A 57671-nucleotide genomic window follows, 5' to 3' on the forward strand; every position below is an offset into this window, starting at 1 on the left:
AAGCTAGCTGAGCGTCGCGAAAAAGGTAACGCTTTTCCTAACACCTTCCGCCGTGATGCACTGGCCGCTGAGCTTCAAGATGAGCTGGGTGATAAGGATAAGGACGCGCTGGAGCAGCTGAACCGTAAGGCATCTGTAGCCGGTCGTATCATGCGTATGCGTGGCCCTTTTATTGTTATTCAAGATATGAGCAGCCAAATCCAATTGTATGTGGATAAGAAAGCGCTGCCTGAAGATGTCCGTGCCGATATTAAAAGCTGGGATTTTGGTGATATCGTCGGTGCCACCGGCCCTGTGCATAAATCGGGCAAGGGCGATCTGTACGTTTATATTGAAGAGTGTGAATTGCTGACAAAGGCTCTGCGCCCACTGCCGGACAAATTCCACGGATTGACGGATCAGGAACTGCGCTATCGCCAGCGTTACGTTGATCTGATCATGAATGAAGAATCCCGCAAAGCCTTTCAGATTCGCGCCAAAGTTGTCAGCGGTATTCGCAACTACCTGAGTCAGCGTGGTTATATGGAAGCGGAAACACCGATGCTGCAGGTGATACCCGGTGGTGCTACAGCCCGACCGTTTACGACGCATCATAATGCACTGGATCGTGATATGTATCTGCGTATTGCTCCAGAGCTTTATTTGAAGCGTTTGGTTGTGGGCGGCTTCGAGAAAGTATTTGAAATTAACCGTAACTTCCGTAACGAAGGTCTGTCGACCCGTCACAATCCAGAATTTACTATGCTGGAGTTCTATGAAGCATACGCTGACTACAAGGATTTGATGGATCTGACTGAAGATATGCTGCGCACTATCGCTCAGGATGTTCTAGGTGATACCGTGGTTCAGTACCAAGAAGACACCTACGATTTTGGTCAGCCGTTTGTACGTATGACCATGATCGAATCAATTCTGAAGTACGCGCCAGAGATCACTGAAGAGAGTCTGCAGGATTTGGAATCTGCGAAGAAAGTCGCTGAGTCCCTGAAGATTGATGTTAAGCCGATCTGGGGTCTGGGTAAGCTGCACACTGAAATCTTTGAAGAAGTGGCCGAGCATCGTCTGATGCAGCCGACTTTCATTACCGAATACCCTGCTGAAGTATCACCACTGGCCCGTCGTAACGATGACAACCCTTTTGTCACCGATCGCTTTGAGTTCTTCGTGGGCGGCCGTGAGATCGCTAACGGTTTCTCGGAGCTGAATGATGCGGAAGATCAGGCGGAGCGTTTTGAACGTCAGGTTGCTGAGAAAGATGCCGGTGATGACGAAGCAATGTTCTATGATCACGATTATATTCGTGCCTTGGAATACGGCCTGCCACCGACCGCTGGTGAAGGTATCGGTATCGATCGCCTAGTCATGCTCTTTACCAACGCACCGTCGATTCGTGATGTGCTGTTATTTCCGCATATGCGACCAGAAGCGGATTCTAAGTAATTTTTCGCCCCAGTATTCTTTGAATGCTGGGGTTTTGTTTATCCCCTGCTTTATTGGCCATCAACTGTTACAGTAGGCGGCTTGTTTTTTATTTGAGTCGGCTAACCGACTGAATAACTTTTGTCAGGTTCGTAAAGGACTGTCTGGAGACACACCATGAAGATGCTTAATCGTTCTGCAATGACTGTAAAACTGACTCAGGAATTTGTTGACTGGATTAACAATCTTGAGGAAGGCAGTGAGCCGCTGACGCTGGCTGATGTTAACGAAGAAGCTACGGTTTATCTGGTTCCCGAAATTGAAGATGAAGACCAGCTTAAAGAAATGGTTGAGGAGTATTGGTTAAACATTTTAGAGAATGAGCTAAAATCTTGGGAGGAAGATGAATCTTTCTGGCCTGAGCTGAATGTTGCTCAGTTTGAACGTTTTATTGAGTTGTCCCCAGCGGTAATGGTCTTTGACCTGGATTACCAAAATGGATTGAAATCAGCCAGTGTTGACGATTTAGAAGATTCTGGTAACTAATCTGTATGCATCGTTATTGAGCTGTCATTGAGCTATAGCGTTATCGCTTGATAGCAGTAAGTAGGTAAAGAAAGGGTTGCTGAAGGAATTTATTACCATGTCCAACGGAGTGCTGTTAGGGGTGGTTCTTCCTGCCGCCCTTTTTATTATTATGCTGGGTATGGGTATGACCTTGATGCCTGCTGATTTTGGTCGAGTTTTTACCCTACCTAAGGCGGTCTTTGTCGGCTTAATGGGACAGGTGCTGCTTGTGCCTTTATTGGCCTTTGGCGTTGTCTCTCTTTTTCAAATGCCACGAGAGTTAGCTATTGGCCTGATGGTATTATCGTTTGCCCCCGGCGGTGCCACGTCTAATATGATGACGTTTTTAAGCCGAGGTGATGTGGCTCTATCGATTACGCTAACGGCGTTTGCTTCTATTATTACACCTTTCTCTATGCCGTTATTAACGCAGTGGTCGCTCGATTACTGGTTAGGCGCTTCCCAACCCGTTGAACTCCCTATTGCCCAAACCATGTTGCGACTGTTTGTTATCACTGTTGTACCTGTCTCTATTGGCATGTGGTTGCATCGAACAAAGCCGGAACTCAGTCAGGTGCTGGCTAATGTTGTTAAACCCCTTTCAATCGCTTTCTTGGCGCTGGTTATTGTGGGGATTGTGTCAAAGCACTGGGCGCAGATGCCAGAGTTTCTTGCCGCTGTTGGTTGGCCGGTTGTTATGCTGAATAGCTTGGCTCTGTTATTGGGGTATCTGTTTGCCCGTTTTAATGGTCTTAACGGCCCTCAGCAACTGACGATTGGGATTGAGGTTGGAGTGCAAAATGGTGGCACCGCACTTTTAGTTACCGGCGCTATTTTAGGTAACAGCGTCATGTCTGTACCTCCGGTTATTTACGGTATTCTGATGTGGGGGCCAAGTATGCTATTTGGCCTTTGGTGGGGGCGTAGAATTCTCGGTAACTATCCCCGCGCTATGGCTCAAATCGATGGCTAGCGCTCTAAAATCGACCTCTTTTCTGGGGCGCTGGCTCGGGTTGGCGGGGGTTTCTGCCGATGAGAATCCCAGGGCGAGGCTATGGGCCCAGAGGCTAGAATGGCCAATGCTGTTTATGGCTCTCTGGATGCTTATCGCTTGGTACTTAAGCTTAATGGGTGATATTCATCAGCTGTTGCACCGTCTTAGTGATTTACTGATCTGGTTTTTTTTCCTAGCGGAGACACTACTGCTTACCTTCTTGGTTGATCGGCGCAGGGTTTACCTAAAAAGAAACTGGATGAATATTGTTATTCTTGTTCTAGGGTTGCCGATTTTATGGGGCGACAGCTCTATGGCGATTGTGTTGCGTATGCTGCGGGTTGTGTTGATCCTGTCACTCTTAATGCCGATGAGTTCAACGATTCATGCAATTCTGGCCCGTAATAATTTAGGTACGACTCTGCTCATTAGTGCGATATTTGTTGGCCTTTCTGGCACGTTTATATCGGTTATTGATCCTGCCATAGATTCGCCTTGGGAAGGGATTTGGTGGGCGCTAGTAACGGTGACCACTGTGGGATATGGCGATGTAGTCCCTTCTAGTGCAACGGGGAAGTTCTTTGCCACAATACTTATTTTATTAGGTATTGGATTGTTGTCTCTGTTGACCGCAAGTTTCTCTGTCTTTTTCCTCTCCCAAGAGGAGGAGGGCGTTATTGACAAGGAAGCGGAACTGCTCAAGCGCGTTGATAGGGTTGCATCACGCTTAGACCGACTAGAAGACAGTATTGCTAGAGTATTAGAGTGCCAACGTCAGATACTAAAACAACAAGAGGCTCAGAAGCAGGACGCTTGTGAGCCACCAGAGTCAGACGCTAAAATGGTCGATGTTACGAAAGACCAGCGAAGCTAGGCATTAATATTCAAATGGCTTATTTCAGGTTTTAGTCATCTTTGTCCCAGTCGTCATAATCGTAATAATCAGCAATCGTTTTCTTAAGCTGTCGCTGCTCAAGACGGTCTTCGATCATACGGCGTTTATCTAATGATCCTGTTTTTTTACTCAACTCCTTTTCTTCGGCGTCTTCAACAGTCACATCATCGGTGTCATCAAAAATATCATCGGTATCATCAAAGGATACGCCCTCACGGCCCATTGATAAGTCTCTCCAGAAAAAGGTTAATTTCTGATGCTTATATAGACGGAATTTAAATTCTGGTAAAGAAAAAAATAAAGCCTCGGCAAAAAAAATTGCAGAGGCTTTATTGTGATATCAAAGAGAAGTATTTGAAAAGCTACTTTTTCTAGCTTTTTTGCCGACGTTACTCAACAATAAATGCATCTTCGATATCTTTTTCTTCATAAGCCATAGGGACTTTAAAAGCTGATTTTGGAATGGTTAAGGTTTGAACTTGCACCAAGCGATATTCATCAACGGCACTGGCAGGGTAGGTTCGCTGAATGGATACAGGGAGCTGGTTTTTGCTATTCATCACAAATAAAAGCTCTGTGGTGTCTCCGGGGTTAAGCTGTTGATGCACGCTGCTGGAAAAATTATGGAAAGATTCCAGTGTGTGCATGGCGCTGTCAGGCACACCCACATCGTTTGAATTCGCGACGCAGAGTTTTGCCTGGCTTTCCCCATTGACGAGGGCATCAATCATTTGGCATGGATAACCGCTAATCTCTGTTTCATCACCTAAACGACGGTACTCAATCATCTCCTGCTGAGGGGCTTGAGCCAGTAGTTGAATCTGCTCAAGAATTTCCGCCATCTGCTCTTTTTCTTCATCGTTAGCAACCTTCATGCTGGCCTTCAATTCAGCCATAATTGCTTTTCGAGTCACTTCAATCTGTTCTGATAAGCTTTCTAAGGTTTCGCGATCAAGCACGCTGTAACTGTTCTTTTCACTGTCAACAAGGGTCATGTACTGCTGCTTTACATCAAACAGCATAAAGAAATCCGGTGCCATGGGGTTTTCAAAACGAATAAAATCTTCACTGACCAAAATAGTACTTCGGTGCTCAGGCGTTTTTACAGATTGGTAGGTTAAGCTGATATCACTCATCGCCTGCGTACTGATGCAAAGTGTACTGATGCCGAGTGTAATAGCGGCACTTAGGCTGGTAAAAAAAGAACGAATTTTCATAAAAGATACCAACTGATCCTTGATGCTGACAATAACGAGAAGCCGAGAGCAGATCCATCCCTGCGTCGGTGCCAAAGTGGGCTTTACCCACCCAACATATATCGTAAAAAGAGCCTTATATTACTTTAAATAAGCGTCAGACTTAAGCGGCAAATAGCAACCATTGGTAAGTGATTGATCCGATGTTGATCTAGCTGAGCTAATGAGGTTATGCCAAGTATGGTATGGCAAGGGTGGATAGAGGAATATTAGAGACAAAAAAATAGCGCATCGTCATTAAGCATAATGACGATGCGCTATTTTGGTATGCTAAGTGAAGAATCAACGTCAACTTATTTCTATAAGCTTAGGATGCAGCCATCACTTGTACTGGCAATTCACCTTCTTTTAGGTCTAAACCTAGTAATGTACGAATATCCGTTGGATTTTTAAGCAGATCACGAAGAGTATATTCGTCAACTACGCCTAAAAATGCATCACGAGCTTTACTCAGCATTGGCTTCATGTCGCAAGAGCCCGTTAAAGGATAGATAAGTTTCTCACAATCAACAATTTCCAGAGATGTTTCAAAGTCACGAATCATCTTGCCGATTGAAATCTCTTCTGCTTCCATATTAATGCGCATGCCGCCATACTTACCGCGAACGGTTTGGATATAGCCGAGTTGCCCTAATTTATGAACAATCTTCATCAAGTGATTACGCGAAATTTCGAAGTGATACGCGATATCACTGATGGTTACCAGTTCATCAGACTGCTGTACGCCCAAAAACATAAGTACTCGGATTGCGTAGTCTGTTTGACGGGTAAGTTGCATAATGCTCGACCCCTTTTAATTCCTAGTTTTAGCCCTGTGATATTCCCCTGCGACTCCTTGCAGGACGATTCACCCTATGCAATAAATTCTAGCACGCTATTGCTGTGCGCATTGTATATCTTTGCAAGCAAATGCAGCTTTTTATGTATAGTTTTTCAAGGAAATGTGACTGATTTAACAGAATATCCTGTTAACGTGCTAATTTTATTAGTAAAAGATGCTTTTGTGAACCTTCGTAACAGATGCATCTATTTGTAGTCGCATTTATGCTAGTGATGACGCTGGTTTTTAGATGGTTTTGAAATAGCTTTAAGAGTTTTTACGGACGGCTCAAATGGACATGATTATGCTGTATAACAGGAAATAACCCTCTTTTAGGTTGATTTTAGTTAATTACATACTAGCAACAAACCTATAGGTTATGGGGTTTTCTGGTTCTCTGGGGTTTAGATAAATGATATGTTTAGCCTCAATATATTTAACAGGATAGGTGCGCTGTTAGGGCGTATCTGTCGTATTTACAGGAGAGGCTGATGTCTGGTCAAAAGTTCCGACTGGTTACCCGCAGTGATTTTGACGGGCTGGTGTGCGCGGTGTTGTTAAAACACCTTGATATGATTGATGACATTCTATTTGTGCATCCAAAAGATATGCAGGATGGAAAAATTGAGATTACAGGTTCAGATATCACCACTAACCTGCCTTATGTAAAAGGCTGTCATGTGGCCTTTGATCACCATTTAAGTGAAACGCTGCGTAACGATAGCAGCATTGATAATCATATTATTGATCCCGACGCCCCTTCCGCTGCCCGTGTTGTTTATGATTACTACGGTGGTGCGGATAAATTCCCAGCATCTTGGGATGATATGATGGAAGCGGTGGACAAGGGTGACGCTGCCCAGTTTAACCGTGAAGAGATTCTACATCCTGAGGGTTGGGTTCTAATGAACTTCCTGATGGATGCTCGTACAGGCCTAGGCCGTTTCCGTGAGTTCCGTATCTCCAATTATCAGCTGATGATGCAGTTGATCGATTACTGTGCAAACCACAATATTGATGACATCTTAAAGCTAGAAGATGTTAAAGAGCGTGTGGAGCTGTACTTTGAGCAGGAAACCAAAGCTGTTGAACAGATTAAGCGCTGCAGTACGGTTCACGATAACTTAGTTGTGCTTGATCTACGTGATGAAGAAACCATTTGGGCCACCAACCGCTTTATGATTTATGCGCTCTTTCCTGAGTGCAATATTTCCATTCATGTCTTGTGGGGCTTAAAGCAGCAAAACACCGTGTTTGCTGTTGGTAAGTCAATTCTTGACCGTAGTTCAAATACCAATGTTGGCGAGCTTTGCTTGCAATACGGTGGTGGTGGCCACTTAAATGCAGGGACCTGTCAGGTCGATAATGACCACGCGATAGACTCGTTAGCGGCCATTATTAAGTCGATTAACGCAGACGGCTAAGGCTTTGTTCGATGCCTTAAAGCGTATTGGTTTGATGGCTAAAACCCTCGTGCTCATTGTGAGACGGGGGTTTTATGCTTTTTGAAGGAGAATCCCGTGAATCACAAATATAAAATTACGATCCACTACTGTACTCAGTGCAACTGGATGCTACGGGCGGCGTGGATCGCTCAGGAAATTCTGCATACCTTTAGTGATGATTTAGCGGAAGTTGCTTTAGCTCCGTCAACCGGTGGCCGTTACGAAATCTGGCTAAACAGCCTAGTGGGCGAGACACCGAGTCAAACCCTGTTATGGGAGCGAAAAGCAGATGGTGGTTTCCCTGAATCTAAAGCAATTAAGCAACGTATCCGCGATGCCATTGATCCTGAGCGATCTCTAGGTCATTCTGATTCGCCTGTGCAGCCCAAAAATTAACCGCTTAACGTTTTAGATGTTCGATCTGATTTAGGCCTTTACCTGATAACGTATAAGCTTGACCAAAACCACGAACATAAGTGGCTTGTTTAGGGCTCAGTTTTAATAGGTGAAAATCCGCTAAACCTTTCAGCAAATTAATAATATCGCCAAACTGCTCTTGCATCTGTTCCAGGCGGTCGGAAAACTCTGCCTGATCCCGAGGGATTAATTCCGCATGACCAAGACAGGTGAAACGCTGACGGGCGAACAGTTGTCGGGTATCCTGCTCATCGGCAATTAGCATCCAAGAAACCTTTTTATTATCAAGCAGATGCTGAGTATGGGCCGCAAGTTCGCTGACAAAAATATAGTGGTTACCAACCTCATCTTCGATAAAAGGCGCGTAGCTGGCTTCAGGCCACTGATCACTATTTAAAGTGGCAAGAATCAAGGTGTTACAGCGCTGACGGAATAGGTGTTGTTCCGCCTGTATGTCGCTAAGCGTCAGTGGGGTTTTTGGGGTTGGGCTGGTCATCTTTGTCTCCACTCAATGAGCCGTCAAAACAGATTACGGAGTAAGCCTGATAAAAGACTATACCATCTGGCCGGTTTAACCCAAGCCGAACCTTTCCGTTAACGTCAACGTATCATCTTATCGCGGTCATATTTTATGGCTGAGACAGTTTTTGGTTAATAATAGATTGTGACTGATTATAGAGGAGTATTTATGTCTGACCGTCAGGCTCGGGAAAAACGGGCACTCATCTATGCGCTAATGGCCGTGGGCATGTGGTCTACGGTAGCCACAGCATTTAAAATCGCCTTACAACACCTACAGCCCGCTCAACTGCTGCTATGGGCATCGGTATTTTCTATTGCGGTCTTGATGATGGTGGTTAGTTGGCAGGGTAAATGGGGACATGTTAAGCAATTAAGCCGTAAAGAATGGTCAGCATCTCTGCTATATGGTGCATTAAATCCGGCGCTGTATTATTTAGTCTTGTTTGGTGCCTACGACCTTCTGCCCGCCCAAGAAGCTCAGGCATTGAACTATTCTTGGGCGTTAACACTGGCCTTTCTATCGGTGCCCTTTTTAGGGCAAAAATTACGGCCACAGGACCTGATTGCAGGGTTTATCTGCTACGGAGGTGTTCTTGTCATTGCAACCCGAGGCAATGTGTTAGGCTTGGAGTTTAGTCATTTACTCGGTGTTAGTTTGGCGCTGATCAGCACATTTATCTGGGCCGGTTACTGGATCTTAAATACCCGAGATCAACGTGAACCCATCGTTGGTTTGATGCTGAACTTTATTATGGCGTTGCCTATTTTGCTGATCGTTAACGCTTATTTGGAGCTGTTGGTGATGCCAAGCTGGCAGGGCATTGCCGCCGCCGCTTATGTCGGTATATTTGAGATGGGGTTGGCTTTTGTCTGCTGGTTACAAGCGATGCGTTTAACCACACAAACGGCAAAAATCAGTAATTTAATTTTTCTATCGCCTTTTATCTCTTTGATTCTAATCTTTAGCTTTTTGGGTGAAACCATTTACCCTTCTACTTTGATCGGGCTAGGCTTTATCATTGCGGGTCTATTCATACAGCAACATAAAAGTGCTGCACAAAAAGCGGCTCTAAAGGCCACCGTTCAAGACTAGATCGCTTTATATGAGAAGTCTGGATAAAGGCTAGATTTAAGAGCTCGCGTTAAAAGCTAGAGCTGCAGGAGATATTGATGGCGATTCAAACAGGGATTTACCAGCACTACAAAGGCGCACGCTATCGGGTGCTAGGTGAGGCAACCCATAGCGAAACAGAAGAAGTGCTGGTGATCTATCGGGCACTCTATGGCGATCATGGTTTGTGGGTGCGCCCCTTAACGATGTTTATCGAGCATGTTGATATTGACGGCACGTTACAACCTCGTTTTGCTTTGGTTGAGGCGAGAGAGGATGCCTTAAGCCTATTGGATGGTTAGCATAACTTTTCGATTAAGGCGCTTTGGACAACAAAGGGTTAAGACTGGGCCAGATATTATTTAGTAGCTGCGGTTGCGCTTGAGCCTTGGGGTGAATGCCATCCGCCTGCATTAGCTCAGGGTAAAGGGCAATCTTTTCCAAAATAAAGGGGACGAAAGGCACCTGTTTTTCTTCCGCTAGTTCAGGGTAAATAGCGCTAAAGGCAGCGGTATAACGACGGCCATAGTTGGGCGGTAGCTGAATACCCAGCAACAGAGGTTGCGTACCGGCTTTTTGGCTAAGATCGATCATACGGCTAAGATTGTTGCGCATTAACGTGAGAGGAAGTCCTCGCAGGCCATCATTACCCCCTAATTCGATAAGAACCAGATCCGGCTGATGTTGTCGTAACAGTTCTGGCAATCGCGTTAGCCCTCCCTGGGTGGTTTCGCCACTGATGCTGGCGTTGACTACTTGATAGTCATAGCCCTGCTGGACAAGACGTTTTTTAAGCAGTGTTACCCAGCCTTGGCCTTGGCTTAAACCATAACCGGCGCTAATGCTATCGCCTAAAACCAGTAACTTTTTTTCCGCGCCATAACTGGTTGGAATAAAGGCTAAAAAACTGATCAGCAATACACACGTACAAAGAATGACTGATCGACGGCCAATAGCCGCCATGCCTACAGTGAAAGGATGTTGAAATATCATGAATGCTCCCGCTTCTGAATCCCATGACCAAAATGCTAACACAGATCCGACTGCAGCCGTCAGTGGCGTTGATCCGTTAGTGGTTGGCCGTCGCTCTGTTATTCGTACTGAAAAACTGATGCGCACCGTCACCGATGCGGATGGTCAGCCTTTGCAAATTTTGCAAGGTGTTGAATGCCAAATCTATGCCGGTGAGAGTGTCGCTATCCTAGGAAGTTCCGGTGCGGGCAAATCAACCCTGCTGGGGTTGTTGGCGGGGCTAGATCAGTCATCCGGCGGTGAGATTTGGCTAAACGACCAACCCCTAAGCCAGTTAGATGAAGAAGGACGAGCTTTGATGCGCCAGCAAGTAGGCTTCGTCTTCCAATCTTTTCAGCTATTAGAGCATTTAACCGCACTGGAAAACGTGATGTTACCGTTAGAGCTAGCCGGTGATCCTGATTATCACATCAAGGCAAAGCAGTGGTTGGAGCGGGTTGGTTTAGGGGCGCGTATCAAGCATTACCCACGACAACTGTCTGGAGGGGAGCAACAACGTGTGGCTATTGCCCGTGCCTTTGCCGGTGATCCTTTGGTGCTGTTTGCCGATGAACCAACAGGGAATTTAGATAGCGTGACAGGCCAATCTATTATTGATCTATTGTTTAATTTAAACCGAGATCAAGGTACGACACTTATTCTTGTCACCCATGATGTGACTTTAGCCCAGCACTGCCAGCGACGCTTAACCCTAAAAGATGGCTTGTTGCACGAAGACATCAGCACTAAGGCGGGGGTTTAATATGCCCTCTGCCGTATTGCCGACATCGGAACGAAAGTTACAAAAGCCAAAGCCCGTCAAACAATGGTCAATGGCCCTTAAACTGTTACTACGTGAGTGGCGCTCAGGGGATTTAAACCTTCTTTTTTCTGCACTGGTGCTGGCGGTTATGACCGTCGCGTTGACCGGCTTTATTGCCGATCGCTTGCAGCGTGGTATGGAGCAACAGGCCGCACAGTTAATGGGAGGCGATTTAGTTTTGCGCAGCTCTAGAGCCGTGGATGCTAGCTGGCTGACAGAGGCCGAAACCCAGGGGTTAAAAGCGGTTTCTAGCCTAGAATTTACCAGCATGGTTGCAGGGGATGAAGGTTTTCAGCTCTCTGCGGTAAAAGCGGTGGATAGCGGTTATCCCTTAAAAGGGGGATTGGAGTTAGAGCCGATCCTAGATCTGGAATCATCTGAGCTTAAATCAGCGTCTGTATCAACTGAGGGTGCATTACCGGCTTCGGGTGAGGTTTGGGTTGACCGGCGCTTGTTGAGCGCCTTAGATGCCCGTATCGGCAGTGATATTGAAATTGGTCGTGAGCTTTTTACTATCACTCGAATTATTAGCAAAGAGCCTGATCGCGGCGGCGGCTTTATGAGCTTTAACCCACGGGCATTAATCCATTTTTCTGATGTTGAAGCCACCGGTGTTATTCAACCCGGTAGCCGGGTGCGTTATCGCTATATGTTTGCTGGTGATATGACACAAGTTGATCATTTTAAAAACTGGCTGGAAGAGCGGTTAGAACCGTCTCACCGCCTACTGGATATTCGAGAGGATAGCCCCTCGGTCGGCTCCGCCCTAGATCGTGCCCAACGCTACCTACAGTTAGCCAGTATCGGTGCGGTGATACTATCAGGTGTCGCGGTGGCTATGGCGGCCAGTCGCTTTGCCCGTCGTCGGCAAGATACGGTTGCCGTTATGGCTAGCCTCGGCTTTGCAGCACCGGTTATGGGCGGTATTTATCTGCGCTTATTATTGGTATTGGGTTTTGTTGCCGCAACCGTTGGTGCACTACTGGGCTTTAGTTTACAGGCGCTTGGCATTCAAGCTGTTGCAGGCTTGGTTCCTATCGCATTACCTCCAGCGGGTTGGGAGCCTTGGGTTTTAGCCATAGGAACCGGCCTTTTGTTGTTGATCGGCTTTGCCAGCGCTCCCCTAAGGCAGCTAAGAAATGTTTCTCCTCTGCGGGTATTCCGTAGAGATCTTGAGATGACCACGCCCTCTTCTATGGTTGTTTATGGCTTGGCATTAATGGCCTTAGTGGTGATGATCTATTGGTACAGTTCTGATGCACGTCTCACTCTATGGCTGACCTTAGGTTTGGTCGCGGTGCTGGTGCTCTCAGCGGTATTAACCCTAGGATTATTTTATCTCCTGAAAAAGGTAGGGCCAGTATTGCCGATGCGGGCTAGATTAGCTGTACGCAGTTTGTACAGTCATAAACAGACCGCTTTACCACAGGTAATGGCCTTTGGTTTAGTGCTGATGGTGGTGGCGCTCGTGGCCCTGATTCGTAATGATTTATTGGCGAGTTGGCAGCAACAGTTACCGGAAAATGCCCCTAACTATTTTGCGATTAATATTCAGCCTTATGAACAAGTTGAGTTTACACAACGACTTGATAACGCCGGTATTCGTCACTCACCGTTGTACCCTATTGTCAGAGGGCGTTTGAGCGATATTAATGGCCTTCCGGCCCAGCAAGCGGTACCTAAAGACGCAAGGGAAGATAACGCACTACATCGAGAGCTAAACCTAACATGGCATGCTCAAATACCGGATGATAACCAAGTCATTGCGGGTCGTTGGTGGCCTGAGAATATTCAGCTTAAGGCTGATGATCCTGTACCGTTATCATTAGAAGCCGGTATGGCAGAACGCTTGAGTTTAGGATTAGGCGATACCCTAAGCTTTAATTTTACAGGTCAGGTGATTACCGGTGAAGTAACCAATATTCGTCAGGTAAACTGGGATAATTTTCAGCCCAATTTTTATGTGATTACGCCACCTGGGGTGCTTGAAAACATGCCGCAAACGCTGCTTGCTAGCTTCTTCTTACCGGAAGATCAGCGAGGCTTAGTGGCACAAATGGTTAAAGCTTTTCCTGCGGTGTCCCTGCTGGATATTGGCCAGATTTTAGACCAAGTCCGTCAGATTTTGCAGCAGGTGACGATGGCCATTGAAGTGATGCTTGGTTTTACCTTGCTTAGCGGCCTAGTGTTGTTGTTGGCCGCGGTCAAAAACAGCCTAGATGAACGTCTACGAGAAGGTGCTTTGTACCGTACTTTAGGAGCCTCTGGCCGTATGATTCGACGTATTCAATGTATTGAATTTATCATCTTAGGTATTGTCGCTGGAGTACTTGCGCTATTAGGTTCGGAATTAACCGCCTTTTTACTTTACCGAAATCTATTTGATCTCGATTATAGTCTCAGCTTTACTCATTGGTTGGTGCTGCCTTTATCTGGGGTGGTCATTATTACTGCTGCGGGTCTTTGGGGTACGCGTCATGTCGTAAGCCAGCCTCCGCTTCAGGTCTTACGTGCGGGATAGGTCATTATTATGCTAAAAAGGCTGGAGCCATTTTTGCATGATACGATTAAAATCGTAGCGAATAAAAAAATATAGGATACAACAACTCATGAGTGCTGAGGTTATTCCCCCTAAGTCAAAACCTTACTCTTCAGCTTATTCCGCTAAAGAAGAGGGTGAAGATCACCTTTCCGAGCCATTTGAGTCCGCTGAATTGGATGATAGTCGCTTTCCGGCAACGGGTGACGGTATTGAACATTCTATTTTGCCGTTTCGTGTTCACCCTCGCCGTGAAGAACTTTACAACGAGCTACACGCAAGACCTTTTCCTGTGGTGCAAACGCCAGCTCGTGTGTCACGGTTAGCGGTATTGATTCCAGAGCATGATCGCGCCCGCGAGTTTGCTCATTTGCAGAACCTCTGTCAGCGTTATGGCGTTAATATGCCCGCAGAGGATTGCAGCTTTTATCAGGCTGATTTTGGTAGCTTTCAGTTTCGCTGTGGGCGTCATATGGAGTTTGTCACCTATACTTTTATTCGTCCTGAAAGCAGCGATACCCCATTTTCTTCTACCGCATTAGAGCTTATTCCACAGGATTGGCTGCGCCAAATGCCGGGGGAGGTTGTGGCAGCGTTTCATATTGAAATGCTGCACTCCGATCAACCGGAGCTAAGCCGTGAGCAACTTAAAACCAGCTTTGAAGGTCAGCGTTTGGTTAGTGGTCGCTTGATGGATGGCGATGCCACTATTTGGAGCGCTTTCCGTTTACACGGTGATGGTTTTGGTCGTTTCCTGATTCATAATCATGGCTTAAATAACAACCAGACCGGCCGTTTACTGCAGCGGCTGGTTGAGATGGAAACCTATCGCTTGATGGCTCTATTGGCGCTGCCAGAGGCCCGTCGTTTGGGGCCGTCGTTGCAGGATGTTGACGCTGAACTTGCGATGATTATCGCCAATGCCGCCGATATAAAAGATCATGCCGATGAGCGCAAAATGCTGACGGATCTTTCTCAGTTAGCGGCGAAGGTTGAACGCTGGCGCACGAATACCAACTATCGGTTTTCAGCCATGCGCGCATACTACTCCTTGGTGATGAAGCGAATGGATGAGTTACGCGAACAGCGAGTAGAAAACTACTTCACCATTAGCTCTTTTTTGGAGCGTCGCTTAACGCCAGCATTTAATACCTGTGAATCGATCAGTGAGCGATTAGAAGATCTGGCTCGCCGTATCGAACGAGCCGGAGATCTATTGCAAACCCGAGTAGACTTGACCATTGAAGCGCAAAATCAAAGCTTGCTCTCGTCCATGGATCGACGGGGCAAACTGCAGATGCGATTGCAGGAAACCGTGGAAGGGCTATCAATCGCAGCGATTAGTTACTACATGGTTAGCCTAGTTAAAATTATGGTGGGAGCAGCTTACAGCGCGGGTTTACCTGTGGATAAAGACTTGATTACGGGTCTTTCCGTACCTGTTGTCGTTGCGCTTGTTTGGTGGCTGACCCATCGGGTGAAAAAAGCGATTATGAAGGCTAATGATTCTGACCCTGATATATAATATTTGAGAGGATGGTTTTGTATTCGAGGGATTGCCTTTTTATGGGATCCGGTTAAAGTTGAGGCCAACGGATACGTTGGCCTTTTTTCTACCCTGTTACCGGTGATTTCCATGACTGTACAAACGATAATTGAAACTAAATTAACTGAGCAACTTAAGCCTACACTGATAACGGTTGAAAACGACAGCCATAAGCATAGCCGAGGCGAAAACTCCCATTTTAACCTGACCCTAGTGTCGGAACAGTTTGCAGGCCTTCGCCCGGTACAACGACATCAAAAGGTTTATGGCCTGCTATCCGATGAGCTAACTAATGGCGTACACGCATTAGCGATTCACGCTTACACACCGGATGAGTGGCAAAGCCGTAGCGAGGACGTGCCTGCCTCACCTAATTGTTTAGGTGGCAGTAAGCATGATCTTTAACCTCTAGGTCATAAGACAGTTTGTTGATACATCCGGCCATGAGGCCTGTTATCCATCGATATTATGCGCGCTAATAATGCGGCGGTAACTCATGGGCCGGATCAAAATTTTCGATACCAGCGCCATCCTGATCTCCTCTCTCTTTTACTTCGGTATAAAGCTGACGTACCGCATCTTCTAATAACTTTATGCGTTTATCTTGCTCTGTGATTACGTTGTTCAGGGCTTCTATGGTATCGTCCTGAAAGGCGAGCTTAATTTCTAGCTCGTCGATTCTGTCTTCTGGCATGTTTTGATTCCTGACAAGGGTTAGGATTCGGGCACTTCAAGTGCCGAGGATGCTCTGTATAATAGAGCCGTGCAAAGTAGTAATAAAAGAAGTGTTTTATACCAGCCCTCTAGACGACGGCCTTGCTGGTTTTTACTTCTTTTATTGCTTTGAAGAACCTTGGGAAAACACTCCGTAAAGACTGGTATGAGTGTCAGTTCTTTGTTTTTAAAGTGATTTTAATAATAACTAAACGTTTATGAGAGAGTAAGTATGAGCAAAAATTCCTTTGTTCGTTGTGTGTTAATCAGTGTGGTTATGGCCGTAGTAGGGCCGTTTGTTCTGGATGTGGCGACACAGACCGAAGAGCAGGGATTGCTAGCTGCAAGGCATTATGTACCCGCAGCAATTGTATTTTTTCTGACCACTTTCTTAGGTACCGCTATTCTAAATTATCTAACTCCGCAGTTGGCAAATATTGCTAATGATGAGAATGATGATCGTGAAATGGGTACTGTAAAATGGTTTAACGTATCAAAAGGCTTTGGTTTTATTACCCGAGACTCCGGCGGAGATGTATTTGTTCACTTCCGTTCGATTCGAGGTACCGGCCATCGTTCTTTGGCTGAAGGCCAGCGTGTACGTTTCGCCATTATACAAAGTGATAAAGGTCTACAGGCTGAGGACGTTACGGTCATTAGCTAAAGATAGATTAGGCTCGAAAAAATATACCCGGATTTTCCGGGTATTTTTTTGTCTCAAGTCTTAGCAAAAGCACCTAGCTTTTAACGATAGAATCAACCTTTAACGGCAGAATTAATCCGGCCAGCTGATCTCACCTTCTCCGTTTTTGCTGATTTGCCACCAAAGATCCATTGCTTGATCCGGTTCCCAAGAACCGACAGAACACCGAATCGTTGTGTCAAAAAAAGCAAAGGCTGCACGGGCGCAGTCAATATCCGTTGCCCAGCCACTTTCAGGGCTGTCAAACCAAACACTCCAGTACTTGCCTGCAGCTTTTTCTACTACATGGATCGGTACTTCTATGCCATCAGCTTTTACGGCGAGATAAAGTAAGGTGCGCTTGTCGAGGCGTTTAGGTTCTGGTGTTGTGGAAAATAATTCTGCAAACCAGCTTTCGATGGTTTCAAGTTTTGGGTCTTGAATGTAGATCTCAATATCTGGAAAGGTTTCAGTTGTCATCGTTATCATCCGTCTTGGTTTCTGAAGGCTTGCGTTTTTTAACGTCGGAGCTCAGAAATCGATATATTCGAAAAGCACTTAGGCCAAGATAACCCAGCAAGCCCAGTGACGCACCTATTCCCATCGTAATTAAAGAGAGCAGAGCGACCAACTCTTGGCGTAATGGATCAAGGTGAGTTGCGCCCTCGGCCCACAGCAGCATACCGGCACCAACAAAAAAAATGATCGTGCCCACAGTAACCCGCTTAAGATTTAAGCGAGGGTCTTCGGCGAGCTTAATTAAGCGCTTTTTCACATCCATAATGCTCTATTGTCTTAGTAAAATATTCTGTGCGGCACTTATTTGGGTTCTGGGCTTCTCTCAGGGCTTAGCAACGTCTGCCTCAAGGCTTAGTAATGGTTTAATACCTTATTTTGCCAAAAGGTTGGTCAGAATACCTTGGTAAATACCTGTTAGCTTATTCAGATCATCCGCCAGAATATGCTCGTTTACCTTATGAATCGTGGCATTACAGGGGCCTAGCTCTACAACTTGTGTGCCGGTCGGAGCAATAAAGCGACCGTCAGAAGTACCACCTGATGTGGATAGCTCGGAGGTTATCCCCGTGGCTTCTAAAATAGCGGATCGACAGGCATCAACCAAGTCACCTTCTGGTGTTAAGAAAGGCAGGCCGTTTAATGTCCAATCTAGGTCATATTCCAGTTCGTATTTTGCAAAAATGCCTTCCACACGTTGTTTAATCTGATCAGCGGTTAGCTCGGTAGAAAAACGGAAGTTAAACACCACCCCTACATCACCGGGAATAACATTGGTTGCGCCGGTGCCACCGTTAATATTGGAAATTTGAAAGCTGGTCGCTGGGAAGTATTCATTGCCCGCATCCCAGTGCTCACAGGACAGTTCTGACAAGGCCGGTGCAACTTGGTGAATCGGATTACGGGCAAGATGAGGATAAGCCACATGGCCCTGAATACCTTTAACCGTCAGTTTAGCGCCCAAAGAACCTCGGCGACCATTTTTAATGGTGTCTCCGGTATGGTGTGTACTTGATGGCTCACCGACAATACACCAGGTCATTTTCTCGCCACGGGCCTCTAAGTGCTCAACCACTTTTACTGTACCGTTAACCGCAGGGCCTTCTTCATCGGAGGTGATTAGAAAAGCGATAGAGCCTTTATGGTTTGGGTGCTCGGCAACAAACGCCTCACAGGCCACCACCATAGAAGCAAGGCTGCCCTTCATATCTGCCGCTCCACGAGCATAAAGCATCCCTTTTTCATCGATGACAGGTTCAAAAGGCGGATGTTTCCACTTGGCTTCTGGCCCTGTAGGAACTACATCGGTATGGCCCGCAAAAGCTAATACTGGTGCTTCGGAGCCACGGCGAGCCCAGAAGTTGTCCACATGACCAAAGCGCAAAGGCTCTACGGTAAAGCCGATTGCTTTCAGGCGCTCTATCATCAAGGCCTGACAGCCCGCGTCATCTGGTGTTACTGAGCGGCGACTAAGAAGATCAAAGGCAAGCTGTAGCGTAGGGGTCAACGCTTCGGTTTGAGACATGAAAACGAGTTCCTGTAGTTGTCTATTCAAGTACGTCTATTCAAGTACGTCTGTTTAAGTACGATGTTGGGTTTGTCAAAAAGTCGGTGTTTAAATTAACGGGTGTCTGTTTAGCGTTGCAAAAAAGATATTCTTTGGGTGACTTAAATCAACGAATCATCATACCGGAAAGCGCTTTATTTGTAATGAGTCCCACCGTTGTAGCGTTGCTCTTTGATCACTTACCCCGCGAACTGCCCCATTGTTGTTTGTAGTGATCGAGATAAGACAAACAGTTCATCGCTGGCGCTCAAGGTTTGTTCGGCGGCGGCTAAGTTTTGCTCAACTTGAACAATCATTTCCCGCAGATGTTGCTCCGCAGTTTCGATCTTAGCGATCTGTTGATGGCTTAGATTTTCTACCTCGTTATTTTGTTGTTTCAAGCTAAGGATATCATGCTGAATGATTACAAAAACGTTACTAATTTCGGCGGATTGCCTTAGTTGAGCGCTTGTCGCGGTTTGAGTTGCCTGAATGCTGTCGGCAGCTTCCTTGGTATTACTTTGTAAGTTAGTGACCTGGGATTGAATCTGCTCGGTAGATTCCTGAGTTTTACTGGCTAAAGCTCTGACTTCGTCGGCGACAACGGCAAAGCCCTGTCCTTGCTCGCCTGCTCGGGCGGCTTCAATAGCGGCATTAAGTGCTAAAAGATTGGTTTGAGCGGCGATCTCGTTAATACTGCCCATGACATCGTTAATGGTTTGGCTGTCGTGGTTAAGCTGTTCGATATGGGCGGCAGTTGCGGTTACTTCATCAATTAAGTCCTGAGTTGCTTCTCGGTTATCTTGAGCTAATTGATTAATTGCTTCGGTTTTATCGCTGACAGCCTGCATCATGTGTTGTGAGTTTTCGATATGTTGTTGAACGCGTCCTGAGCTAGCACCTGTCTGCTCCAGTGAATCGTTCAGTTGTAATAATAACGCTTGTTGGCGTGAGGCAACTTGAAAGGTGGACTCCGCACTCTGTTTTAATTCTGCAGCGTTGTGATCCAGCTGGCTGGCTGCAGTAATCGTCTCATTCATGCTAATGGCGATTTTTGATACAAACCGATTAAAGGCATTTGCCATCTGTCCAAGTTCATCTTGGGATTGGCTGTGCAGACGTACGCTTAAATTGCTGTCGCCATTGGCTATTTCGTTAAGGTGTTGCACTAAACGGCTGATACGACTGACCACCCGATGGGATAGCCAATATAAGCTAGCGGTTAACAGTATTAAGAAAATAAATGCCAGTAATAGGCTATTGGCTTTATGACTGCTCACCCGCTGAGAAATTTCCGTATGGCTAAATGCTAAGGTCTCCGCTAATTTTTGTGCCGCCTGCTCTGATGCTAGATTTAATTGGCCAATTGCTCCATTTTGTTGATCAAGCCCGACCGTTTTTGATGTGCTTACAAAACTTAAGAAGCTTTTCTGATACTGATCAAGATCGTTAAAGAGAGAGGCTTTTAATGTCTCTGGTAATGTCTTTGATAATAATGTCTCGGGGAGCGCTTTCTGCGTGAGCTGCTGGCGAAGCTGTTGCTGAAACTGCACAACTTGAGCTTGGAACTTATCCACATATTTATTTTGTCCCCGTAGCATAAAATCTTTCTCATGACGGCGGAGCATCAGCATGGATGCGGTTAATGGTACGTTGTTAATATCATTAAGGCGGCTTTCAATACGATGAACCGCATCTCTTAATTGGCCATACATACCGGATGTTGGTGTGAGACCCAGAAGCGTTTTTTGCTGAACAAGCGTGATAAAAGCGGACTTATGGGCACGGTTCGCGATGATAGATTGCTCTAATAAGTTTAAGGATAAATCTTCAGCAGCAAAGTCGGATTTGATCTGGTGTAGCTGTCGATCAAGCTGTTCGCTTCGGGTTATAAGCGTTTGGGCAGCGGTTTTCTCGTTGTTATAAATAAAGGCTTGTTCCTGTTCTTTCAGCATTAAAAGTTGTGCTCGGCTATCCGCTAATGAGGTTTCGAGCCGATTAAAGGTTTCTAGCTGGCTCAATGAGAGGTACAGCAAGGCTAAGATTGAAGATAAGCCAATAATGCTTCCCGCTATAAGTAATGCAAAACGAAAACGAATCGTCATACCGCCATTTCTCCGTGGCATCTAAAGGATAGAACCCCTGTCTATAGCAGGTGACCATGACGTTTAGATGATAGATTTATGACTGATCAAAAAATAACCATAGGGCTTAGAGTAAGCGTTAGCAGTGCTATGGCAAGGTTATCTTCAGCTTATCCACAGGTGGATTCAGTGGAGTTGTGGATAGCTAGAAAGAAAGGGAAAAAGAAGTCAAAATAGACAAAAAACAAAGAAGCTAAAAAGAAAAGAAACTAAAAAGAAAAGGCAAAGAGATTAGAAAGAAAAAAGCGACCTTGCCTGTACCGGCAAGATCGCTTCTATCGGCTAAAGCGAAAAATGATTAGTTATTCGCGTGTAGTGCTTCGTTTAGTTCAATAGCCGTTTTGTTGGTTAGACACTCAACGGCACCGGTTTGTGAGTTACGACGGAACAGAAGGTCATCTTTGTTCGCTAAGTCACGGGCGCGGGCAACTTCGGCCAGCTCTCCGTTACCTTCCAGCACATTCACCTTAGAACCTGCGGTGATATACAGGCCGGCCTCAACAATACAGCGGTCTCCTAGGGGAATGCCGATACCTGCATTAGCGCCTAGCAAGCAATTTTCGCCAACAGAAATAATAATATTACCGCCACCGGACAGCGTCCCCATCGTTGAACAACCGCCGCCTAGGTCTGAGCCTTTACCAACCATAACGCCCGCAGAGATACGGCCTTCAATCATGCCTGGGCCTTCTGTACCTGCGTTAAAGTTAACAAAACCTTCATGCATGATGGTGGTGCCTTCGCCTAAATAAGCGCCTAGACGAACACGGGAGGTATCAGCAACACGGGTACCCGCCGGCACAACGTAATCTGTCATTTTAGGGAACTTATCAACACAGTCTACAGAGATCGTTTGACCCTTTAAGCGAGCCTGTAGCTGACGCTGGGGTAGTTCAGTCAGATCAATAGCACCTTCATTGGTCCACGCAACATTAGGCAGTAAGCCGAACATGCCGGTTAGATTCGTACCGTGAGGCTTAACCAAGCGATGGGACAGCAAGTGCAGCTTTAGATACACCTCGACCACAGATTTTGGGTCGATATCTTCTTCGATGAAGGTCGCAACCAAAGGACGTTGGCTATCGGACAGAGATGCGACTAGCGCAGCCTGCTCTGCTTCCCCTGCCGCTTGCAGCGCCGTGGCCAGTGCAGCGGTTTTATCACCGGTAAACGTAACGGCTTGATTACCGCCTTGATAACCTAAAATGTCTGTAATCGCTTCGATTAGGCTAGGTGCTGGATTAAGCAAGGGTTGAGCGTAAAACACTTCCAGCCATTCGCCTTTGCTGTTTTGAGTACCAACGCCAAAGCCAAAGCTGAAAAAAGGTGATGCAGTCATGTTAACTCCCGAAGAGGACGAGACAGCAGGGCTGCCTTAGAATAAAGAGTTGAAATAAAAATACTAAAAATCAAACCATTAAAGATTAAAGAACACTTGATAATCTGTGTCTTTAAATCCTGTCTTAAATTGACCATCTTTTGCCAGAACCGGACGACGAACCAATGTGGGCGCTTCCATCATCAACGCAATCGCTTTTTCCTGATTCAGATCCGCTTTCTGTTCATCGCTAAGGGCTCGCCAGCTGGTACTGCGTTTGTTCAATACGGTTTCCCAGCCTAGGGCGTGACACCATTGTTCAAGATTCTGTTGGCTTAGACCTTCTTTTCGAAAATCATGAAATTGATAATCCAGCTGATGATTGTCTAACCACTTACGGGCTTTTTTTACCGTATCGCAGTTAGGTATACCGTATAGTGTCAGGGGCATGGGTGGTCTTGGCCTATGTTATGAAATATGAATTAAGTTAAATCTTGAATTGAATATCAATTAAATTGTATCCACAAAACGACGGATACGCTGGGCTGCCTCAACACATTCGTCTGTGGTTGCAACCAGCGCCATGCGCACACGATTTTTACCCGGATTTAAACCGTTAATTGTACGGGAAAGGTAGCTGCCCGGTAGTACGGTGACATTTTGCTGAGCAAACAACTGCTGGGCAAATAGCTCTTCATCAATCGGTGTTTCTGGCCAAAGGTAGAAACTGGCTTCCGGCTGTTCAAAGTTCAGTACGGGTTTCAGTATTTCGCCGACACGCTCAAATTTCTCTGCGTAAATAGCACGGTTTGCGATGGTGTGGTCTTCATCATTCCACGCTTCAATGCTGGCTAGCTGATGCTGTACCGGCATGGATGATCCGTGGTAGGTACGGAATAGCAGAAATTTTTGCATCAATTCTGCTTCGCCAGCGATAAAGCCTGAGCGTAAACCAGGCAAGTTGGAGCGTTTCGATAAACTATGAAACACCACACAGTTTTTGTAATCATCACGCCCTAACTCGGCACAGGCCTGTAGTAAGCCGGGTGGTGGCGTTTGTTCATCAAAATAGATTTCGGAATAGCACTCATCGGAGGCGATCACAAAATCGTACTGATCGGATAATGCGATCAGTTTTTTCAATACCTCAAGACTCATCACTGCGCCCGTTGGATTGCCTGGGGTGCAAAGAAACAGTAATTGAGTATTTTGCCAAACATCTTCCGGTACGGCATCAAAATCAGGAATAAACCCATTTTCCGCTAAGCACGGCATAAAGTAAGGCTCGGCACCGGCTAGATAAGCCGCGCCTTCATAAATTTGATAGAAAGGGTTTGGCGAGGCGACTAAGGCTCCAGGCTTGCGCGCCACTAACGCCTGAGTAAAGGCAAAAATAGCTTCGCGGGTGCCGTTAACAGGCAAAACATGATCTTCTGCCGTTAGTGTCTCGGGCTTAAGAATAAAGCGGCGTTGGCACCAGTGTGCAATCGCTTCTCGCAGCTCTGGCAGACCCTTGGTGCTTGGGTAGTTGCTGATGCGGTTTAAGTTATGACGCAGGCTATTGAGTACAAATTCAGGTGCAGGGTGTCGTGGCTCACCAATAGAGAGTGCAATAGGCTCCAAATTTTGTGGCGGTGTTACCTGAGCTTTCAGAGCGGTCAGCTTTTCGAAAGGGTAGGGCTGTAATCGGTTCAGATCTGGGTTCATACCGGCTTCCGTCATCAGGGTATTTATTGGGTCGATCATAGGGTATTTATTAAGACGACTATTATAGTCAAGGGCTTATGGGGGAACAAACCCGTAACTCTTTTTATATATAAAATCTCTTGGTTTATTAGAAAGTCAGACTCTTTGGCGCTAACTTTATTTTGTTTGGTTTAGACTTTGGTTAGAGCGGATGTCGTGTAAAAAAAGCGATCCGAAGATCGCTTTTGGGGTTCACCTGCTCTGCAAGATCTCTGCTTCGATCAGCCAAGCATTACGTGGCAATAATCAATAACCGTTAGTGACCTGTTCGTCAAGATCGTGGCAGATACGGCTGCGTAATTTTTCGCACACCTGAGGATCTCCGATAGGGCCAAGGTTTTGATCGGTGATAACGAAAATATCTTCAACACGCTCGCCTAGGGTGACAATCTTGGCGGTCAGCAGATTGATATCCATTTCCACAAAGATCCGGCCAATTCGGGCTAAAAGTCCCGGGCGATCTGGTGTGATCACTTCTAATAGCGTGCGCTGGCTAACAGGGTCGTTACTGATGATGACCTGCGTTGGCATGGTAAAATGCTTTAGCTGGCGCGGGGTACGTCGTTGAACAATATCGTTGTAATCTGCAGGGTCATCAAGCTCTTCGATCAATACTTGTTTGATCTCTTCGATACGGGCAATGTCGCGAATCGGCTCGTCATTACTCTCTAATACGATATAGGTATCTAAGCTGTAGCCATTGCTTGAGGTACTGATACGGGAATCGTGGATATTTAGTCCAAGTTGTTCCATGGCGGCAACGGTTGCTGCGAAAAGATGGTTTTGCTCTTTGGTGTAAATAAACACCTTGGTGCCGCCAACTTGTTCAACCTTATTGGGGTTGGTGACCAGTACCAGAGGCATATCAGGTTCTTTATGTTTAAGAATCTGTTCTGTTTGAAATGCAATTTCACGGGCGCTATCTTGCAGGAAGTACTCTTCTCCCAGCATGTTCCATAGCGGCCAGATACGGGTTTCTTCAAGCCCCCATTTTTTCAGATAGACAAGAGCATCCTGCTGGGTTTCATCAATCCACTCTTTACGATCAACAGGGTTTTCCAAGCCTCGGCGAAGCGCTCGTTTACTCTCTACATAAAGCTGTTGTAGCAGTGTGGCACGCCAGCTATTCCAGAGACTTGGGTTGGTGGCGTTGATATCGGCAACGGTCAAAATGTAGAGATAATTAAGGCGTGATTCATCCCGCACCGTCATGACAAATTCTTGAATCACCTCAGGGTCGGAGATGTCTTTTTTCTGAGCGGTCATCGACATCAGCAGGTGATGCTCTACCAGCCAGCTAACGAGACGGGCATCGTGCTTACTAATATGATGTCGTTCGCAGAATAGGAGCACATCTTTTGCGCCTAGCTCTGAGTGGTTGCCACCACGACCTTTACCTATATCGTGGTAAAGTCCCGCGATATAAGCCAGCTCACGTTTAGGTAAGCGAAGGAATATCTGGGAGGCAAACGGAAACTCTTTGCGGGCTTCCTCCTTTTGGAAGCAATGCATAAATTTCAGCAGTAGCAGAGTATGGGCATCTACGGTGTAAATATGAAAGAGGTCGTGCTGCATTAGGCCGATGGCGTAGCCGAATTCAGGTAGGTATTTGCCCAAAATGCCGTAACGGCTCATACGGCGCAGTTGCCGTGCTACATTGCCGGGACTGCGTAGTAGCTCCATAAAGAGTGATGAATGACGAATATCTTGTCGGAAGCTTTCATCAATCAGGTGGCGATTGTCTCGCAGTAGGCGAATGGTCGATGCTCGAACGCTTTCAATTTGAGGGTTTTGCGCCATTAATAGGAAAATTTCCAATAGGGCAAAAGGATTATTCTCAAAGACGCGGCTGTGAGTCGCTTCTATTTTATGATTAACGATCTGGAAACGTTTGTTGAGTATCTCAATTTTGGCTTCGTGACGAGATTGTAAAATAGCATCATCAAAGTGCTGCAACAGTACGTCATTCAATTCGGTCAAAGACATAACGACTCGATAATAGCGGCGCATAAATTGCTCAACCGCTAGACGTTCATCGTTATCGGCATAGCCAAATAACTCGGCAAGGGTGCGCTGATGGTCAAATAACAGGCGGTCTTCAGCGCGCTTGGCGGTCATATGAAGGGCATAGCGCACTTGCCAGAGAAATGCTTGGCCCTGTTCCATAATACGTACTTCAGATTCGGTTAAAAAACCTTCGCGCATTAAGCCTTCAAGGGTATGCGTACCAAAGTGTCGCTTGGCAACCCAGCCGATCATCTGAATATCCCTTAAACCACCGGGAGAAGACTTAATGTTGGGTTCAAGATTGTATTCATTGTTGTTGTATTTGTAGTGACGCTTGATCTGTTCCTGCCATTTCGCTTCGAAAAACTCGCTGTTGCTCCACATATGATCGGTGCCCAAGCGCTCAACCATCTCTTCTCGAAGGTTATCGGGGCCAACAATGGTGCGATTTTCCAGTAAATTTGTTGCTACGGTAATATCGGCTTTAGCTTCTCGTTCACAATCGGAAAGTGAGCGAACACTGTGGCCAATATCCAGACTAATATCCCACATAAAGGTGATAAGCCGTTCGAGGCTATCTCGGTAAGGGGTATCGTCATCGTTGCGAAGCAGAATGAGCAGATCAATATCGGAATGGGGGTGTAGCTCACCGCGACCGTATCCACCAACGGCTAACAGACTGATATTGTTATCCGGCCATTCGAATTGCTCCCATACCACGCTAAGAAGTTGGTCAATAAACCAAGCGCGACCATGGACGAGGTCGCGGATATCAGCGCCCTCTAAAAAGCGCTGGTCCAGCTTATCCTGAACACTCTTGATGGTCTGTTTAAAAAGGCTAATGGAAGAAGATTTAGCCTTTGCCAGTTGCTGTCTAAAAGCGTGTTTATTAAACAGCGACGGATCAGGTTCAAACTCATAGGGTGTCAGAGGCATGGGGATATCCGTTTGTTACAGATCAGTTTCTTCTTTTCTCAGTGTTAGAATCTCACAACCATCCTTGGTAATCAAAATGGTGTGTTCATACTGAGCTGATAAGCTGCGATCTTTTGTGACGACAGTCCAATCGTCTTTTAAAGTTTTGCTGTGGCGCTTACCGGCGTTGACCATAGGTTCAATCGTTAGTGTCATACCTTCTTGAAGCACCATGCCCGTTCCTGCTTTGCCATAGTGTACAACTTGTGGGTCTTCATGGAAGCCTTTGCCAATACCGTGACCACAGTATTCACGCACAATCGAAAAGCCACTGGCTTCAGCATGCTTTTGAATGATTTCACCAATATCACCTAAAGTCGTACCCGCGCGAACAATACGAAGTGCTTTATATAAGCATTCTTGGGTGACTTGGCACAGGCGGCGCGCCTGAATCTTTGCTTCGCCAATAATGAACATTTTACTGGTATCGCCATGATAGCCGTCTTTGATCACGGTGATATCAATATTCACGATATCACCGTTTTTCAGAATCTTGCTTTCACTTGGAATGCCGTGACAGATCACATGGTTGACCGAGGTACAGATTGATTTTGGAAAACCATGATAATTTAAAGGGGCAGGAATCGTCTCTTGAACATTCACCATGTAGTCATGACAGATACGGTTAAGTTCTTCCGTGCTAACACCTGCTTTAACATACGGCTCTATCATTTCTAAGACTTCAGCCGCTAAGCGACCAGCTACGCGCATTTTTTCAATTTCTTCGGGTGTTTTAATAATTACAGTCATATCAAGTCTATCTTTCGCCGTCGGTTCGAATAAATGAAAATTCGAATAAAATAATATAGGTTCGAGCTAAGTACGTAAAAAGAATTGAACGAAACACGCCAAGGCCCAAACTTAGTAAATAAAGATTCGAATAAATTAAGATATGGAAATGGTAACGCTTATTGCTTTGCGGTGGGAGAGCATTTGCAGGATAAATTGAATCAATTGACTCTTTTTGTCGGAAATAACCAGAAATCGATTCCCTTCGTATTTTTGATGCCGGTATAACAAGGGAAAAAGCCTCCATAAAGACGGGTTTTCTTTATATTGTGCTGAATATGTGGTATAAAGCCGCGCGCTTGTACGTAAACTGTGGGTGAAGACTTTAGATGTAGGGTAATGGTGTTAATCGTTTCCGCATCTGTCGTATCTTGCATTTGGGTATAACGCACTCATTTAAATCAAAAACGACACACACACACCGGCACGTAGTTCTGGGTGCTCTGGCTAAAAGATTTAGAGCCAATTAAGGCGCTAGAATCAACTTGTCAGGGTTGGATTATGGGGTGTGTGGAGGTTTAACCCTAAATTCTCTAGGAGTCAAAATGTCTCAAGTTTCTATGCGTGATCTGCTTAAAGCAGGTGCTCACTTCGGTCACCAGACCCGTTATTGGAACCCTAAAATGTCTAAGTACATTTTCGGCTCTCGTAACAAAATCCATATCATCAACCTGGAGCACACTGTTCCTGCGCTGAATGATGCTCTGTCTTTTGTTGAGAAGCTAGCTTCTGGCAAAAACAAGGTTCTGTTCGTTGGTACTAAACGTGCTGCGAGCAAAGTGGTTAAAGAAGAAGCTGCACGCGCTGGCATGCCATACGTTAACCACCGTTGGTTAGGTGGTATGCTGACTAACTACAAGACTATTCGTCAGTCTATCCGTCGTTTCCGTGATCTGGAATCTATGCAGAATGATGGTACGTTCGACAAGCTGAACAAAAAAGAAGTGCTGATGAACCAGCGCGAAATGGCGAAGCTTGAACGTTCTATTGGCGGTATTAAAGATATGGGTGGTCTACCGGACGCTCTGTTTGTTATCGACGTTGACCACGAGCGTATCGCGATTAACGAAGCAAACAAGTTGGGTATTCCTGTTATCGGTATCGTTGATACTAACAGCAACCCAGACGGTGTTGACTACGTTGTTCCTGGTAACGACGATGCGATCCGTGCCATTCAGATTTATGCACAGGGTGTTGCTAACGCTTGCCTGAAAGGCAAAGAAGGCGGCGCTGTTGAAAGCGAAGTCGCAGAAGTTAGCGAAGCGCCTGCAGAGTAATTAGCTGTTGACGCCAGTTGTACTGGCTATGTCATACGCTGCTGTTAGTTTCAATAGCAGCGACAGTTAACTCTGCAAAGGGGGCGTAAGCCCCCTTTTGCAATTCCGGTTTTTCATATCAGATCAAGAGGATATTCGTCATGGCTGCAATTAGCGCAACTATGGTAAAAGAGCTGCGAGACCGTACCGGTCTAGGCATGCTGGAGTGTAAAAAAGCTCTTAAAGAAACAGACGGTGACATCGATCTGGCGATTGAGAACATGCGTAAGTCTGGTGGCATGAAGGCGGCTAAGAAAGCAAGTCGTGTTGCTGCTGAAGGCGCTGTTGCCACTAAAGTAGCTGAAGATGGTAGCTATGGTATCGTCATTGAAGTTAACTCCGAGACTGACTTTGCTGCTCGTGATGATAACTTCAAAGGTTTTGTTGAAACTGTTGCCGCTAAAGTTTTCGAAACTAAAGAAACTGATATCGCAGCGCTTATGGCTGGCGATCTAGAAGCAGCGCGTGAAGCACTGGTTCAGAAGATTGGCGAAAACATCTCTGTACGTCGTGCAGCCGTTGTTAATGCTGATGGCGGTATTGTTGGTGAGTACGTGCACGGTGGCCGTATCGGCGTTCTGTCTGTACTGACCGCAGGTAGCTCTGAAGTTGCTAAAGACGTTGCTATGCATACTGCTGCTGTTAATCCGCGCGTTGCACGCCCGGAAGACATGCCTGCTGAAGAGCTGCAGAAAGAAAAAGAAATCATCATGGCCCAGCCTGATATGGCAAGCAAGCCAGATGAGATCAAAGAAAAAATGTCGGTTGGCCGTGTGAAGAAATTCCTGGCTGAAAACAGCTTAGTTGAGCAGGCTTTTGTTAAGGACCCTTCTCAAACTGTTGGTGCTTATGTTAAAGCCAACGGCGGCGAAGTTGTTTCTTTTACTCGCTTTGAAGTGGGTGAAGGTATTGAGAAAGTTGAAGAAGACTTTGCAGAGGAAGTGCGTAAGCAGTTGGCTTAATTCGCATTTTTGATGTATGACAATGGCGTGTGTAGCGAAAGTTGCACGCGCCATTGTGCGATCTGCCCCCTCGTTTTTACGCCCTGTATTTATAGACCATGCTTGCCGGAGACTGCCCAGATGTCTGTCAATGAGAAACCATCCCAATACAAACGTATTCTTTTAAAGCTTAGTGGCGAAGCCTTAATGGGCGAGCAAAACTTCGGTATTGACCCTGCGGTGTTAAACCGTATGGCGTTGGAAATTGGCCAGCTCGTCGGTATTGGCGTACAGATCGGCTTGGTTATTGGCGGCGGTAACCTATTCCGTGGTGCGGCACTGAGCCAAGCAGGCTTGGATCGTGTGACAGGTGATCACATGGGGATGTTGGCAACGGTCATGAATGGTTTGGCAATGCGTGATGCTTTAGAACGTGCCAATATCCGTACCCGTGTGATGTCTGCGATTCCAATGAGTGGTGTTGTTGAACACTACGATCGCCGTTCAGCTATCCGTTATCTGAATACCGGAGATGTGGTAATCTTTAGTGCCGGAACCGGTAACCCGTTCTTTACCACAGACTCTGCTGCCTGTTTACGTGGTATTGAAGTTGATGCCAACGTGGTGATTAAAGCAACGAAGGTTGACGGGGTTTATGATAAAGATCCGGTAAAATACTCTGATGCGGTAAAATACGACCACCTGGATTATGACAGTGTACTTGAGCAGAAGCTTGAAGTGATGGATTCAACGGCTATCTGCTTGGTGCGAGACCACAGTATGCCGGTCAGAGTATTTGATATGAATAAGCCCGGTGCACTGCTCAACCTAGTGGTTGGCGGTGACGAAGGAACACTAATCGACTGAGGAAACTTCCGTGATCAACGAAATTAAGACTGACGCAGAACAGCGGATGAAGAAAAGCCTAGAGTCTATGACGACTGCTTTTGCTAAAATCCGTACTGGCCGTGCCCACCCAAGTATTCTTGATGGCGTATCGGTTGATTATTATGGTACGCCAACGCCTTTAAACCAAGTCGCTAACGTCAACGTTGAAGATGCTCGTACCCTAAGCATTCAACCTTGGGAGCGTTCTATGATTCAGGCGATTGAAAAAGCGATTATGGTTTCTGATTTAGGGCTAAACCCAAGCACATCAGGTACTGTGATTCGTGTGCCGATGCCTGCGTTGACAGAAGAAACCCGTAAGAACTTTATTCGCCAGGCTCGCGCTGAAGCAGAAAACGGTAAAGTTGCGATTCGTAATATCCGTCGTGATGCCAATGGCTCTTTTAAAGATCTTCTGAAAGAGAAAGAGATCACAGAAGATGAAGAGCGTCGTGCAGAAGAGGATATTCAGAAGCTAACAGACAAATATGTTGCTGAAGCAGATGTCTTGCTAGCGGCTAAAGAAAAAGACCTGATGCAGGTCTGATCTTCCCTCGCACCCGCCGTTCAGGCGGGTGCCACTGCGTTGCCTATTCATGGATTCTAAAAAGCAAAGAAATATCCCTCGCCATATCGCCATCATTATGGATGGTAATAATCGTTGGGCTAAAAAACGTTTTCTGCCTGGAATTGCAGGTCATAAAGCGGGAGCTGACGCTGTGCGCTCGGTTATTCGTGGTTGTGTTGATCAAGGGGTGGATGTTCTGACGCTATTTGCCTTCAGCAGTGAGAACTGGCAGCGGCCTCAGAAAGAAGTTAACGCCTTGATGGAGCTGTTTCTGCTTTCACTGCGCCGCGAAGTGAAAAAGCTGCATAAGTACAATATTCGGTTGCGTATTATTGGTGATAAAGCTGGTTTTTCTGCAGAAATTCAGAGAGCGATTGATGATGCTGAATCTCTGACGGCCAGTAATGATGGTTTACAGCTGAATATTGCCGCCAATTATGGTGGTCGTTGGGATATTGTTAATACTGCCAAAATTTTGGCACAAAAAGTGGCTGATGGTGCTTTAAAACCTGAAGACATTAGCGAAAATTTGTTTGATCAAACGATCTCGCTAGGAGATTTACCTGCCCCTGATTTATGTATCCGCACGGCAGGCGAGCAGCGCATTAGTAATTATCTATTGTGGCAATTTGCCTATAGCGAGTTTTACTACAGCCCGCTACTGTGGCCTGATTTTAGAGAAAAAGCATTGGCTGAAGCTATTGATGATTTTGGTTGTCGTCAGAGGCGCTTTGGTAAAACTAGCGAACAAGTAGAAGGAAAGGCCGATGCTTAAACAGCGAATCCTAACGGCATTGATTATTGCGCCCTTGGCGCTTTGGGGGCTATTTGGCCTCTCTGCTGATTATTATGTGTTATTTGTTTCAGCCATCGTACTTGTTGGCGGTTGGGAGTGGGCAAATCTATCCGGTGTCTCGGTATCGAGGCGTTTAATCTACCCGATCGTGATGGCGCTTGTATTATTAGGTTTAGATTACGTTCGTTCACCTGATATTGATTTGGCTATTCTTTATGGCGCTGCGGTGGCATGGTTGGCAGCATTCTGGTTTGTTATTCAGTACCCTAAAAATGCGATCTGGACATCTGTCCCCGCCCGTTTAGTGATTGGTTTTATTGTGCTGATACCTTGCTGGATCGGTTTTGTAGAGCTAAGAACTAATCTTTGGTTTGGCAAAGAGGCGTTACTGTATATTCTGCTATTGGTGTGGTGTGCCGATATTGGTGCTTACTTTGCGGGTCGTCGTTTTGGCAAAGCAAAGCTTGCTCCTAAAGTTAGCCCTGGAAAATCTTGGGCAGGCGTTTATGGTGGTCTTGTGGCAACGACGGTACTGGCGATTGCTTGCTCTTTCTATTGGGGCTTGAACAATAGTGATCGTATTACGCTATTGTTGATAACGCTAATGGTGACGGCTGTTTCTGTTCTGGGTGATCTGTTTGAAAGCATGGTTAAGCGTCATCGGGGTATCAAGGATAGTAGTCAGTTATTGCCTGGGCACGGAGGGGTTATGGATCGCATCGATAGCTTAACCGCAGCGGTTCCCCTATTTGTGTTAAGCCTTAAATTAACTGGGTTATATTTATGAGCGCGTCGCAGAATATTACACTTTTAGGTGCCACAGGCTCTATCGGTGGAAGTACCTTAGATATTTTGTCACGACATCCAGATCGCTATCGGTTATTTGCAGTGTCTGGTTATCGCAGAATGAAAGCGCTGGCGGAAATTTGCCATACCTTTCAGCCGGTTTATGCGGTGGTGCCGGATGATTCTGCCGCCGAGCACCTGAGAAGTCAGATTTCAGAACTGAAAACGGAAGTTCTTGTTGGCGAGGACGCTCTAGAACGTGTTGCTGAAGCGCCAGAGGCTGATATTGTTGTTGCTGCAATTGTTGGTGCGGCGGGTTTACTGCCTGCACTAGCGGCAGTAAAAGCGGGCAAACGTATTCTGCTGGCAAATAAAGAAGCTTTAGTGATGTCTGGTCAGTTGTTTATGGATCAGGTGAAACGCTCTGGCGCGGAATTACTGCCCATTGATAGTGAGCATAATGCGATCTTTCAATGTTTGCCTGCACAGGGTACTCATTTTGATGACCAGTCTCTGCCAAGCTCTGGGGTTCGTCAGATTTTGTTAACCGCATCAGGCGGCCCTTTTCGTGGGTTTTCGGTGGATCAACTTGTAGGTGTTACGCCAGAGCAAGCGGTGGCGCACCCTAACTGGTCCATGGGCCAGAAAATATCCGTAGACTCAGCCACCTTGATGAATAAGGGCTTGGAGCTTATTGAGGCCTGCTGGCTGTTTTCTGTGCAGCCAGATGCGATTCAAGTTGTCGTGCATCCTGAGAGTATTGTTCATTCTATGGTGTCCTATAACGATGGCTCCGTGATGGCCCAGTTGGGCAATCCTGATATGCGTACACCCATTGCTTACGGTTTGGCGTGGCCTGAGCGCATTGATGCTGGCGTTAAATCTCTAGATTTATTCCAAGTGGCACAGCTGAATTTTGAGCAGGCTGATGAGGTGGCATTTCCCTGTCTTGCCCTAGCACGGCAGGCCTTTATTTTGGGCGGAACGGCTCCGGCTATTTTGAATGCCGCCAATGAAGTGGCCGTTGAGGCCTTCTTAGCTAATCATATTAATTTTGAACAGATTCCTGAAATGTGCCGATATGCACTTGATCATATTTCGGTTGAAAATGCGGATTCATTAGAGGCTATTCTCGCCTGTGATCAAAAGACTCGGACAATATGTCGGTCTCATCTTGAACATTTGTCGATGCATCGCGTCAAAGCGCAATAAAGTTTTTCGGAGAGCGTGAATGGGTGTTCTGCATACGGTTTTAGCCTTGATCGTGACCTTGGGTATTTTGGTCACGGTACATGAGTACGGCCATTTCTGGGTAGCACGGCGCTGTGGCGTCAAGGTACTACGGTTTTCAGTAGGTTTTGGTAAACCGATTTATAGATGGAAAGATAAGCTTAATACTGAGTATGTTATCGCTTGGATTCCCCTTGGCGGCTATGTCAGTATGCTTGATGAGCGAGAAGGTGATGTTGCTGAGCAAGAGCGGCCTTTTGCTTTTAATCAACAGTCGGTTTGGAAGCGTATCGCTATTGTAGCGGCGGGACCTATCGCTAACTTTGTGCTCGCCATTGCGACTTATTGGGTGTTATTTGTATCGGGTACATCGGTATTGGCTCCTGTGGTGGGAGCTGTACAGCCTAGCTCACCGGCCTATCAAGCCGGTATTCAGCCGCAGACAGAGCTGATTGCGGTTAACGGTTCCCCAGTTCGCAGCTGGCAAGAGGTTGGCTTGGCACTACTGAGTCATGTTGGTGATAGTGGTTCCATTGAAGTGACCACCCAAGAGTGGCAAGGTTATCGACAAGAGCAGCACCGCATTGAAGTAGACCGTTGGCTGTCAGGCCAAAAAGAACCAAATCCTATTGCTGCGCTGGGTATTACGCCTTTTTCACCGGAAATTCCTGCTTTACTTGGGCGAGTGCTACCTGATGGCGCGGCAGAGGCTGCGGGCTTAAAATCCGGTGATCAAATTTTGCAGGCGGATGAGGTAACGGTTAAAAACTGGAGCCATTGGGTTGAGTTAATACAAAGCTCACCGGCCAAGAGTTTGACCTTGATTATTGAGCGTGATGGTCAGAGTCAGTCACTGGTGATAACGCCTCGTAAGCGTGTACTGGATGATGGCCGAGAGATAGGTTATATCGGTGCTGCAGCGAAGCCTGGTGAGTGGCCAGAGGGTATGCTGCGTGAGGTTGAATATGGTGTGTTGGAATCTGGCGTTCAGGCCACCGTTAAGACATTGGATATGATAGGCTTAACACTTGATTCTATTCGAAAAATGGTTATCGGCTTAATCTCTGTTGATAATCTTAGCGGCCCGATTACTATTGCTCAAGTTGCCAGTGATTCTGCCAAAGGTGGTTTGGAGAGTTTTCTTGGCTTTTTGGCCTATATCAGCATTAGCCTTGGGGTTTTGAATTTATTACCTATCCCTGTGCTTGATGGTGGCCATTTGCTGTTTTATTTCATCGAAGCAATTACCGGTCGTCCTGTCCCTGAAAAGGCGCAACAGCTCGGGTTGCGTATTGGCATGATGTTACTGGCAAGCTTGATGATAATCGCGTTTTACAATGACTTAATGCGCCTTTAGAAGGTCGTTTGAATATTGCACCTGTGCATAGTGGGATTTTATGATCAACCGGATTAAACAATTTTTGACACCTGTGCGGCTTGTTATAGGTTTGTCTGTGCTCTTTATAGGCTTGTCTGTACCCCAGGCTCACGCTGCTCAATATGTGTTTGATGACCTTCGGGTTGAGGGCTTGCAGCGAGTCTCTGCTGCTCGGGTGTTTAGTGCTTTTCCCGTAGAGCTTCGCCAGCAAGTGAGTAGCGATGATCTACTCCAAGCTAGTAAAACACTATTTAAAACAGGCCTTTTTGATGACGTGCGTCTTGAGAAGGATGGGTCTTTATTGATTGTGGTGGTGAAAGAGCGCCCCGCCATTGATAAAATCAATATTACTGGTAACGACAAGATTAAAACTGAGCAGCTTGAAGAAGGGCTTGCTCAATCGGGGTTAAAAGCAGGCCAGATTTTACAGCGCGTAACCCTTGAGAATGTTGAGCTAGAGCTGGAGCGCATGTATCACGGCTTAGGCCGATATAGTGCCAATATTAAGACTGAGGTTGAATCGGTTGGAGAAAGCCGAATTAACCTAAATGTAAAAATTCAAGAAGGTGATGTGGCAACGATCCGCCATATTAACTTTACGGGAAATGATCGCTTTGATAATGAAACACTGGCGAAACGTTTCGAGCTAGAAGCCAAATCCCACTGGTCACTTTTTTCTTCTGCATCACAGTATTCACGGCCTAAACTACAAGGCGATATTGAACGTCTGCGTAATTGGTATCTTGACCGTGGCTATCTTAAGTTTAATGTCGATTCAACTCAGGTATCTGTTAGCCCTGACCGGTTGGATGTTTATATCACGGTCAATGTGACGGAAGGCGATGCTTACAGCATTCGAGAAATCAAACTCAGTGGCGACCTTATTGTTGATGCTGAAGAAATTCTTGAGCTTATCGAATTGGCCCCGGGCGATGTATTCTCTCGAACCAAAATGGTCAATACGACCGAGGCGATTCGCAAGCGCCTTGGGGAAGAAGGCTTCACGTTTGCCAATGTTAATGCGGTACCAGAACTGCACGATGACCAAACCGTAACGCTGACGCTGATGGTTGCGCCGGGTAAACGTACCTATGTGCGTCGTATTAATTTCTCCGGCAATGTGACAACCAAAGATGAAGTTTTGCGTCGTGAAATTACTCAGATGGAGGGCGGTGCAGCCTCTACGGATGAGATTAAGAACTCTAAAACCCGCCTAGAACGCTTGGGATATTTCAAGTCGGTACAAGTTGATACCCCGCGTCCGCCGGGCTTGGATAATCAGATCGATGTTAACTACACAGTTGAAGAGCAACCTTCGGGTAGCTTAAGTGCCTCGGTTGGCTATTCACAAGATAGCGGTATTATCTTTGGTGTGGGCGTAAAGCAGTCTAACTTTTTAGGTTCAGGTACTAATGTTGGCTTTAATGTAAGCCGAAGCGATACGATCCAAAAATTAGATTTTTCTATCTTTGATCCTTACTACACCCTGGACGGTGTTAGTCGAGGTATTAATGTGTTCTATCAAGAGAGTAACTTAGAAGATTCTGATATTAATGGTTTTGCCACGGACTCTTACGGGGCTAAGGTGAGCTTTGGCTACCCTATCACCGATACGGCTCGCTTAGGATTTACCTTAGGAGCTGATAACACCAGAGTGTATACCGGCTCTGATCCTGTAGAAGAAGTTATTGCCTTTATTAGCGACGAAGGTGACAACCATACAGCCTTTAAAGTGGGTGGCTATATTACAGATAACCAGCTCAACCGTGGTGTGTTGGCGACAGCTGGGAGTTATAACAAGCTTTCTGCAGAAGTTGCTGTACCGGGTAGTGATATGACCTTCTTTACCCTAGAGTATAAAAACCGCTACCTTTTGGCGCTTAACGATGACTACAGCGTGAAGTTTCATACTGATGTTGGCTATGCTGATGGTTATGGTAGCAGTAGCTTGCTACCCTTCTACGAGCATTACTTTGCCGGTGGCCTAGGTTCAGTAAGGGGTTATCGTGGTAGTTCGCTTGGACCAAAAAGTACGCCTACAGACGGTGATGATCCTTCCGCTTTTGGTGGTAACGTGTTGATTGAAACCGGTGTGGAGTTGATTTATCCGCTTTGGTTTATAGAAGATCGTAGTAGCTTGCAAACGGTTGTGTTCTTGGATGCAGGTAATGTTTTTGCAACACAGTGCAGCAGTGTCTCAAATAATTGCGAGGAAGGCGTTGATTTGTCAGAGCTTCGTTGGTCTGCAGGTCTTGGATTAACCTGGTTATCACCAATTGGTCCTTTAGATTTCAGTGTGTCTAAAGCACTTAATGCCACTAGTGACGATGATACGGAGTTCTTCCAGTTCTCTATTGGTCAAACCTTCTAATAAAAACCAACGTCGAAATAACGATATGAGGTTAAGAGTATGTTGTCATTTTATCGTTTAATAACGGGCTTGTGCATTGTTCTAACCTTGATGGGTACGGCTAGAGCTGCTGATGAGGTGGTTCCTAAAATTGCTGTCTTAGATTGGCGAGCTGCTTTACTGGGGACAGAGCAAGCCAGAAAAGAGTTTCGCTCAATACGTGAGTCGCTAAGCCAAGATGAGCAAGAGATTCGTACACTAGCGGATGATGCTAAAAAGCTGCAAGAGCGCCTGAAAAGTGAGACTGAAAATCTAAATGCTGACGAAAAACGTCAGCTGAGCAAGGAAGTGCAAGAGAAAGCCGAAGAGTATCAGTTCTTAGGCCAGCGTTTGCAGAAAGAGCAGCGCCAGCGTCAAGAAGTTTATATCCGCAGCGTTCGACCTCAATTAGATGAGGCTATCCGTCAGGTCATTGAAGCAAAGAAAATTGACCTGCTACTTGATCGACAGGCGGTTACCTTTGTTAGCAAGCGTATGGATATTACCGAGGATGTTATTACCCATCTTAACGGGATGCAGTCCTCTGATTCACGCTCTGAGTAAGCTGCGGAGTCGCTTGCTATATTGAGCTATAGGTGACCAGCTCTTTGATATTGACTGATTTTTACTATCCATTCGTTTTCTAAGATAGATTATTAGGTGCTGCTATGACCTCTGAGACCCCTTTTTCGTCTTCATGTAACAAACCTCAGTATTCGCTTTTAAAGTTGGCTGAGATCTTACAAGGCGAGTTGAGAGGGGCGGCTGAGCTTGTGATTACAGGCATAGGCACATTGCAAAATGCGGATGGAAAACAGGCCAGCTTCTTAGCGAATTCTGCGTATCAAAAACACCTTAAAACGACTAAAGCAGGCGTTGTTCTTTTAAAGGCCCAGCAAGCAGAGCAGTACACCGGCAATGCTATCGTCTTAGATAATCCCTATGAAGGATATGCTCGCTTAACTCAGTTATTTACCTCTGTACCATCGTGCCAGCCAGGCATTCATCCTCAAGCCTACGTTCATCCTAGTGCTACTGTTGCCAAAAGTGCTCAAGTTGATGCTTTTGCCGTAGTTGAAGCGGGGGCAGAGATAGGCGAACACACGGTCATTAGCAGCCACTGCTATATAGGCCGCGACTCTATTATCGGCGACGGATGTCGCTTGTATCCTAATGTCACGCTTTATCACGGAGTTGTACTTGGCAGGCAAGTAACGTTACACAGTAGTTGCGTTATTGGTGGCGATGGTTTTGGTTTTGCACCAGAAAAGGGCCGCTGGATAAAGATTGCGCAGCTCGGTGGTGTTATCATAGGCGACCGTACCGAAATTGGAGCGAATACTAATATCGATCGCGGTGCTTTAGATAATACCGAGATTGGTTGCGATGTCATTATCGATAGCCAAGTGCAAATTGCCCATAATGTAAAAATTGGTCAGGGTACGGCTATTGCCGGCTGTGTTGGCATTGCTGGCAGCGCTACGATTGGCTGTTATTGCTTGATTGGTGGCGCGAGTAATATAGCAGGGCATTTATCTATTTGTGATGGTGTCACGCTAACGATGACCACAAATGTTACCGGTGATATAAAAGAACCTGGGCATTACTCTTCTGGTACGGGGATGACGGATACACGCACATGGCGGAAAAATGCAGTGCGCTTTAACCAGCTTGATTGCTTGGTTAAACGGGTGAATAAGATTGAAAAAAGCTTATCTCCCGCCGCGACTAAAAGCAAAAATTTAAAATAGATAAAAGCGCTTTACGCGCACCTGCTGCCCATTAGGTCGTCAGGTTTTTTTGAGGTTGAATGAATGGTCATGGATATTAACGAAATTAAAGAATACCTTCCCCACCGTTATCCTTTTCTGCTGGTTGACCGGGTTGTGGAAATGGAACTTGGCGAGTCTATTGTTGCCTATAAAAATGTATCGGTGAATGAGCCTTTCTTTAATGGCCACTTTCCTCATCACCCTGTGATGCCTGGGGTTCTCATTATTGAAGCTATGGCACAAGCTGCCGGCATTCTTGGTTTTAAAACCATGGAAAAAAAACCTGCCGATGGCCATATCTACTATTTTGTTGGTAGTGATAAAGTTCGATTTAAACGTCCGGTTATACCGGGAGACCAACTGAAGCTTGAAGCCACTGTTATTGGTAAGCCCCGTCGAGGTATTTGGCGTTTTGACTGTAAAGCGACAGTGGATGGGGAGCTGGCCTGTCAAGGTTCTATTCTGTGTGCAGAGAGAGAACTGTGAGTCTGATTCATCCTACAGCAATTATTGATCCATCAGCGGCAATTGCCGCTGATGTTGAGATTGGACCTTATTCCATTATCGGCCCTGACGTAGAGATCGGGGCGGGTACATGGATTGGCCCTCATGTGGTGATTACTAAGCTGACAACTATTGGACGAGGCAACAAAATTTATCAGTTTGCCTCTGTCGGAGAAGATTGTCAGGATAAGAAGTATGCCGGTGAAGCAACCCGTTTAGTGATTGGCGATAACAATGTTATTCGTGAAGGTTGCTCGATTCATCGTGGTACGGTGCAAGATGAAGGGATTACCCGTATTGGCAATAATAATTTGATTATGACCACGGTACACATTGCCCACGATGTTGTTATTGGTGATAACACTATTATTGCATCGGATGCTTCTATTGCCGGCCATGTTAAAGTCGGTGATTGGGCTATTATTGGTGGTGCATCTGCCATCCATCAGTTTTGCCATATTGGTGCGCACTCTATGTGTGGTGGCTCCAGTTATATATCTAAAGATATTCCGGCTTTTGTGATGGTGAGCGGTAACCCCGCTGAATCTCATAGTATTAATGCCGAAGGCTTGAAGCGCCGTGGTTTTACAGCAGAAGCGGTTAGTCTACTGCGACGCTCTTATAAAACCGTGTTTCGTAAAGGTTTACGGCTAGACACAGCGATTACTGAGCTAGAGGCCGGTGATGTTAGTGAAGAGCTCGCTATATTTATTAAGAGTTTAAAAGGATCGGGTCGCGGGATTATTCGCTGATAAACTCTGAGCTCTCCTTAACAGCTGTCTCGTTATGATATTTCTGATGTACTTATTAGGATGCATGCATGTCAGGTCAAGGCTCAAATCAATGCCCCAATGAAACAGGCAAAAGGCTTCGCATAATGATTGTCGCGGGCGAGTTGTCAGGTGATATTCTAGGCGCAGGACTCATTCGAGAGTTTAAGAAGCTCCATCCTCAGGTGGAGTTTTTTGGTATCGGTGGCCCGCGTATGGAACAGGAAGGTTTTACGAGTCATTGGCCGATGGATCGTCTCTCGGTGATGGGCTTTGTTGAGGTTTTTGGCCGTCTGCGTGAGCTGTTAACCATTCGCAAAGATGTGCGTGACCTTTGCTTACGAGAAAAACCGGATCTGTTTGTGGGGATTGATGCGCCAGATTTTAATCTAACCCTTGAAGGTTGGATTCACGATGCAGGCATTCCTGTTGCTCACTATGTATCGCCATCGGTTTGGGCTTGGAAGCAAGGGCGTTTGAAGAAAATTGCCCGATGCGTTGACCATATGTTAACTCTGCTGCCTTTTGAAGCGGCTTTTTATCATGACAAAAATATCCCGGTGACTTTTGTTGGTCATCCTTTAGCGGATGAACTGCCTTTGGATGTTGATCAAAATGGTAGTCGCCAAACATTGGGATTAGCAGCTGATCGCCCTGTTCTTGCGGTATTGCCGGGTAGTCGCAGTAACGAAGTAAAATACCTTGGTCACACTTTTATTGATACGGCTCTGCGCTGCTGTGAAGTTATGCCTGAATTGCAGGTTGCTATCCCTTGTGCAAATAGTCTTCGTCGTCATCAAATAGAAGCTCAGCTTGCCCGCGTGGCTCCTGAACTACGTCAGTGTTTTCATCTATATGATGGGTTGTCCCGTGAAGTAATGAGTGCTTCCGATACTGTATTACTGGCATCCGGTACTGCAGCCCTTGAAGCCATGTTGCTGAAAAAGCCAATGGTTGTGGCTTATAAAATGGCTTGGCTGAGTCATGCGATTATCAGCCGTATGATCAAAGTTGACCGCATCTCTTTACCGAACCTGATTGCAGGGGAGATGCTGGTTCCTGAGATGATTCAGAATGATGCGAATGTGGACTCTTTGAGTGAACTGCTTTTAGATCGATTGCAGAATCCTGATAATTATCGTTCCTTAATCGAGCGGTTTTATCAAATGCATCATGAGCTTAAGCAAGAAGCCAGCGCTGTAGCTGCCGAAACGATCTCTGATTTGATCCGTGAACGCCAAAAGAGCGCAGCGATATCTACATCGACGCTATAACGATCACGCCTCCCTAACAACGGCATATACTGTAAAAAGGTTTAATCCCGCTATGGCAAATGATACTTGGCCAGAACTTGAGATTCCCTATCAAGGTAAGTTACTTGCGGGTGTTGATGAAGTAGGCCGTGGCCCTTTAGTGGGTTCTGTTGTCACCGCTGCGGTGATTCTTGATCCGAAGCAACCGATTGAAGGCTTGGCTGATTCGAAAAAATTGAGTGAAAAAAAGCGAGAAAAACTCTTTGATGAGATTAAAGAGAAAGCGCTTGCGTGGCACATTGCTGAAGGCTCGGTAGAAGAAATTGATCGGTTGAATATTCTACATGCGACCATGCTTGCCATGCAGCGGGCGGTTGAAGGGCTTAAGCCCGCCGCTGAATTTGTTCTTGTTGATGGCAATCGTTGCCCAGATCTACCTTGCCCTTCTATGGCGGTGGTTAAAGGTGATGCTCGCCATGCTGCGATTAGTGCCGCTTCAATTCTAGCCAAGGTTTATCGGGATCGACAAATGGCCGAATTGGAACAAGAATACCCCGGTTACGGCTTTGCCCAGCACAAAGGTTATCCGACTAAGCAGCACTTTGCAGCGCTTAAAGCGTTAGGCCCGATACCTGAACATCGCCGCTCTTTTAAGCCTGTACAGCAGAGCTTAGAACTAAAAAATTAAAGCAAGCCTGTAATAATATCCCTTATCGCTTTGCCTGTTCCTTGATCGAGACGTTTTATGACCCCCTCTTTTATCCATCTGCGTGTACATACTGAATACTCATTAGTTGATGGTTTAGTACGTATTAAAAAGCTGCCAGAAAAGCTCGAACAGTTGCAGATGCCTGCCATCGCTATTACTGATGAATCTAACATGTTTGCCTTGGTTAAGTTTTACAAAGCCATGCAAGGGGCCGGCATTAAACCTATCTCTGGAGCAGATGTCTGGCTAGAGAACATCATAGATCCTTCAAAACCATACCGTATGACATTGCTGGCCATGAATAACACCGGCTATCGGAATATGACCGAGCTGGTGTCCCGTGGCTATTTGGAAGGGCAGCACCAAGGGCGTAATATCCTAAAAGAGGCATGGCTTGAAGAGCAGGCCGACGGTTTAATCGCACTGTCTGGGGCTAAAGACGGTGAAGTCGGTCATTTACTGGTGGCAGGTCACTACGCGGCGGCCAAAGATGCGCTACAGAAATGGCAGCAGGTATTTCCAAACCGCTTTTATTTAGAGCTACAGCGCACCTATAGAGCGGACGATGAGCTGTGCGTGCACGAATCCGTTAAGCTTGCGGGTGAGTGTCTGTGCCCTGTTGTTGCAACAAATGATGTGCGTTTTATCGACCGAGAAGACTTCTGGGCTCACGAAACCCGAGTTTGTATTGGCGAGGGCCGAGCGCTAGATGACCCTCATCGCAACAAAAGTTATTCAGAAGAACAGTATCTAAAATCTCAGGAAGAGATGGCTGAGCTATTTCAGGATATTCCTGAAGCGTTACAAAATACCGTTGAAATCGCTAAGCGCTGCACGATTGATGTGCAATTGGGTAAATATTTCTTACCGGACTACCCTATTCCAGAGGGTATGACGATGGATGATTTTTTCCGAAAAATCTCTCATGATGGTCTTACGGAACGCTTAGAGCAGCTATTTGATACCCATGCACCAGATTTCCATGAAACAGAGAAGATTTACCGCGAACGATTAGATTTTGAGCTGGAAACGATTATTTCAATGGGGTTCCCCGGCTACTTTTTGATCGTAATGGACTTTATCCAATGGTCAAAAAGTAATGGTGTACCGGTTGGGCCGGGTCGTGGTTCCGGTGCGGGTTCTTTAGTGGCTTACGCGCAAAAAATCACCGATCTTGACCCCCTAGAATACGACTTGCTGTTTGAGCGCTTCTTAAACCCAGAGCGGGTATCCATGCCCGATTTTGATGTCGATTTCTGCATGGATGGCCGTGATCGAGTGATCGATTATGTGGCTGAAACCTATGGCCGTGATGCGGTTTCTCAGATTGCGACCTTTGGTACGATGGCCGCAAAAGCGGTCGTGCGAGATGTTGCGCGTGCCCAAGGTAAGCCCTACGGTTTAGCCGATAAACTGTCTAAGATGATCCCGTTTGAAGTCGGCATGACATTGGCAAAAGCCTATGAGCAAGAAGAGCCGATGAGGGAGTTTCTTGCCAACGATGAAGATGCTGGTGAAATTTGGGAGATGGCGCTTAAGCTTGAAGGCACCGTACGAGGAACCGGTAAACACGCCGGCGGCGTGGTTATTTCGCCGACCAAACTGACCGATTTTTCACCGATCTTCTGTGAAGAGGGCGGCACCAGTTTAGTGGCTCAGTTTGATAAAGATGATGTTGAATCCGCCGGTTTGGTTAAATTCGATTTCTTAGGCCTTAGAACCCTGACTATTATCGACTGGGCGATTAAGGTTATCCATGAGAAAGCGGGTAATACCGATTTCGATATTGTTGATATCCCCTTAGAAGATAAAGCAACCTTTGACCTGTTGCAGCAAGGTGAAACAACCGCCGTATTCCAGCTGGAATCTCGGGGTATGAAAGACTTAATTAAGCGGCTACGCCCCAGCTGTTTTGAAGATATTATCGCCTTGGTGGCGCTGTTTCGCCCAGGCCCTCTACAGTCGGGCATGGTTGATGACTTTATCAAGCGTAAGCATAATGAAGAGCCGGTTTCTTATCCGCACCCGAATTATAATCACGATAGCCTGATACCGGTATTGAAGCCAACCTACGGCATTATTCTGTATCAAGAACAGGTGATGCAGATTGCGCAGGTTATGGCCGGTTATACGCTGGGTGGCGCAGATATGCTGCGACGGGCCATGGGTAAGAAGAAACCGGAAGAGATGGCCAAGCAGCGGGCTGTCTTCCTAGATGGTTGTAAAGGTAAGGGTATTGATGCCGATCTTGCAGGTAACATCTTTGATCTGGTAGAAAAGTTTGCGGGTTACGGCTTTAACAAGTCCCACTCTGCAGCTTATGCGTTAGTCTCTTATCAAACGGCATATTTGAAGCGGCATTACCCTGAAGCCTTTATGGCGGCAGTACTGTCCACGGAGATGCAAAATACGGATAAAGTGGTCACGCTGGTAGAAGAATGCCGTCATATGAAGCTGCCGCTGACGCCGCCAGATGTTAACGCCGGTGATTTTAAGTTTACCGTTAATGCTGATAACGAAATTGTCTATGGCCTAGGGGCTATTAAAGGTGTTGGTGAAGGGCCGATTGATTCTATTGTTGCCGCGAGAACAAGCGGTGGCCCCTTTGTAGATCTATTTGATTTTTGCGCCAGAACAGATTCCCGTAAACTGAATAAGCGCACGGTGGAAGCACTTATCCGTAGTGGCGCTTTTGACAAAATTGGCCCGAATCGCGCGGTGATGCTCGCTAGCTTAGAAGATGCGTTTAAAGCGGCAGAACAGAGCAGTATCAACGAAAATATCGGCATGATGGATATGTTCGGAGAGATAGAGGCTGAGGAACAAGGCGATCCCTATGATGAGCATCGACAGGTGCGTCAGTGGACAGATAAAGAGCGGCTAAAAGGTGAGAAAGATACACTAGGCATCTATTTAACTGGCCATCCCTTTGATGAATATGAAGCGGAAGTACGCCGTTTTGCCCGAATGCGATTAAGTGACCTACAGGCCGGACGAGAGACACAAAAGTTAGCTGGGTTGATTATTGATATCCGTACCATGAAGAGTAAACGCGGGGATACCATCGCCTTTATTACCCTTGATGATCGCTCAGGGCGTACCGAGGTATCAGTCTTTGGTGAGCTATTTGAAGCCCATCGAACAGAGTTGCAAAAAGATCAACTAGTGATTATTGAGGGCGATGTCAGCTTTGATGATTACTCTGCCAGTCTTCGTGTTCGAGCTAAAAGTGTTACTAGCTTATTAGCGGCCCGTGTGCGCTACAGTCATAGTTTACAGCTTATATGGTCACAAAAAGAAGTTGGTAAGAAGCACCTCAGTTTACTCGAAACTAAATTACAGCCCTTTACCGTATCTCAGCCTGACGAAGGTGTTGGCGTTGAAGTTTTTTATCAGCGTAACGATGTAGCCGGTAAAGTCCGGTTGTCAGATCAGTGGCGGGTAGTCCCCAGCGATGAGTTGATTTATAGTTTATACGACGGTTTTGGGCTGAAAAACGTACGTTTATCCTATGGTGACTAGGTCATCTGTGGTCTCTGTAAATGCTTTAGCATTCGGCAAAGGTTTTTTTTAAGCGGCCTTTGCCGTAATATTATCGGTTCTGAAAATAGCTCAATTGAGACTAAAATACCCCAAGCAGACGTAAGCTCGATACGTCGGCAATGGTGGATGGATATTTCCATTGTTTGGGATAGAACAAAATACTTATTCACAGGCGCTTTTATGCGACTGTGTGCTTTTAATCGTAAGCATAGAACTTTTAATAGCGTGGACCTATGAATCCCAACTATCTGGACTTTGAACAGCCTATCGCAGAGCTGGAAGCAAAAATTGACGAACTACGACTGGTTGGCAATGACAACGAGCTAAATATTTCTGATGAAATTAGCCGTTTGCAGGCAAAGAGCCTGAAGCTGATGGAGGATATTTTTTCTAATCTGACACCCGCTCAGGTTGTTCAGCTATCCCGTCATCCTCAGCGCCCTCATACGCTAGATTATATTGACCAGATATTTACTGATTTTGATGAGCTGCACGGTGATCGTAATTTCTCTGATGATGCTGCTCTAATTGGTGGTATTGCTCGTCTAGATGATAAGCCTGTCATGATTGTTGGGCACCAAAAAGGTCGCTCGGTTAAAGAGAAAGTGCGCCGCAACTTTGGTATGCCGCGTCCTGAAGGGTATCGTAAAGCGTGCCGTCTTATGGAGATGGCCGAGCGTTTCAAAATGCCGATTCTGACCTTTATCGACACCCCAGGGGCTTATCCTGGTATTGATGCGGAAGAGCGCGGCCAAAGCGAAGCTATCGCGTATAACTTAGCCGTGATGTCCCGTTTGAAAACCCCGATCATCTCCACGGTTATTGGTGAAGGTGGCTCTGGTGGTGCTTTAGCAATTGGCGTATGTGATGAGTTGATTATGCTACAAAACTCCATCTATTCGGTTATTTCTCCAGAAGGCTGTGCGTCTATTCTATGGAAAAGTGCCGAGCGTGCTAGCGATGCCGCAGAAGCGATGGGTGTAACCGCTGCCCGTTTGCACCACCTGGGATTGGTTGATCGCTTGATCGATGAACCTTTAGGGGGCGCACACCGCAACCCTGCCAAGGTAGCAACGGATCTTAAAGTTCAGTTGCTGGAAACCCTTGATCGTATGAACGGTATGGATGCAGAACAGTTGGTTGAACGTCGCTATGAGCGTTTAATGTCTTACTATGCCGGTAATCCTGATCTTGGTAACTGGTAACTGGTAAGCAATTCAGTGTTTTAAAATAACCCCGATAAGATTCTCTTGTCGGGGTTATTTTTTTGTTCTCTAGGGAAACCCGCCATGTCTCACTTTGATGCTTTTCTCTCTGACTTTAGCCAGAAAATAAAGCTTTTACCTTCGCATAATCAGCTATGGCTTGCTTTAAGCGGTGGTTTAGATTCCGTGGTACTGCTGGATCTTGCGGTACGTTATTGTCGGCGGCAGGGCAAAGGTTTGAAGGTGCTGCATGTGCATCATGGTTTAAGTCCCAATGCCGATGCTTGGGCGGATCACTGCCGCCAGCTATGCTTAGGCTATTCTGTTAAACCAATTGAAGGTCAATCTCAAGGGATATCCCAAGGAATAGAGATAGAATGCTTGATTGAGCGTGTCACTTTGTCTGCTGGCAATCTGGAAGAGCAAGCGCGCATGGCTCGTTATCAGGTTTTTGAGCGGTATTTAGCCGCTGATGATCTGTTATTAATGGCGCATCATGGTGATGATCAGCTAGAAACACAGTTGCTTAGGTTGATGCGTGGTGCCGGTAGTCAAGGTTTATCAGGTATGCCCCAGCACCGACGATTAGGGCTGGGGTGGCTTTATCGGCCTTTACTCAATATTGGGCGAGCAAGCCTTGAAGCCTATGGGCAGCAGCAAAAATTAGTGTGGATTGAAGATGAGTCCAACCATTCGGAGCAATTTAATCGCAACTATCTTCGCCACCAAGTTGTACCGCTGCTTAAAGACCGTTGGCCCAATGTTATTCAGGTTGCCGGTAGAAGTGCAAAAGCATTGGCGGATAGCGCAGAGTTGAATCAAGACTTGGCAGAGATGGATTTGGCACAGCTTTTAGTCTCGGAACAGGTGATGCGTTGTTCAGGATTACAAGCGCTGAAGCGTATTCGGCAGGCGAATGTCCTGCGTTTTTGGCTCGCTAAAAATGGCATTGCAGCGCCAGAGTACAGTCATATCGACGTGATTTTAGATGAGCTTCTACAGGCCAAAATTGATGCGCAACCTTGTTTTGTACGGCCTGAGTTTGAATTGCGCCGTTATCGCGATGAACTGCACTTAATAATGGCGAACCAAAGGCCGGGCGGTCATCAATCTAGACGCCAATCCAGCCGTCAACCGCAGGCTGATACGTTAGGCTCAGATAAGCTGAATGTAGAAACCTTGTTCTCCAAGGCAAGGCTTTGCTTAGATGGTGTGACATTTGAGTTTGAAAAAAAAGAGCCGCTAAAAAAAGAACGACTAGAAGAAACCGCTCCAACAAATAGCGAAGGGCTTATTTTACCGGATCACGGCTATTTCTATCTTAAAGCCCGAGCCGGTGGGGAGAGTATTCGCCTCGCCAAGCGTGGACGTAAAACATTAAAGAGTCTTCTACAGGAAGCAGGTGTACCGGCTTGGCTGCGGGATCAGGTACGACTTTTTTATTGGCAGGAATCAAGCAGCTCTTTATTCTGTTCACACGAGCCAGTCTTGTTCCAACCTGTCTGTATCGGTATTTGGTCGCCTGCGCCTCAAGCCCGTTATCAGAACGAGGCAGAGGGTCTTTTTTGGTGGGATGCCTCGTGGCTCGCCCCTGATCTATCAAAAGAACTAAAAGAACCAAAAGAGTGGGTTAAGGTGAGAAAGGTTAAGTCGTTAAGTAAAGGTTAAGTAAAAATAGCGCGCTTTTTCTCAGGGAATTAGCCTCTAGCGAATTGTGATAACAAGGGGCTTCTGGTATCCTGCACTCCCATCTATTTTAGTACCTTAAGGTCTGTGTATTTTTGCTACCTTTAGGTCTTGTATATTAAATTAGTACCCCCCCTTCTTTCTTATTTTGCAGCATAAAAACAGGTTATCCATGACGCGATATATCTTCGTCACAGGCGGTGTTGTTTCTTCTCTAGGGAAAGGCATTGCCTCTGCATCTTTGGCCGCGATTCTTGAAGCTCGTGGTCTGAACGTCACCATGCTGAAGCTGGATCCGTATATTAACGTTGATCCAGGTACGATGAGTCCCTTCCAGCACGGTGAAGTGTTTGTGACGGAAGACGGCGCGGAGACTGACCTTGATTTAGGTCACTACGAGCGTTTCATCCGCACTAAGATGACTCAACGTAATAACTTCACTACCGGTCGAGTTTACGAACACGTACTGCGTAAAGAGCGCCGTGGTGATTATCTGGGCGGTACGGTTCAGGTGATCCCTCATATCACGAACGAGATTAAAGATCGTGTTATTGCTGGTGCTGAAGGCTATGACGTGGCTTTGGTTGAGATCGGTGGCACCGTCGGTGATATCGAATCCCAACCGTTCCTAGAAGCGGTTCGCCAACTGAAGGTAGAAGTGGGTTCTGAGCGTGCTATGTTTATGCACCTAACCTTGGTGCCTTACATTAAGACTGCTGGTGAAACTAAGACTAAGCCAACTCAGCACTCGGTTAAAGAACTGCGCTCTATCGGTATTCAGCCGGATATTCTGGTTTGCCGTTCAGAAGTTGCGATTGAAGCCAATGAGCGCCGCAAGATCTCCATGTTTACCAACGTCGATGAGAAAGCGGTTATCTCTTTAGAAGATGCGGACACCATCTACCGGATCCCGAGTATGCTGCACGCTCAGTATCTGGATGAGATTGTTGTTAAGCGTTTTGGCCTAGATTGCCCGCCTGCGGATCTATCTGAGTGGATCGCCGTAGCAGACGCCAAGCTAAATCCACTTAAAAGCATTAACATCGCCATGGTCGGTAAGTACATGGAACTGTTAGATGCTTACAAATCTTTAATCGAAGCGATTAATCATGCCGGTATCAAAACCCGCACTAAGGTTAATATCGAATATATCGATTCAGAAGATATTGAGCATAACGGTACGGATCGTCTGAAAGATAAAGATGCGATTCTTGTTCCTGGTGGCTTTGGTGAGCGCGGTGTTGAAGGTAAAATTCTGACCGCTCAGTTTGCCCGTGAAAACAAAATTCCTTATCTGGGCATTTGCCTAGGTATGCAGGTTGCTGTGATTGAGTACGCCCGTAATGTTGCGGGTATGGCTGATGCGCATTCAACCGAATTTACCCATGACACCACCCATCCTGTGGTTGGCTTGATTACTGAGTGGGTTAATGCAGAAGGCAAGATCGAAGAACGGGATCAAAGCTCTGATCTTGGTGGTACGATGCGTTTAGGTGCTCAGGATTGTAAACTGCAAAGTGGCTCTAAAGCCCGTGAAGTTTATGGTCATGATGTGATCTTTGAACGTCACCGTCACCGTTATGAAGTGAACAACCAGTTTGTTGATCGGTTGCAAGATTCCGGCTTGATCTTCTCCGGTCGTTCCGCTGATGAGTCACTGGTTGAAATGGTTGAGCTAAAAGATCACCCTTGGTTCTTAGCCTGCCAGTTCCACCCTGAGTTCACTTCAACGCCTCGTGATGGCCATCCGCTATTTACAGGTTTTGTTGAGGCAGGCCTTGCTAGAAAGGCTGTTACTCAGGACGTTTAAGCGTCACCGTTTGCCAAAAGCCCTTTTTAATAAGGGCTTTTGTATTTTAGCTTATTGATCCTGCTTACTTGCCATTAAGCAGAGGCGATGAAGAGAATGCTATCTATGTCCCAGTCGGATAAAACGATGCCCCAGACCGATAACGTCATTGAATTTGCAGGCCTTAAGTGTGCTAACAATCTGCCCTTTGTACTTTACGGCGGTATGAATGTACTTGAGTCCCGGGATATGGCGATGCAGATCGCTGAGCACTATGTGGAAGTGACTCAGCGTCTGGGTATTCCTTATGTCTTTAAGGCGTCTTTTGATAAGGCCAACCGCTCTTCGATCCATTCTTACCGTGGCCCAGGACTGGAGCACGGATTAGAAATTCTAGCTGAAATCAAGCAACAGTTTAACGTCCCCGTTATCACTGATTTGCACGAACCTTACCAAGCTCAGCCTGTTGCCGAGGTTGCTGATGTGATTCAGTTGCCGGCATTTTTGGCTCGCCAAACAGACCTTGTTCAGGCGATGGCTCAGACAGGTGCCGTGATCAATATTAAAAAGCCGCAGTTCACCAGTCCCGCTCAAATGGGCAATATGGTCGAGAAGTTTGCCGAGTGCGGTAATGATAAAGTTATGATCTGCGAGCGCGGTTCTAGTTTTGGCTACGACAACTTGGTTGTTGATATGCTGGGCTTTGATGTGATGCGAGAGGCCTGCAAAGGTGCGCCGCTGATTTTTGATGTGACCCATGCGCTACAGTGTCGTGATCCTATGGGCGCGGCTTCCGGTGGTCGTCGTCATCAGGTGGCTCAGCTGGCTCGTGCCGGTATGGCATTAGGGCTTGCCGGCCTTTTCCTTGAAGCGCACCCCGATCCTGAAAAAGCCAAATGTGATGGCCCTTCGGCTTTGCCTCTAGCCCAGCTGGAACCTTTTTTGCTACAGATGAAAGCCATCGACGATCTGGTTAAAGACTTTACACCGCTGGATATTCGATAATGGGAATATCTGATCGGTAATCGATGATTTGGTTAAAGACTTATTTTCAGTCATTGAACGATTTTTCATTCTTGAATAAAACACTGAACAAAAAACTCTGGAGAACAACCCAAATGACAGCAATCGCTGATATCAAAGCACTTGAAGTGCTTGATTCTCGTGGTAACCCAACGGTACAGGCCGAAGTAATTCTGGAATCTGGTGTAAGTGCTCGTGCTTGCGCACCTTCCGGTGCTTCTACTGGCTCTCGCGAAGCGTTAGAGCTACGTGATGGCGACAAAAGCCGTTACTTGGGTAAAGGTGTTCTAAAAGCTGTTGCAGCAGTGAACACGTCTATCCGTGCTGCTCTGATTGGTATGAATGTGTCTGACCAGCGTGCGCTGGACAATAAGATGTTGGAATTGGATGGTACAGAAAATAAAGCTACTCTAGGTGCTAACGCGATTCTAGCGGTTTCTCTGGCAGCAGCCAAAGCGGCAGCGGCTGATAAAGGCGTACCGCTGTACGTACACATTGCTGAGATCAATGGCACCGCAGGCCAGTTCTCTATGCCTGTACCTATGATGAATATCATCAATGGTGGTGAGCATGCGGATAACAATGTTGATATTCAAGAGTTTATGGTACAACCGGTTAACTTCAGCTCTTTTGGTGAAGCACTACGTTGTGGCGCAGAGATCTTCCACGCGCTAAAAGCGGTACTGAAAGCGAAAGGTTTGAGCACGGCGGTTGGTGATGAAGGTGGTTTTGCACCGAATCTAGCCTCTAACGAAGAAGCGCTGGTTGTGATCAAAGAAGCGATCAGCAATGCCGGTTACGAGCTGGGTAAAGATGTGACTCTGGCGTTGGACTGTGCGGCATCTGAGTTCTACAAAGATGGCAAATATGATCTGTCTGGAGAAGGTAAAGTATTTGATGCGGAAGGCTTCAGTGATTATCTGGCCGCTCTGACTGAAAATTACCCGATTGTTTCCATCGAAGATGGTCTAGACGAATCCGATTGGGAAGGCTGGGCTTATCTAACGAAGAAAATCGGCGACAAAATTCAGCTGGTAGGTGATGATCTTTTCGTTACCAATACCAAGATTCTGTCCCGCGGTATTGAAGAAAGTATCGGTAACTCTATCCTGATCAAATTTAACCAGATCGGTTCTCTGTCTGAAACATTAGACGCGATTAAAATGGCAAAAGATGCAGGCTTTACCGCTGTTATCTCCCACCGTTCCGGTGAAACAGAAGATACCACCATTGCTGATCTAGCGGTAGGTACGGCTGCAGGTCAGATTAAGACCGGTTCTCTATGCCGTTCTGACCGTGTTGCTAAGTATAACCGCCTGCTGGAAATTGCAGCGGAGCTAGGTGACAAAGCGGTTTACAACGGTTTGAAAGAGATTAAAGGACAAGCGTAATCTACTTTGATTAGCGCTCTGATCTGACTCTAAAAAAGGGGAGCCTACGGTTCCCCTTTTTTGTCTGTGCTTTTTCACTCATAATGCCTGTTTTCTCAGAAGCCTGCGTGCGCCAATCCGCCCTAGCAGATTTAGACAGATAACTCTTCGGGACGCTGATCGAAATCATGTTTCGTTTTCTTAATTTGATTCTTGTGATTCTTATTTTTCTGCTACAGATTCGTCTTTGGTGGGGTGAAAACAGCTTGCCGGAAACATGGCAGCTGGAACACCGTATTGACGTTCGTGAAACTGAAAGCGCAAGGCTTGCCTCCCGCAATAAAGCTTTGGCCGCAGAGGTTGCTGACTTAAGAAGTGGTCTTGATGCGATTGAAGAGCGGGCCCGCTATGAACTGGGAATGGTTCGAGCCAATGAAACCTTCTTCTTGTTAGTCGATAAAGATGATAAAAGAAAATTTACAGGATCTGGGGAAGATACCCATATTCTAGAAACACCGGCAGATGCTGATGCTGAAGAGGTGTCACCGTGAGTAGGTTTTCTAAAACGGGGCCAGAGGCAGAATTAAAAGCAGAGCCAAAAATTTGGCTGATTATTCCTGCCGCAGGTATTGGCTCTCGTATGCAGGCGGATCGACCTAAACAGTATCTTCCCCTTGCAGGCCGTCCAATCATTGAGCACACCCTAGAACGCCTCTCAAGGGTGTTACCCGACGCAGAATATATTATTTGCCTTAATCCTGATGACCCCTACTGGCCTGAGATACAACATCCTAAAGGTATAACACTACGGCAGGTTGATGGCGGCAAAGAACGAGCTAATTCCGTACTTAACGGATTAAAGTCGATCGCTGATGAGGCTCATGTGGATGACTGGGTTCTGGTACATGATGTAGCGCGCCCCTGTGTGCGAGCATCTGATATTACCAAACTGCTGACTGAGTTAGCGGCTGATCCTGTGGGAGGGATTTTGGCTTTGCGGGTTTCAGATACAATGAAGCGTTCTAATGATCTATCAACGGATAACACTAGCCGAATTTGTGCAACGGTAGACCGCACGGGGCTTTGGCAGGCGCTTACCCCGCAGATGTTCCGTTTTGAACGCTTATTCACCGCCTTAGAGCAGGCTTTGTTGGCTAAGGTGAGTATTACTGATGAAGCTTCTGCCCTTGAATGGGCGGGTTATCAGCCTCGCTTAGTTTCCGGCTGTCGAGATAATATTAAAGTAACTCATCCTGATGATTTAGCCTTTGCCGAGCTGTTTTTAAACGCACAGGTTTTAATAACACCTTCCCTGCAAGAAAAGGAATAATTGATGCGTATTGGTCATGGTTTTGATGTGCATAAATTTGGCCCCGGTGATCATATTGTACTGGGTGGCGTGACAATCGATTATAAGCAAGGATTGCTGGCGCACTCTGATGGAGATGTGCTGATTCATGCTCTGTGTGATGCGCTCTTAGGTGCGGCGGGTTTAGGTGATATTGGTCGACACTTTCCTGATACCGATCCTGATTTTGAAGGCGTAGATAGCCGTGTTTTATTGCGCCATGTTGTGGCTCTGCTAAAAGAGCAAGGCTGGATGATTGGGAATGTTGATAGCACTTTAGTGGCGCAAGCACCTAAAATGGCTCCACATATTGATGCTATGTGTCAGAACATCGCCGAGGATCTACAGATTGAGCGCCACGCCGTTAATGTCAAAGCAACAACGACGGAGAAGCTTGGTTTTACCGGACGAAAAGAGGGTATTGCTGCCCATGCGGTGGTATTACTGCTCGCCCTTAGCTAGTTTTTAACAATTTTACCCATTTGATAACCCTGTGGTGTATTTGCCCACGATACTGGATACCTTTAATGTCTGAGCCAACGCCTCCATCTGCTTTTGAATCTATTTCTCAACCGGTTTCTCAGTCTGCTTCACTGCCTGTTTCTGAGCCTAGGCCCCTGAGCCCGCTCCAAGAGCAAGATGATCTGGTTTGTCCATTATCGCTAGAGTTCCCTTATGCTTGGGGTGGCCCTGTTGGTCATGCGCAGCTACGTGCAGAGCCTGAGGACTTTCAGGTTGAAGAAATCTTAGGCTTTGAGCCAGAAGGTGAAGGTGAGCACCATTTTCTTTGGATTCGTAAGCGCGGTAACAATACCGATTGGGTTGCTCGCCAATTAGCCCGCTTTGCTCAAGTGGGCTTTAATGCAGTCTCTTATTCCGGTATGAAAGATCGCCATGCGGTGACGTTGCAATGGTTTAGCGTGCATATCCCTGGACTGGATTCACCGGACTGGTCTGCCTTTTGTATTGAGGGTGTGGAGATTTTAAAAGCGATCCGCCATCGTAAGAAGCTAAAGCGTGGGGTTCATCGGGCGAATAAGTTTGCCATTCGTTTGAGAAATTTTGAAGGTGATCAGCTTGCCATCGAAAGCCTGTTAGATCGCATCGCAACCCAAGGCGTGCCGAACTATTTTGGGGAGCAACGCTTTGGGCGCAAGGGGAATAACCTGAGCAAAGCGGTGGCTCGGGTTGAGGCAGGAGAGAGTCTTAAACTCAGTAAGCGGGATAAAGATGGCCGTGCCATGATGCTGTCGGCACTACGTAGCTGGTTGTTTAATCGCCTGCTAGCAGAGCGCATTGAACAAGGTAATTGGCAGGCTTGGTTGGAGGGCGATGTAGCGACTTTCTCTGGCAGTCGTAGTCAGTTTTCGATTGAGCTAGGGGATGATGATGTTCAGCGCCGTTTGGAAGAAGGCATTATTCATCCAACAGGCCCTCTATGGGGAGCGGGTGAGCCGAAGGTAACAGGTACAGCCCGAGCCTTAGAAGCTGAAGTAGCCAGTCGCTATCCTGAGTTAATCACAGGTATTGAAAGTGCGGGTCTTAACCCAGAGCGTCGCGCTTTACGACTAATACCGGAGCACCTGCATTGGGACTGGAATCAAGGCGATTTGGTGCTTTCTTTTATGTTACCTGTTGGTACTTTTGCCACCTCGGTGCTGCGTGAAGCCGTTGAGTGGAATAGCAGTTTTACTGAAGCAGAAGACCGCTAGGCTTATGGCAATGATGAGAACGAGATTTGAAAAATGAAATTACTGTTATCAAATGACGACGGTGTACGAGCAGAAGGTTTGCGTGTACTGGCTCAGCGCCTGTCCCAAGATATGGCTAAAATAACAGTTGTAGCACCGGACCGAGATAGAAGCGGAGCGAGTAACTCGTTAACGCTAACCCGTCCTTTATGCCCTGAAACACTAGACAATGGTTTTCATAGCATTGACGGCACACCAACGGATTGTGTCTATATGGGGTTGTCAGGTTTGTTTCAATCGGATGCAGACCTTGTGGTTGCCGGTATTAATCATGGCGCGAATATGGGCGATGATGTGCTTTATTCCGGTACGGTGGCGGCGGCGACAGAAGGACGTTTTTTAGGGGTGCCTTCCATTGCGGTATCCCTTGCGGGTAAAACCCATTTTGCAACCGCCGCAGAGTTTGTGGCTCGCTTACTGACAGACTACCGCAGCTTAGATCTACCTGCGGGTAGTATCTTAAATATCAATGTACCAGACTTACCCTATAACGCGATTAAAGGTATTCGCTTAACCCGCCTTGGCCAACGTCATCCCGCAGGTGATCCTGTGCCTGTTTTAGACCCGAGAGGCAAGCAGCGTTATTGGATTCCTGCCGCAGGGGGCACTCGTGATGCTGGGGAAGGTACTGATTTTGATGCCGTGGCAGCAGGATATATTAGTATCACACCGTTGCATGTCGACTTAACTCAGAACGGTACAAAGCAGACGCTAGCGAACTGGCTTGTTTCTGTGAGTTCCGCTACGGAGTTGGTCGCCGAAAAGCTGACGGCGGACTGAGGAGATACGATGAGCAAGTGGAATCTGCAGGGGATTGGTATGACCTCCCAGCGAACCCGTGATCGTATGGTCAG

55 protein-coding genes (2 of these 55 cut by a window edge) are annotated in these 57671 nt (G+C 46.5%); 40 read left to right on the forward strand and 15 right to left on the reverse strand.

The genetic code is table 11. The features are described 5' to 3' along the window. From lysS to G517_RS19060, 4 genes are all read left to right on the forward strand, one after another. Positions 1-1440, forward strand: partial view of a lysine--tRNA ligase gene (lysS, locus tag G517_RS0112505; RefSeq protein WP_028304688.1) — the 3' portion only. Its footprint begins 87 nt before the window's first position; 1440 of the gene's 1527 nt are visible here — the last part of the coding sequence; its start codon lies beyond the left edge, outside the window; it ends in the stop codon at positions 1438-1440. Between the two features lie 156 nt (positions 1441-1596). Further along, positions 1597-1965: a hypothetical protein gene (locus G517_RS0112510; RefSeq protein ID WP_028304689.1), complete on the forward strand. Its 369-nt coding sequence runs from the start codon at positions 1597-1599 to the stop codon at positions 1963-1965. A gap of 97 nt (positions 1966-2062) precedes the next feature. Beyond that, a complete protein-coding gene (locus G517_RS19055; protein ID WP_036591467.1) occupies positions 2063-2959 on the forward strand; it encodes a bile acid:sodium symporter family protein in 897 nt (298 codons plus the stop codon). Continuing rightward, entirely contained in the window at positions 2952-3854 is a 903-nt protein-coding gene (locus G517_RS19060) for an ion channel (protein ID WP_051206373.1), read from the forward strand. The genes G517_RS19055 and G517_RS19060 overlap by 8 nt, the downstream gene beginning before the upstream one ends. A gap of 31 nt (positions 3855-3885) precedes the next feature. Here G517_RS19060 and G517_RS19065 read toward each other — a convergent pair whose 3' ends face one another. The 3 genes from G517_RS19065 to G517_RS19070 form a co-directional block, all read right to left on the reverse strand. Beyond that, positions 3886-4098, reverse strand: a complete 213-nt coding sequence (locus tag G517_RS19065) for a PA3496 family putative envelope integrity protein (RefSeq protein ID WP_036591469.1) — start codon at positions 4096-4098, stop codon at positions 3886-3888. 166 nt (positions 4099-4264) lie between these two features. After that, complete coding sequence (locus G517_RS0112530; protein ID WP_028304690.1) at positions 4265-5092, reverse strand: DUF4412 domain-containing protein; 828 nt, start codon at positions 5090-5092, stop codon at positions 4265-4267. A gap of 346 nt (positions 5093-5438) precedes the next feature. Next, entirely contained in the window at positions 5439-5909 is a 471-nt protein-coding gene (locus G517_RS19070) for an RrF2 family transcriptional regulator (protein WP_051206374.1), read from the reverse strand. A 533-nt stretch (positions 5910-6442) separates the two neighbouring features. Here G517_RS19070 and G517_RS0112540 point away from each other — a divergent pair. Then, positions 6443-7375 (forward strand): DHH family phosphoesterase, encoded by a 933-nt coding sequence (locus G517_RS0112540; RefSeq protein WP_028304691.1) that lies wholly within the window; start codon positions 6443-6445, stop codon positions 7373-7375. Positions 7376-7471: 96 nt separating this feature from the next. Then, positions 7472-7792: an Rdx family protein gene (locus tag G517_RS0112545; RefSeq protein ID WP_028304692.1), complete on the forward strand. Its 321-nt coding sequence runs from the start codon at positions 7472-7474 to the stop codon at positions 7790-7792. Positions 7793-7796: 4 nt separating this feature from the next. Here the strand turns inward: G517_RS0112545 and G517_RS0112550 are convergent, their stop codons facing one another. Beyond that, positions 7797-8309: a HugZ family pyridoxamine 5'-phosphate oxidase gene (locus G517_RS0112550; RefSeq protein ID WP_051206375.1), complete on the reverse strand. Its 513-nt coding sequence runs from the start codon at positions 8307-8309 to the stop codon at positions 7797-7799. A 192-nt stretch (positions 8310-8501) separates the two neighbouring features. Here G517_RS0112550 and G517_RS0112555 point away from each other — a divergent pair, with 192 nt between their 5' ends. Both G517_RS0112555 and G517_RS19075 read left to right on the forward strand, forming a co-directional pair. Further along, positions 8502-9428: a DMT family transporter gene (locus G517_RS0112555; protein ID WP_028304694.1), complete on the forward strand. Its 927-nt coding sequence runs from the start codon at positions 8502-8504 to the stop codon at positions 9426-9428. A gap of 77 nt (positions 9429-9505) precedes the next feature. After that, positions 9506-9748 (forward strand): DUF1653 domain-containing protein, encoded by a 243-nt coding sequence (locus G517_RS19075; protein WP_028304695.1) that lies wholly within the window; start codon positions 9506-9508, stop codon positions 9746-9748. A gap of 13 nt (positions 9749-9761) precedes the next feature. Here the strand turns inward: G517_RS19075 and G517_RS0112565 are convergent, their stop codons facing one another. After that, the gene (locus G517_RS0112565) at positions 9762-10439 is read right to left on the reverse strand and encodes an arylesterase (RefSeq protein WP_245543249.1); all 678 of its coding nucleotides are present in this window, start codon (positions 10437-10439) and stop codon (positions 9762-9764) included. On the opposite strand from G517_RS0112565, the gene G517_RS0112570 reads away from it, so the two are divergent. From G517_RS0112570 to G517_RS0112585, 4 genes are all read left to right on the forward strand, one after another. Further along, positions 10438-11220 (forward strand): ABC transporter ATP-binding protein, encoded by a 783-nt coding sequence (locus tag G517_RS0112570; RefSeq protein ID WP_084632206.1) that lies wholly within the window; start codon positions 10438-10440, stop codon positions 11218-11220. The genes G517_RS0112565 and G517_RS0112570 overlap by 2 nt on opposite strands. A 1-nt stretch (position 11221) precedes the next feature. Beyond that, positions 11222-13801 carry an ABC transporter permease gene (locus G517_RS0112575; RefSeq protein WP_051206376.1) on the forward strand — a complete coding sequence of 860 codons (2580 nt, stop codon included), beginning with the start codon at positions 11222-11224 and terminating at the stop codon, positions 13799-13801. A gap of 88 nt (positions 13802-13889) precedes the next feature. Next, positions 13890-15344 (forward strand): DUF3422 family protein, encoded by a 1455-nt coding sequence (locus G517_RS19080; protein ID WP_051206377.1) that lies wholly within the window; start codon positions 13890-13892, stop codon positions 15342-15344. 111 nt (positions 15345-15455) lie between these two features. Next, positions 15456-15770 carry a BolA family protein gene (locus G517_RS0112585; RefSeq protein WP_028304699.1) on the forward strand — a complete coding sequence of 105 codons (315 nt, stop codon included), beginning with the start codon at positions 15456-15458 and terminating at the stop codon, positions 15768-15770. A 70-nt stretch (positions 15771-15840) separates the two neighbouring features. On the opposite strand, the gene G517_RS0112590 is transcribed toward G517_RS0112585, so the two are convergent. Next, positions 15841-16059: a SlyX family protein gene (locus G517_RS0112590; protein WP_028304700.1), complete on the reverse strand. Its 219-nt coding sequence runs from the start codon at positions 16057-16059 to the stop codon at positions 15841-15843. 252 nt (positions 16060-16311) lie between these two features. On the opposite strand from G517_RS0112590, the gene G517_RS21250 reads away from it, so the two are divergent. Next, positions 16312-16743 carry a cold-shock protein gene (locus G517_RS21250; RefSeq protein ID WP_028304701.1) on the forward strand — a complete coding sequence of 144 codons (432 nt, stop codon included), beginning with the start codon at positions 16312-16314 and terminating at the stop codon, positions 16741-16743. A 111-nt stretch (positions 16744-16854) separates the two neighbouring features. Here G517_RS21250 and G517_RS0112600 read toward each other — a convergent pair whose 3' ends face one another. From G517_RS0112600 to map, 9 genes are all read right to left on the reverse strand, one after another. Beyond that, entirely contained in the window at positions 16855-17241 is a 387-nt protein-coding gene (locus G517_RS0112600) for a hypothetical protein (protein WP_036591472.1), read from the reverse strand. Beyond that, positions 17231-17542 carry a hypothetical protein gene (locus G517_RS0112605; RefSeq protein ID WP_028304703.1) on the reverse strand — a complete coding sequence of 104 codons (312 nt, stop codon included), beginning with the start codon at positions 17540-17542 and terminating at the stop codon, positions 17231-17233. The genes G517_RS0112600 and G517_RS0112605 overlap by 11 nt, the downstream gene beginning before the upstream one ends. 108 nt (positions 17543-17650) lie before the next feature. Continuing rightward, positions 17651-18802, reverse strand: coding sequence for a succinyl-diaminopimelate desuccinylase (gene dapE / locus G517_RS0112610; RefSeq protein WP_211224292.1), 1152 nt, complete (start codon positions 18800-18802; stop codon positions 17651-17653). A 221-nt stretch (positions 18803-19023) separates the two neighbouring features. Continuing rightward, the gene (locus tag G517_RS0112615; RefSeq protein WP_028304705.1) at positions 19024-20928 is read right to left on the reverse strand and encodes a methyl-accepting chemotaxis protein; all 1905 of its coding nucleotides are present in this window, start codon (positions 20926-20928) and stop codon (positions 19024-19026) included. Between the two features lie 337 nt (positions 20929-21265). Continuing rightward, entirely contained in the window at positions 21266-22306 is a 1041-nt protein-coding gene (dapD, locus tag G517_RS0112620) for a 2,3,4,5-tetrahydropyridine-2,6-dicarboxylate N-succinyltransferase (protein ID WP_028304706.1), read from the reverse strand. Positions 22307-22384: 78 nt separating this feature from the next. Further along, on the reverse strand, positions 22385-22735 hold the full coding sequence (locus G517_RS0112625; RefSeq protein WP_036591476.1) for an ArsC family reductase: 351 nt from the start codon (positions 22733-22735) through the stop codon (positions 22385-22387). A gap of 60 nt (positions 22736-22795) precedes the next feature. Continuing rightward, complete coding sequence (dapC, locus tag G517_RS0112630; RefSeq protein ID WP_028304708.1) at positions 22796-23992, reverse strand: succinyldiaminopimelate transaminase; 1197 nt, start codon at positions 23990-23992, stop codon at positions 22796-22798. Positions 23993-24277: 285 nt separating this feature from the next. Then, complete coding sequence (locus G517_RS0112635; RefSeq protein ID WP_028304709.1) at positions 24278-26974, reverse strand: [protein-PII] uridylyltransferase; 2697 nt, start codon at positions 26972-26974, stop codon at positions 24278-24280. Positions 26975-26989: 15 nt separating this feature from the next. Continuing rightward, the gene (gene map, locus G517_RS0112640) at positions 26990-27763 is read right to left on the reverse strand and encodes a type I methionyl aminopeptidase (RefSeq protein WP_028304710.1); all 774 of its coding nucleotides are present in this window, start codon (positions 27761-27763) and stop codon (positions 26990-26992) included. A 584-nt stretch (positions 27764-28347) separates the two neighbouring features. Here map and rpsB point away from each other — a divergent pair. The 27 genes from rpsB to G517_RS19110 all read left to right on the forward strand — a co-directional run. After that, complete coding sequence (gene rpsB / locus G517_RS0112645; protein ID WP_028304711.1) at positions 28348-29079, forward strand: 30S ribosomal protein S2; 732 nt, start codon at positions 28348-28350, stop codon at positions 29077-29079. A 140-nt stretch (positions 29080-29219) separates the two neighbouring features. Then, positions 29220-30080, forward strand: coding sequence for a translation elongation factor Ts (gene tsf / locus G517_RS0112650; protein WP_028304712.1), 861 nt, complete (start codon positions 29220-29222; stop codon positions 30078-30080). Positions 30081-30200: 120 nt separating this feature from the next. After that, positions 30201-30926, forward strand: a complete 726-nt coding sequence (gene pyrH, locus G517_RS0112655) for a UMP kinase (protein ID WP_028304713.1) — start codon at positions 30201-30203, stop codon at positions 30924-30926. A gap of 10 nt (positions 30927-30936) precedes the next feature. Continuing rightward, entirely contained in the window at positions 30937-31494 is a 558-nt protein-coding gene (gene frr, locus G517_RS0112660) for a ribosome recycling factor (protein WP_028304714.1), read from the forward strand. A gap of 49 nt (positions 31495-31543) precedes the next feature. Further along, entirely contained in the window at positions 31544-32290 is a 747-nt protein-coding gene (locus G517_RS0112665) for an undecaprenyl pyrophosphate synthase (RefSeq protein ID WP_028304715.1), read from the forward strand. Continuing rightward, complete coding sequence (locus G517_RS0112670) at positions 32283-33098, forward strand: phosphatidate cytidylyltransferase (RefSeq protein WP_028304716.1); 816 nt, start codon at positions 32283-32285, stop codon at positions 33096-33098. The genes G517_RS0112665 and G517_RS0112670 overlap by 8 nt, the downstream gene beginning before the upstream one ends. Further along, entirely contained in the window at positions 33095-34309 is a 1215-nt protein-coding gene (gene ispC / locus G517_RS19085; RefSeq protein ID WP_036591479.1) for a 1-deoxy-D-xylulose-5-phosphate reductoisomerase, read from the forward strand. Before G517_RS0112670 ends, ispC begins: the two co-directional genes overlap by 4 nt. Before the next feature lie 19 nt (positions 34310-34328). After that, entirely contained in the window at positions 34329-35684 is a 1356-nt protein-coding gene (rseP, locus tag G517_RS0112680) for an RIP metalloprotease RseP (protein ID WP_028304717.1), read from the forward strand. 97 nt (positions 35685-35781) lie between these two features. Then, the gene (bamA, locus tag G517_RS0112685) at positions 35782-38076 is read left to right on the forward strand and encodes an outer membrane protein assembly factor BamA (protein WP_342662511.1); all 2295 of its coding nucleotides are present in this window, start codon (positions 35782-35784) and stop codon (positions 38074-38076) included. A gap of 39 nt (positions 38077-38115) precedes the next feature. After that, a complete protein-coding gene (locus tag G517_RS0112690) occupies positions 38116-38658 on the forward strand; it encodes an OmpH/Skp family outer membrane protein (RefSeq protein ID WP_028304719.1) in 543 nt (180 codons plus the stop codon). Positions 38659-38762: 104 nt separating this feature from the next. Beyond that, on the forward strand, positions 38763-39845 hold the full coding sequence (gene lpxD, locus G517_RS0112695; RefSeq protein WP_051206378.1) for a UDP-3-O-(3-hydroxymyristoyl)glucosamine N-acyltransferase: 1083 nt from the start codon (positions 38763-38765) through the stop codon (positions 39843-39845). Positions 39846-39908: 63 nt separating this feature from the next. Beyond that, positions 39909-40352, forward strand: coding sequence for a 3-hydroxyacyl-ACP dehydratase FabZ (gene fabZ, locus G517_RS0112700; RefSeq protein WP_028304721.1), 444 nt, complete (start codon positions 39909-39911; stop codon positions 40350-40352). Between the two features lie 2 nt (positions 40353-40354). Further along, entirely contained in the window at positions 40355-41122 is a 768-nt protein-coding gene (gene lpxA, locus G517_RS0112705) for an acyl-ACP--UDP-N-acetylglucosamine O-acyltransferase (protein WP_028304722.1), read from the forward strand. Positions 41123-41247: 125 nt separating this feature from the next. Continuing rightward, positions 41248-42414, forward strand: a complete 1167-nt coding sequence (gene lpxB, locus G517_RS0112710; RefSeq protein WP_036591596.1) for a lipid-A-disaccharide synthase — start codon at positions 41248-41250, stop codon at positions 42412-42414. 52 nt (positions 42415-42466) lie between these two features. Continuing rightward, positions 42467-43081: a ribonuclease HII gene (gene rnhB / locus G517_RS0112715; protein ID WP_028304724.1), complete on the forward strand. Its 615-nt coding sequence runs from the start codon at positions 42467-42469 to the stop codon at positions 43079-43081. A gap of 57 nt (positions 43082-43138) precedes the next feature. Further along, the gene (gene dnaE, locus G517_RS0112720; RefSeq protein ID WP_028304725.1) at positions 43139-46624 is read left to right on the forward strand and encodes a DNA polymerase III subunit alpha; all 3486 of its coding nucleotides are present in this window, start codon (positions 43139-43141) and stop codon (positions 46622-46624) included. 254 nt (positions 46625-46878) lie between these two features. Continuing rightward, a complete protein-coding gene (locus tag G517_RS0112725; RefSeq protein WP_028304726.1) occupies positions 46879-47850 on the forward strand; it encodes an acetyl-CoA carboxylase carboxyltransferase subunit alpha in 972 nt (323 codons plus the stop codon). 84 nt (positions 47851-47934) lie between these two features. Further along, a complete protein-coding gene (gene tilS, locus G517_RS0112730) occupies positions 47935-49518 on the forward strand; it encodes a tRNA lysidine(34) synthetase TilS (RefSeq protein WP_028304727.1) in 1584 nt (527 codons plus the stop codon). A 190-nt stretch (positions 49519-49708) separates the two neighbouring features. Further along, positions 49709-51346: a CTP synthase gene (locus G517_RS0112735; RefSeq protein ID WP_028304728.1), complete on the forward strand. Its 1638-nt coding sequence runs from the start codon at positions 49709-49711 to the stop codon at positions 51344-51346. Positions 51347-51472: 126 nt separating this feature from the next. Beyond that, a complete protein-coding gene (gene kdsA, locus G517_RS0112740) occupies positions 51473-52330 on the forward strand; it encodes a 3-deoxy-8-phosphooctulonate synthase (protein WP_036591598.1) in 858 nt (285 codons plus the stop codon). Between the two features lie 113 nt (positions 52331-52443). After that, complete coding sequence (eno, locus tag G517_RS0112745) at positions 52444-53739, forward strand: phosphopyruvate hydratase (protein WP_028304730.1); 1296 nt, start codon at positions 52444-52446, stop codon at positions 53737-53739. Between the two features lie 167 nt (positions 53740-53906). Then, entirely contained in the window at positions 53907-54269 is a 363-nt protein-coding gene (gene ftsB, locus G517_RS19090; RefSeq protein WP_084632216.1) for a cell division protein FtsB, read from the forward strand. Then, entirely contained in the window at positions 54266-55048 is a 783-nt protein-coding gene (gene ispD / locus G517_RS19095) for a 2-C-methyl-D-erythritol 4-phosphate cytidylyltransferase (protein ID WP_211224293.1), read from the forward strand. The genes ftsB and ispD overlap by 4 nt, the downstream gene beginning before the upstream one ends. 3 nt (positions 55049-55051) lie before the next feature. Beyond that, positions 55052-55528 carry a 2-C-methyl-D-erythritol 2,4-cyclodiphosphate synthase gene (gene ispF, locus G517_RS0112765; RefSeq protein ID WP_028304731.1) on the forward strand — a complete coding sequence of 159 codons (477 nt, stop codon included), beginning with the start codon at positions 55052-55054 and terminating at the stop codon, positions 55526-55528. Positions 55529-55593: 65 nt separating this feature from the next. Next, entirely contained in the window at positions 55594-56778 is a 1185-nt protein-coding gene (truD, locus tag G517_RS19100) for a tRNA pseudouridine(13) synthase TruD (RefSeq protein ID WP_084632217.1), read from the forward strand. Positions 56779-56811: 33 nt separating this feature from the next. Continuing rightward, entirely contained in the window at positions 56812-57597 is a 786-nt protein-coding gene (surE, locus tag G517_RS19105; RefSeq protein WP_051206379.1) for a 5'/3'-nucleotidase SurE, read from the forward strand. Between the two features lie 9 nt (positions 57598-57606). Beyond that, positions 57607-57671, forward strand: partial view of a protein-L-isoaspartate(D-aspartate) O-methyltransferase gene (locus tag G517_RS19110; protein WP_051206380.1) — the 5' end (the start) only. Its footprint extends 721 nt past the window's final position; only the first 65 of its 786 coding nucleotides appear in the window; it begins with the start codon at positions 57607-57609; its stop codon lies beyond the right edge, outside the window.

The sequence above is a fragment of the Oceanospirillum maris DSM 6286 genome, from assembly GCF_000422865.1.
GTDB classification, from domain to species: Bacteria; Pseudomonadota; Gammaproteobacteria; order Pseudomonadales; family Halomonadaceae; genus Oceanospirillum; species Oceanospirillum maris.

Excerpts from the sequence above, each read along its gene's own strand:
- G517_RS19060 (WP_051206373.1), top strand. The coding sequence starts at position 2,952 with ATGGCTAGCGCTCTAAAATCGACCTCTTTTCTGGGGCGCTGGCTCGGG.
- truD (WP_084632217.1), top strand. The coding sequence starts at position 55,594 with ATGTCTGAGCCAACGCCTCCATCTGCTTTTGAATCTATTTCTCAACCG.
- G517_RS19070 (WP_051206374.1), bottom strand. The coding sequence starts at position 5,909 with ATGCAACTTACCCGTCAAACAGACTACGCAATCCGAGTACTTATGTTT.
- rpsB (WP_028304711.1), top strand. The coding sequence starts at position 28,348 with ATGTCTCAAGTTTCTATGCGTGATCTGCTTAAAGCAGGTGCTCACTTC.
- surE (WP_051206379.1), top strand. The coding sequence starts at position 56,812 with ATGAAATTACTGTTATCAAATGACGACGGTGTACGAGCAGAAGGTTTG.
- G517_RS19075 (WP_028304695.1), top strand. The coding sequence starts at position 9,506 with ATGGCGATTCAAACAGGGATTTACCAGCACTACAAAGGCGCACGCTAT.
- tilS (WP_028304727.1), top strand. The coding sequence starts at position 47,935 with ATGTCTCACTTTGATGCTTTTCTCTCTGACTTTAGCCAGAAAATAAAG.
- rnhB (WP_028304724.1), top strand. The coding sequence starts at position 42,467 with ATGGCAAATGATACTTGGCCAGAACTTGAGATTCCCTATCAAGGTAAG.
- dnaE (WP_028304725.1), top strand. The coding sequence starts at position 43,139 with ATGACCCCCTCTTTTATCCATCTGCGTGTACATACTGAATACTCATTA.
- G517_RS0112605 (WP_028304703.1), bottom strand. The coding sequence starts at position 17,542 with ATGGATGTGAAAAAGCGCTTAATTAAGCTCGCCGAAGACCCTCGCTTA.
- G517_RS0112510 (WP_028304689.1), top strand. The coding sequence starts at position 1,597 with ATGAAGATGCTTAATCGTTCTGCAATGACTGTAAAACTGACTCAGGAA.
- G517_RS0112665 (WP_028304715.1), top strand. The coding sequence starts at position 31,544 with ATGGATTCTAAAAAGCAAAGAAATATCCCTCGCCATATCGCCATCATT.
- ftsB (WP_084632216.1), top strand. The coding sequence starts at position 53,907 with ATGTTTCGTTTTCTTAATTTGATTCTTGTGATTCTTATTTTTCTGCTA.
- fabZ (WP_028304721.1), top strand. The coding sequence starts at position 39,909 with ATGGTCATGGATATTAACGAAATTAAAGAATACCTTCCCCACCGTTAT.
- G517_RS0112600 (WP_036591472.1), bottom strand. The coding sequence starts at position 17,241 with ATGACAACTGAAACCTTTCCAGATATTGAGATCTACATTCAAGACCCA.
- G517_RS0112725 (WP_028304726.1), top strand. The coding sequence starts at position 46,879 with ATGAATCCCAACTATCTGGACTTTGAACAGCCTATCGCAGAGCTGGAA.
- G517_RS0112555 (WP_028304694.1), top strand. The coding sequence starts at position 8,502 with ATGTCTGACCGTCAGGCTCGGGAAAAACGGGCACTCATCTATGCGCTA.
- ispC (WP_036591479.1), top strand. The coding sequence starts at position 33,095 with ATGAGCGCGTCGCAGAATATTACACTTTTAGGTGCCACAGGCTCTATC.
- G517_RS19080 (WP_051206377.1), top strand. The coding sequence starts at position 13,890 with ATGAGTGCTGAGGTTATTCCCCCTAAGTCAAAACCTTACTCTTCAGCT.
- map (WP_028304710.1), bottom strand. The coding sequence starts at position 27,763 with ATGACTGTAATTATTAAAACACCCGAAGAAATTGAAAAAATGCGCGTA.
- G517_RS0112690 (WP_028304719.1), top strand. The coding sequence starts at position 38,116 with ATGTTGTCATTTTATCGTTTAATAACGGGCTTGTGCATTGTTCTAACC.
- dapE (WP_211224292.1), bottom strand. The coding sequence starts at position 18,802 with ATGTCTCAAACCGAAGCGTTGACCCCTACGCTACAGCTTGCCTTTGAT.
- G517_RS0112635 (WP_028304709.1), bottom strand. The coding sequence starts at position 26,974 with ATGCCTCTGACACCCTATGAGTTTGAACCTGATCCGTCGCTGTTTAAT.
- G517_RS0112735 (WP_028304728.1), top strand. The coding sequence starts at position 49,709 with ATGACGCGATATATCTTCGTCACAGGCGGTGTTGTTTCTTCTCTAGGG.
- G517_RS0112570 (WP_084632206.1), top strand. The coding sequence starts at position 10,438 with ATGAATGCTCCCGCTTCTGAATCCCATGACCAAAATGCTAACACAGAT.
- rseP (WP_028304717.1), top strand. The coding sequence starts at position 34,329 with ATGGGTGTTCTGCATACGGTTTTAGCCTTGATCGTGACCTTGGGTATT.
- G517_RS0112670 (WP_028304716.1), top strand. The coding sequence starts at position 32,283 with ATGCTTAAACAGCGAATCCTAACGGCATTGATTATTGCGCCCTTGGCG.
- tsf (WP_028304712.1), top strand. The coding sequence starts at position 29,220 with ATGGCTGCAATTAGCGCAACTATGGTAAAAGAGCTGCGAGACCGTACC.
- dapC (WP_028304708.1), bottom strand. The coding sequence starts at position 23,992 with ATGAACCCAGATCTGAACCGATTACAGCCCTACCCTTTCGAAAAGCTG.
- G517_RS0112550 (WP_051206375.1), bottom strand. The coding sequence starts at position 8,309 with ATGACCAGCCCAACCCCAAAAACCCCACTGACGCTTAGCGACATACAG.
- G517_RS0112625 (WP_036591476.1), bottom strand. The coding sequence starts at position 22,735 with ATGCCCCTGACACTATACGGTATACCTAACTGCGATACGGTAAAAAAA.
- G517_RS19055 (WP_036591467.1), top strand. The coding sequence starts at position 2,063 with ATGTCCAACGGAGTGCTGTTAGGGGTGGTTCTTCCTGCCGCCCTTTTT.
- G517_RS0112530 (WP_028304690.1), bottom strand. The coding sequence starts at position 5,092 with ATGAAAATTCGTTCTTTTTTTACCAGCCTAAGTGCCGCTATTACACTC.
- kdsA (WP_036591598.1), top strand. The coding sequence starts at position 51,473 with ATGCCCCAGACCGATAACGTCATTGAATTTGCAGGCCTTAAGTGTGCT.
- ispF (WP_028304731.1), top strand. The coding sequence starts at position 55,052 with ATGCGTATTGGTCATGGTTTTGATGTGCATAAATTTGGCCCCGGTGAT.
- G517_RS21250 (WP_028304701.1), top strand. The coding sequence starts at position 16,312 with ATGAGCAAAAATTCCTTTGTTCGTTGTGTGTTAATCAGTGTGGTTATG.
- dapD (WP_028304706.1), bottom strand. The coding sequence starts at position 22,306 with ATGACTGCATCACCTTTTTTCAGCTTTGGCTTTGGCGTTGGTACTCAA.
- lpxB (WP_036591596.1), top strand. The coding sequence starts at position 41,248 with ATGATTGTCGCGGGCGAGTTGTCAGGTGATATTCTAGGCGCAGGACTC.
- G517_RS0112540 (WP_028304691.1), top strand. The coding sequence starts at position 6,443 with ATGTCTGGTCAAAAGTTCCGACTGGTTACCCGCAGTGATTTTGACGGG.
- G517_RS0112615 (WP_028304705.1), bottom strand. The coding sequence starts at position 20,928 with ATGACGATTCGTTTTCGTTTTGCATTACTTATAGCGGGAAGCATTATT.
- eno (WP_028304730.1), top strand. The coding sequence starts at position 52,444 with ATGACAGCAATCGCTGATATCAAAGCACTTGAAGTGCTTGATTCTCGT.
- lpxD (WP_051206378.1), top strand. The coding sequence starts at position 38,763 with ATGACCTCTGAGACCCCTTTTTCGTCTTCATGTAACAAACCTCAGTAT.
- G517_RS0112575 (WP_051206376.1), top strand. The coding sequence starts at position 11,222 with ATGCCCTCTGCCGTATTGCCGACATCGGAACGAAAGTTACAAAAGCCA.
- pyrH (WP_028304713.1), top strand. The coding sequence starts at position 30,201 with ATGTCTGTCAATGAGAAACCATCCCAATACAAACGTATTCTTTTAAAG.
- G517_RS19065 (WP_036591469.1), bottom strand. The coding sequence starts at position 4,098 with ATGGGCCGTGAGGGCGTATCCTTTGATGATACCGATGATATTTTTGAT.
- G517_RS0112590 (WP_028304700.1), bottom strand. The coding sequence starts at position 16,059 with ATGCCAGAAGACAGAATCGACGAGCTAGAAATTAAGCTCGCCTTTCAG.
- G517_RS0112585 (WP_028304699.1), top strand. The coding sequence starts at position 15,456 with ATGACTGTACAAACGATAATTGAAACTAAATTAACTGAGCAACTTAAG.
- G517_RS0112565 (WP_245543249.1), bottom strand. The coding sequence starts at position 10,439 with ATGATATTTCAACATCCTTTCACTGTAGGCATGGCGGCTATTGGCCGT.